Consider the following 44,217-nt stretch of genomic DNA (forward strand, 5'->3'; position numbering starts at 1 on the left):
GCGCGGAAGCCTCCTGTGCAAGCTGTTTTTTTGTCATTCTGACCTCCTCTGTGCCATATGTCCTCTGCGGAGCCCGCGGCGTCACGCCCGTGTCTCCATGATGTCCCGAACCGAATCACCCTCGATCAGCCGTCCCGCGATAATGGAAACGCCTTTCTTATAATATTCTCCGGCGATCTTTTGACGGAGAATATATAGTGCCCGCCCGGTCATTTCTTTCATGTCCACCTCATAGGTTGTGAGTGCGATATCACAGAGTCCGGGATAGAGGTAATGATCGAAGCCGACAACCGAGACATCCTCCGGAACGCGGTATCCCTGCTCCCCGAGGAGTCCGATCAGTTTCGCCGCCGTCCGGTCACAGTTGCAGACAAAGCCCGTCGGCATGTCCGCCGGGGCCGGGAGCCGGAGCACATAGTCCTCCGTGAGACCATCCTCCAGATTCCGATCGTCGATCACCTGTCTTGCCGGATCCACCGGGAGACGATATTCCGACATCGCCCGGCAAAAGCCGAAATACCTGTCCGTTATGCTCTCCGTACTCCCAACCGTCCCCACATAGCAAAGCTTCCGGTGTCCCCTTTCCAGAAGAAAACGAGTCATCCGATACATCCCGTAGTAATTATCCGTAATGACGCAGTCCAGCTCGCGGGCGCCGCCCGTGCCGTCAAGACAGACCGTCGGGACATCCGTTTTTTCCGTGAGCGCCCGCAGGTAATCCTCCCGTACCGGTCCGATTACAATGAAGCCGTCGACGCGCCGCTCTGCCGCCAGCGTCGGAAGACCGCCGCTCTCCTCCTGCTCCCGCGCAATCATCTCGAGACTCGTAAGGCACCCTTTCTGCAGTGCTCTCGCCGTCAGCTCCTGATACATTTTCCAGTAGAAAGAAGCCTGCCTGTCCTCATAGCGCGCTGCAATCAGAACCCCGATCACACATTGTCTTTCCCGCTGCATCCGTCGGACCGCGGAGGGCTGACGATACCCGAGTTCATCCGCCTTTGCCTGTATGAGGGCGCGCAGCTCCTCGCTTACGCCTTTCTTCCCGGAAAGCGCCTTGGAAACTGTGACGGCACTCACCCCCATCATGGCCGCTATGTCTGAGAGCCTCACCGATTTGCTCACGTTTCCCTCCCCCTGTCGTCCCGACGGCTCTGTGCAGCGAAGCAAAAACAATGTCTCCCGCGGCGGTTCTTCATACGGCGGACGTGCGGCGGATCTCAAACAGACGCGCCATCACCGGCTCACCAAAGCGCACCGTCAGCACACCGGAGGACGGCGCAAAAGAGAAGTCCGCGTGCTCCCGCAGAGCCTTCGCGGGATAGCGGAGCGAGACCTCCCATCCGCGTCGTCCGTGCTCGGACTCCTCCTCCCACAGGCCGCTCAGAGGAATTTCGCAGAAGTCACTCCCCGCGCCGGCGTCAGGCGTGCCCCTCCGCCACACGGCGAGATAAGCGCGCTCCTTCGTCCGGATCGCCAGCGCAGCCCACGGTTCCCGCGTATGCGCGAGCCCGAGAGGCCAGTATGGCGTGGAAATCCGGATATCTCCCCGTATCTCCTTGTACACGGAAATTCCCTCCCGTACCAGCGCAAAGCGCTCCGGGGAGAGCTCCGCCAGGTGCCCGCTCTGATGAATGCGGCACAGGAGCGCGTTCACCATATTAAACACCGCCTCCTCCGGGTCGCCGTCCCGGAGCGGATAGGACCAGACGGCCGCCTGCTCGCTCGTGAGCGCGCTCGGCACATTCGCCGCGATCGTGGAATACTGCACATAATCCTCCTGATCGCTGGTGGACTGAATGCTGTACCGGGACAGCATCGCGTAGTCCATGCGCAGGCCGCCGCTCGAACAGTTCTCTATGACGAGATCGGGATATTTCCGGAAGATCGTGTCAAGCCACGCAAGATACGCCCGCTCATGCTGCAGGAGCCCGTCGCCCGCGCTGTCCGCCGCCGTTTCCGTTCCGATGCCCGGCTCGATATTATAGTCCATCTTAATGTAGCCGACGCCATACTCGTTCACGACACGATCCACCACCCCGGTCACCTGCCGTATCACCTCCGGATTGCGGAAATCCAGCTGATAACGGCTTCTGTCGAACACACGCTTTCCGTGACGCAGAAAAAACCAGTCGTCCGCCGCGCGCTCTGCAAGAGCGCAGCGAACCCCCATAACCTCGAGCTCCAGCCATACCCCCGGGATCATCCCCCGCGCGCGGATGTAATCCGTTACCTCGCGGATGCCGTTCGGGAAACGCTCCCGGCACTCCTCCCATTCCCCGACGCTGCTCCACCATTCCCCCGGCGCATACCAACCGGCGTCGATGACGAAGTATTCCGCTCCCGCCTCTGCCGCCGCGTCGATGAGCGGAAGCTCCCTCTCCGTGGTCGGATCGCCGAAAAGACAGTTCATGTAATCGTTGAAAATGACGGGAAGCTTCCGGTTGTCCTCGTTCGGCCTGCGGATCCGCCTGCGGTAGCGGTCAAGCTCGCCCATCGCCTCGCTCACGTCCGCCGCTGAAACACCGACCGCTGCCGGAACGGAGACGAAGCTCTCCCCGGGCGCGAGCGTTTTATAAAAATGCGACTGCTGCTCGGTCGGACCGCTGACGTTCAGAAAAAAATGATCGTTCTGCATCCCATATTCATAATGCCATGAGCCGTTGTGCTCAATCTGAAATACCAGCCCGGTGTCCGCCTCCGTATTCTCGACATATCCCATCGGAAGATAATGCTTGGCCGACCAGTTTCCCGTATTCGTAATTTCAACAACCTTGCTTGTGCGGCGAAAGACATGCGGCTGCGTCTGCGCAAGACCAAGCTCCGCAAAACGGTAGGACTGCCACGCAAGCTCATGCTGCCACGCATTGTGCGGAATATAGACACGAAGCTTGCTGTCCGCATCCTGCAGCCCCTCCTTTTCCAGCCCCAGATAGGAAAAGGAACCGAGATACTCCAGCGTCTGCGGCGCATCACTGAAATTAGTGAAGCGATTCACAAAGCGGGCGACCGAAAGGCCGTCGTAAAGCTGAATCGTCGTCACCAGCTCCGCTCCCGTCGCGGTATGATGCCCGTCGCTCTCAAAGTCCGTCTGTGTAATGGTCAGCACGCGCCCCTGCTCGTTCCGGCTCTCTTTCAGTCCCGCAAACTTCATCATCACGCCCGGCACCGTTGCGACGTACTGCTGTCCCTGCTTTTCATACGGACGGTCATAACCGCTCAGATTGACCTGCGCAAACTGATAGCCCTCACGGAAATAATGTGCCGGCTCCCCCTCCTCCGCCCGCGTGTAGGGCGCGGAGGAAAAATGCAGGAGACGGATCTGATCCTCGTCCGTCACGCCAAAGACCATGTGGAGCTTACCCTCCTGATAGGAATAACAGCGTTTCATAAAAAATCACCATGCCGAAGCACTTTGTGCGAGGCACGCGCCGCAATCACCCTGCGCCGGCGCGCAGGCTGTCGAGCCGCTCTGCGGCTCATGCCATCCCTCCACCTGACAGCATTTTTCGCTTGCTGAAAGGTCCGCGCAGGCGGTTTTGCGGCTGCGACGGGAGGCGATTTGGGCTTCGGCACAAATCGCCGTGTGAAAAATCATCGCATCGGCGTGATTTTTCACACTAATCCTCCATGCCGAAGCATCTTTCAGTAAGACGCACACCGCCGGTACCTGCGCCGGTGCACTGTGCGCCGGGCCGTTCTGCGGCGCCGTCTTTTCTGTCTGGCTAAATTATAAACTAATTTAATCTGATTTTCATTGGTTAAATTAATCTATTCTGCAATTTCCCACAAATTTCTCAACCCGTATGTATGAACACATTCCCCTCATACATCCCATCATACGGCCGCGCATTTCACTTGCGGAGCGGCACCGCGTCATGCTATATATTATGGACGGACACACCCTTTCCGTCCTTTTATCCCTACGGAGGTTCCGCATGAAAGCTCTTTTGGTTTCTCTTATCGCCGTTGCTCTCCTGATCGCCGCGGTCATCTTTTTCATTCTCGTCCGGGGCAGTGCAGACGGGGCCGTCTCCATCGCCCGTGAAAATGCCGCGGACGCCGCCGGATACCGGACAATTTCTCAGGAAGAGGCCAAGGAGATTCTCGATTCCGACGAGGACTATATTCTCCTCGATGTCCGGACGCAGGAGGAATACGATGAAAAGCATATCCCGGGCGCGATTCTGATTCCCAATGAAACCATCGGAACCGTCCCGCCGGAGGAGCTTCCCGATCTGAACCAGAAGATTCTGGTATACTGCCGCTCCGGGAACCGCTCCCGGCAGGCCGCGGAAAAGCTGGCCGCCATGGGCTATACGGAAATTCTCGATTTCGGCGGCATCAACAGCTGGCCGTATGATACGACAACAGAATGAGAGGATCAAACCGGACGGCACAGAGCCGTCGGCAGTAAATTTCACTGTCGGCGGCTCTGCTTTTTCATTCTTACCTATACCACAGGATGTCTCCCCTTACACCACAGAATATCTATCCTTTACGAGCCCTGCTCCTCCGCTTTCTCTTCCATTTTCTCATCCTCGGCCCACACGAGCGCGCAGCGGACCGCCCTGCGCCAACCTCTCATCAGCCGGCTCCGCGTCTCCTCACTCATGTCCGGGCGGAACCGGCGGCCGAGCTGCCAGTTCTCGCGGATCTCGTCCCGGCTTTTCCAGTAGCCAACGGCAAGTCCCGCAAGATAAGCCGCGCCCAGCGCGGTCGTCTCGATGCACTTTGGCCGAAGCGTCTCGGTATTCATGAGATCCGCCTGAAACTTCATAAGAAAATTGTTTGCACTCGCGCCGCCATCCACCTTGAGGCTTCCCAGCGGCACCCCCGCATCCTCCTCCATCGCCGTGATGACGTCCATGGACTGATAGCAGATCGATTCCAGCGTCGCACGGATGAAATGCTCTTTCTTGCAGCCACGGGTCAGTCCGACGATGGTTCCCCGCGCATGTGGATTCCAGTGCGGCGCGCCGAGCCCCGTAAAGGCCGGCACAACATAGACTCCCGCGGTGTCGCAGACCTCATCGGCATACTCCTCCGACTGCGCCGCCGACCGTATCATGCGCATCTCGTCGCGGAGCCACTGTATCGATGAGCCGGCGACAAACACGCTCCCCTCCAGCGCGTAGCTGACCGGCTCCCCCTCCGGCGTCGCCGCGATGGTGGTGAGCAGCCCTTGTCCGGAATCAATGGCCTCGTGCCCGGTATTCATCAGGAGAAAGCCGCCGGTGCCGTAGGTATTTTTCACCTCGCCGGGCTCAAAGCAGCACTGCCCGAAGAGAGCCGCCTGCTGGTCTCCGGCCGCCGCCGCAATCGGGATCCGTCCGCCGAGCACCGAAGCCTCCGTATATCCGTAGACGCGGCTTGACGGGCAGGCCTGCGGGAGCATCGCCTCCGGAATATCCCAGATCGCGAGAAGCTCCTCGTCCCAGCGCAGCTCATGAATATTGAAGAGCATCGTGCGGGAGCAGTTCGTATAATCCGAAACATAGGTCTGCCCCCTGGTCAGATTCCAGATCAGCCATGTGTCCACCGTGCCGAAGCAGAGCTCTCCGTTCCGCGCCTTCTCCCGCGCGCCGTCCGCATGATCGAGGATCCACGCGATCTTGCTGGCGGAGAAATACGCGTCGGGAACAAGGCCGGTCTTTCCGCGGATCAGTTCTCTCTGCTCCGGGCTGAGAGCCCCGATCCGGTCCGCTGTGCGGCGGCACTGCCAGACGATCGCGTTGCAGACGGGCTTCCCGGTTTTCCGGTCCCAGACGATCGTCGTCTCCCGCTGATTGGTGATCCCGATGGCGCAGATATCCTGCGCCGCCGCGCCGATCTGCGCCATCGCCTCCATAGCGACCGCAAGCTGGGAGGACCAGATCTCCATCGGATCATGCTCCACCCATCCCGGCTGCGGAAAATACTGCGAAAACTCTTTCTGCGCAAGGGAACAGATCTTCCCGCCGTGATCGAAGAGAATGCAGCGCGAGCTGGTCGTCCCCTGATCAAGCGCCATGATATAACCGTTCATACCTCCCTTTCCCCCCGTATCTGCTCCGCCGCCTCTTCCACATCCTGCTTCGGCTCCGCTGCCGCCTCGCCCACGTCCCGCGTCGCAACCACATCCACGCCGAGCCCCAGAACATCGGCGATCACCACATCGCCGATCCTCACCGGCGCTTTCACCGACGCGCGGTTAATCGCTTCCATACAGTCAAAAACCCTCCCTTTCGGAATATCGGTTTTTGTCTTGACGGGAGCCACCGGAAGCTCACCGCCCTCCACGCGCACCGTGCTCGTCACGATGCGCACCGGATTCACCAGCTCGCTCGCCGCATACCGGCTTCCGTTCGGGCAGCCGTTTCCCCGGATATCCATCACATTTCCCTGTGCATCTGCCGTCACGCTGACAAGACAGCCGATCGGGCAGCGGATGCAGGTCAGCTCTGTCGTTTTATTCATACTTATACTCCCTGCCGCGTTCCCTGCGGCTCCTCCTCGATGCGGATCGTGATCTCCGACACTCCCGCGGCCTCCATGTCGCTCTTCCCGAGCACCACCTGCTCCATCTCCCCGGGCGCAAGGATCCGCTTTTTCTGCCGCCGGAACGCTTTGCCGTCAAAATCCACCGCCACACAGGCATCCCGGTAAACCGCGCCGACGCGAAAACGGATGATCTGACGTTCCGCCATGTACTCTGTGCGAATGGATGCCGGAACCGTGTAGCGCACCCCGTACCGGCAGCGGACGGACACTGTCCTTCCGCCTCTACTCTCTGCCGGATTCATGACATATGCCGCGGAACAGCGTCCCGCCGTACCCGCCTCCTCGGAGACGTAGTCCACCAGATCATGCACGTGGAGGACATTGCCGCAGGCAAAGACGCCGGGAATATTTGTCTCCAGCGATTCATTGACAACCGGGCCGCCCGTGACGCCGCTCAGCTCCACACCGAGCCCGTGGCTCAGCTCATTTTCCGGAATCAGTCCACAGGAGAGGAGGAGCGTGTCGCACGCGAACGTCTCCTCCGTTCCCGGGATCGGTCTGCGGTCCGGGCCGACCTCGGCAATCGTGACGGCCTCGACACGCTCCCTGCCGCGGATATCCACCACCGTATGCGACAGCTTAAGCGGAATTCCGAAATCATCGAGGCACTGGACGATATTGCGCTTCAGACCGCCGGAATAAGGCATAAGCTCCACGACGGCCCTGACTTTTGCCCCCTCAAGGGTCATACGGCGCGCCATGATGAGGCCGATGTCGCCGGATCCCAGAATGACGGCCTCACGCCCCGGCATGCGTCCCTCAATATTTACAAAGCGCTGCGCCGTGCCCGCGGTGTAGATTCCCGCCGGGCGGAAACCCGGGATATTCAGCGCGCCGCGGGGACGCTCCCGGCAGCCCATCGCAAGAACAACTGCCGACGCCCCGATCGTGAAGAAGCCGTCCTCCCGGTTCATGACCGAGAGGTATTTCAACTCTTTTCCTGCGGCGCCCGCCGTCTCCCCCCGCGAAATATCAACCGCCATCGTGTCCAGAAGAAAAGGAATCCCTCTCTCTTTCGCCATGTCGACAAAGCGTCCCGCGTATTCCGGCCCCGTCAGTTCCTCACGGAACGTATGAAGACCAAAGCCGTTATGGATGCACTGATTCAGGATCCCCCCCGGCACATGATCACGCTCGATGATCAGAATATCCTCCGGAGAGACGCCGCTTTCCGCTGCGGAGACCGCCGCGGCAAGACCCGCCGGGCCTCCTCCGATGATTGCAATTTTCACTTCCCTGTCTGCTGTCATATCCTGTTCTCTGCTCCCCGTCTCTTCCCGCTGCCGGCCGCGAAACACCGGCTACGAAATATTTGATTTGGTATACCCCGTAAGGAGCCTCGCCCCCGGTCCCGACTTCACAATGGCCTCCTCCTCGACGCCCAGCTCCCGCGCGAGGATCTCCATCTGCTTCGGTGTGCAGAAGCCGGCCTGACAGCGTCCCATGCCCGCCCGGACGCGGCGCTTTATGCCGTCAAGCGTTTTTGCCCCGACCGGACGCCGGATTGCCTCCACGATCTCGCCCTCCGTGACAAGCTCACAGCGGCAGACCACGTTGGCATACAGAGGATTTTCCGCGACGAGCCGCTTTCTCTCCTCCGGATCGGCATCCGCCATGCAGGGAATCCCTTTCCGCACCGCGATAAAATCCGTTTTCTCCGGGGCGGGAAAGCGTTCGTTGATGCGCTCCGCAAGATAACGGCCGATGGCCGGTGCGGAGGTAAGCCCCGGCGATTCGATCCCGGCCGCGTCAAAAAATCCGGGACAGTCCGCTGCCTCTCCGACGATAAAATCGCCGTTGTCGCTGTGCGCGCGCAGGCCGGTAAAAGAGGTGATGACCTGCCGCACCGGAAGCTCCTTTGCCGAAAGCCCCGCCTTTGCAAGCACCTCCTCCAGACCCGCCGCCGTCGTCTCCGTATTCTCCTTGTCCGCGATGTCCTCGGAGGTCGGCCCGAGAAGAAGATTCCCGTGGACCGTCGGTGTGACAAGGATGCCCTTGCCCATCTTCGTAGGACACTGGAAAATCGTCGCATTCACGAAGCCCGTCGTCTTTTTGTCCATCAGAAGATACTCGCCCTTCCGGGGTGTGATATGCACTTTATCCTCCGAAACCATGTTGTGGAAAACATCAGCATACACGCCCGCCGCATTCACGACCGCGCGGGTCTCGTAGCTTCCGCCTCGCGCCGTTTTGAGAACAAAGCCCTCTCCGGCCCTGCAAAGCTCCGTCACCTCCTCGCCGAAGAAAAACGAGACGCCGCCCACACAGGCATTTTCGGCCAGCGCCACGGTTAAAAGAAACGGATCTACGATGCCGCCGGTCGGGCAGTACAGCGCGCAGGTCACCGCATCGGAAAGCTGCGGCTCCTTTTCCCGCACTCTGCTGCCGTCCCACAGCTCCAGCCCCTTGACACCGTTTTCAAGGCCCTGCGCAAGAAGTCCCTCCAGCGTCCTGCGGTCCTCCTCATCAAAGCCGATAACAAGGGAGGTGTTGCGGCGGTACGGGAAATCCAACTCCTTCGACAGCTCCTCCATGAGAAGAGAACCCTCAACATTGAATCTGGCTTTCCATGTGCCCGGGTGCGCATCATGTCCCGCATGGACGATGCCGCTGTTTGCCTTGGACGTCCCCTCGCAGACATCCAGACCACGCTCCAGCACCGCCACGCTGCGCTCCCGCCGCGCAAGCTCGCGGGCGACCGCGCACCCGGTCACGCCCGCTCCGATAATGATTACATCATACATGGCTCCGTTCTCCTGTCTTTTCTGATGAGCATATAAAACTGACCGGTATAAAACGGATGAATATCACTGCGGCATCCGCGCCGGCAAACATAAAAACGGAGCGGCAAAAAACAAAGAACCTCTCTCAGCTCCTCTGTTTCCCGTCTCTCCGTCTCATGGGACCCGTCTTCAATTGCTTCCATTAATTTCCTGAATTTTTTTCATTTTAATTTTCCGGGCACAGGATGTCAAGACCGCCGCGACTCCGCATCGGCATATTCTCCATTTGTTTCTCAGCAGCAGGTCACGCCGCCGTCGACCGGGAGCGATATGCCATTGAGAAATCTTGTTCAATAATAGAGAGATGTGCTGCCGTCATCTCCTGCCGGACGGGAAAGTCCGCGCGGATTCTTTTCCTCATCCGAAGCATTATATTGTATGATTATAGAAAGCACGGGCAGCGCCCGACATCCGAAGCAGCACAGGGAAAGGCAGTTTTACCGCATATGACAGACATTTCATCGTCCCGGCGGGACGGCGACGGCGCGCTTCCGATCGTCCCGATCCGAAAAATCAACTCGACCAACGAGGTTTATAATCAGATGTCTCGTCTGATTCTGAACAGGGAGTGGCTCCCCGGGGCGAAGCTCCCCTCGGAGAACGAGCTCGCCGAGCAGTTCGGCGTCAGCCGCGTCACGGTCCGCGCCGCCATCCAGAAGCTCAAGGCGCTGCATCTCATCGAATCGCGCGTCGGCTCCGGCACCTATATCAGCAAAGCGCAGAGCGCCAGCACACTGTCCGGGCTGATTCCCACCATTTATCTAGGCGGCAGCTCCATGTATGATATCTTTCAGTACCGCGACATCATCGAGACCGGCTCCATGCCTCTCGCTATCCAGAATCAGACGCCCGAAGATATCCGGGAACTATCGGACTATCTCAAAAAAATGCAGGACTGCGCGGACCAGGACAACGCAAGGGAATTTGCGGAGAATGATTTCCGCTTTCATATGAAAATAGGCAAAATGACAAAAAACGCCCTGATCATCGAGACCAATCAGATCCTCTATCATGTGCTCCGGCAGGCGATGTACGATGTGGTGACGAAAATGCGTTACCGGAACGGCCTCGCCTATCACCGCAGAATCATCGACGCCATCCGGGAAAGAGACGCGCAGGAGGCCGGCGCTCTGATGCACGAGCACATCACGGGCAACTATTCCTATTTTGACGACAGAAAGGAAGACGGCGAAAAATCATGAATACCTCGCTTCGCACCGACGCGGACGCCATCGTCCGCGCCTCTATCCGCGCCGTGCTCCCGGACGAGGCCGTAGCCCGGGCTCTGACGGAGTACCGCCCCGGCCGCGGCAAGACCGTACTCGTCTCCGTGGGCAAGGCGGCATGGCAGATGGCGGATGCGGCCGTCCGGACGCTCGGACGGGTGGATGCCGGCATCGTCATCACCAAATATCATCATGTCATGGGAGAGATTCCCGGTGTGGAATGCTGCGAGGCGGGGCATCCCGTCCCCGATGAAAACAGCTTCGCCGCCTCCCGCCGGGCGCTTTCTCTTGTGAGCGGCCTGTGCAGAGAGGACAGCGTCCTCTTCCTCCTGTCCGGCGGAGGCTCCGCCCTGTTTGAGGATCCGCTGGTCCCCGGAGAGGAGCTGCAGGATATCACGAAGCAGCTTCTTGCCTGCGGCGCGGACATCACGGAAATAAACACGATCCGGAAGCGCCTCTCCGCGGTGAAAGGCGGGAAGTTCGCGGCAAAATGCGCGCCCGCGCGCATTTTTTCCATTGTGCTCTCCGATATTCTCGGCGACCCTCTCGATATGATCGCCTCCGGACCGGCCTGTCAGGATTCCACCAGCCGCGAGGATTCGCTCGCCGTCGCCGATAAATATCATCTGTCGCTGTCGGAGCGGGCGCAGGCCCTGATCGGGCTCGATCCCCCCGTTCTGCAGGCAGAGGTGACGACCCGGATCACCGGCTCCGTGCGGGAGCTCACGCTGGCGGCCGCCGCAAAGGCGGAGGCCCTCGGCTACACCCCCGTCATTCTGACCGACCAGCTCTGCTGCGAGGCGCGCGAGGCCGGGAGCTTTCTCGCCTCCATCCTGCGGTCGCACGCCCGAAGCGGGAAGCGGCTCGCCTATATCGCCGGGGGAGAGACCGTCGTTCACTTCACCGGGAACGGTCTCGGCGGACGCAATCAGGAGCTGGCGCTTGCCGCCGCTCCGGGGATTGCCTCCGTCCCGAACGCCGCGGTGTTCTCGTTCGGCTCGGACGGAACGGACGGCCCCACCGATGCCGCCGGCGGGTATGCGGACTCCGACACGGAGCGGGAGCTGCTTGCGAAAGGGCTCCGGGTCTACGAGGTGCTGCAGAACAATGATACCTACTCCGCCCTCCGGGAGACCGGCGGGCTCATTATGACCGGTCCTACGGGGACAAATGTCAACGACGTCTCCGTCGCTCTGCTCCGGAACGACTGATATCCGCGCCTGCGCGGCTTTGCAGCTCTGCCCATGTATTATTCCATTCAGAAAATAACCGATTTTTCCGCTCCGGAGCTGGATATTTATGCCCGGCTCTCCGAAAATCAGCTCTCACATATCTATGAGCCGGGAGACGGGCTTTTCGTCGCGGAGAGCCCGCGGGTCATTCTGCGGGCTCTCCGCGCGGGGTACCGCCCGGTATCGCTCCTGTGCGAGCCGGCAGATATCTCCGGGCAGGCCGCAGAGCTCCTCGCCGTGTGCGAAGAGCTTCCCTCCAAAGCGGCGGACGATGCTTCCGCCGGGGAAAGCCTCACCGTTTTCACCGCGCCTCTCCCCGTCCTCCGGCAGCTCACCGGTTTCCCGCTGACCCGAGGCGTGCTCTGCGCCATGAGAAGAAAGCCGCTGCCCGGCATTGCCTCCCTCTGTGCCGGAGCCCGCAGAATCGCCATTCTCGACAATATAGAAAATCCGACGAATGTCGGCGCCGTGTTCCGCTCGGCGGCAGCCCTGCATATGGACGCCGTGCTTCTTTCGCCCGGCTGCGCCGATCCCCTGTACCGCCGCGCCGCCCGCGTCTCGATGGGAACCGTCTTTCAGATTCCGTGGACGGTTCTGCCCTCCGGCGAATGGCCCTTTGCAAGCCTTGCCCTCCTGCGCCGGAAGGGCTTTCTCACCGCCGCGATGGCCCTCTGCGACGATGCCGTCCCGATCGACGACCCCGTCCTCCGGCAGGCGGAAAAGCTCGCCGTCATCCTCGGCAACGAGGGTGACGGGCTCCCCGAAAAAACCATACAGGCAGCGGATTACAAGGTGATTATCCCGATGGCGCCCGGCATCGACTCTCTCAATGTCGCCGCGGCGGGAGCCGTCGTCTTCTGGCAGCTCGCGGGACGCCGCAGCCCGTGAAAGGAAGCTCCCATGAATCTTTATGATCTGGTTCTGACCATGTTCATCATTTTTCTCCTCATTGCCTGCGGGTATATCCTCCGGAGAAAAAATATTCTGGACGACCGGGGCGCAAAGCTCCTCTCCTTTCTCGTCGTCAACATCACCAACCCGGCCATGCTGCTGGACGCCGCCATCTCGAACGAACAGGCGATTGCGCCGGATATCTTTCTGCGCGCTCTCCTGCTCGCCGTCATCTCCTACGCCATTCTCATCGCGGCGAGCTATCTGATCTGCCCGCTGCTCCGCATCCCCCGCCGCAGCCGGTACAGCTACCAGATGCTGACCGTATACGGGAATACGGCGTTCATCGGCTTTCCCGTCTGCGTCGCGGTTCTCGGCCCCGAATCGCTGGTCTATGTGGTCATCAACGGGCTGATCTTCAGCATCCTGATCTACACCTACGGCGCGGCCCTCCTGCGCAGGGCAAAGCGGTCTCAGGAGATTACGGAGACCGCCTCCGGCGCACCCGGGCCGGCGTTTCCCTCCGGGGAGCGCGGCGGCGAAACAGGGCTCCGCGGCCTCCTGCGCCTCCTCAACATCGGCACGCTGTCCGCCGCCGCGACCATCGTCATATATCTCTTCAATCCGCCCGTCACGCGCGTGATCGCCGATGCGCTCTCCTATATGGGCCGAGCCACCGTGTTTCTGTCCATGCTCGTGCTGGGGTGCTCTGCGGCCTCCATGCCGCTGCGGGCGCTCTTCCTTGAAAAGCCGCGGATGTATCTCTTTCTCGCAATCCGTATGCTGCTCCTGCCGTTCGTCATGGTGCTCGCGATGAAGCCGTTTGTCTCCGATCCGCTCCTCCTAGGCACCATGGCGGTTCTGCTCGCTCTTCCCGGCGCAAATATGCCGCTGATGATGGCAAGGGAGCTCGATCTCGACAGCGCCGATCTGTCAAGAGGCATCATTCTGTCGACGCTCCTGTGTATTTTCACCATTCCGCTCGTATGCCTCGCACTGTAAAAGGCACCCATGCTCCCGGAGGTTCCCTATGTCTCTTACGCGAAACCGGATTCTGAACTCCCCCGTCATCGCCGCCGTAAAGGACGACGGCGAACTCATGCAGGCGCTCTCCTCGGAATGCGAGGTGATTTTCCTCCTCTACGGCTCGCTCCTCAACATCGGCGAGCTGACCGACCGCATCCATGCCGCCGGCAAAACGGCGGTCGTCCATATCGATCTCCTCGACGGTCTCGCAAACCGGGAGATCGCCGTCGATATACTGCTTAAATTCAGCCGCCCGGACGGCATCATCTCGACCCGGCCGGCCATGATACGCCATGCGCGGCACGCGGGGCTCCTCACGATTCAGCGGGCGTTCATCATCGATTCCATGTCCGTCGGGAATCTGATCGCCCAGATCGGCACCGGCAAGCCGGACTTCATCGAAATCATGCCCGGAATCATGCCCCGCATCATCGCCGAAATCGGAAAGCAGACGCATATTCCCCTGATCGCCGGCGGCCTTATCAAATACCGCGACGAGGTCATCTCCGCGCTGGACGCGGGCGCGGTCGCCGTCTCAACCAGCAGTCAGGCGGTCTGGGAGATGTGACCGGTCTTGACCTTTTCTCACCGGATGCGATAAAATCGCCCCTGTGCGCCATTCGCACAGGTTCCCGCCGTCTGCCGTTTACCGGTTCCGCCCTTTTTCTTTTGTGAGGCTGCCATGAAAACTCCCTTACAGTACCAGATCACAGAATTCGACTGCGGAAGAGCATCCCTGATCAATGCTCTCCTGTTTCTCCTCGACAGAGAGGGTATCCGGCCGGAGGCGCTGCATCTGATCGAGCGGGCCACGCTGGACAATGTCGACGAAAACTGCAAATTCGGCTACTGCGGAAGCTCCGAGGCCGGCTTCCGCTATTTTGCCAACCGCATGCACCATTACCATGAGCAGACGGCGTTTCCCGTGGACTGCCTTTTTATCAGCGGCAGGGATGTCTCGATGCGCGAGGGGAGCCTGCTCCGCGACGCGCTCCTGCAGGGCTGTGTCGCCGTATCCTGTCTCCTGAACGAGGGCGACCTCCACTATGCCCTGTTAAACGGCATCTGCACGGATGACAGCGGCGACGCCGTCGTAAATATGTTCGATCCCTATTATGAAGCGCCGGAATGCTTTCTGGACCGTCGGGTGCAGGTGATCGGAGACGATCCGTTCGTCAACCGAAAGGTCCGGTTCGATGTGTTTGACGACGAGGATGCGCAGAACTACAATTTTGCGGGCTACGAGGAAAAATTCGCCCTGCTGCTTCGGCGCACGGACCGGTGAGGTGAAGCGCTCCGCCGCCCGGGAGAGCGGCGTCCCCTCTCGGCGCACCGCCGCGGCGCAGCCGAGTTTCCCGCGGCGCTTCCGCCGCACGCAAAAGCCCTAATGCAAAAAGTTCTTAATGTAAAAAGCTCTTAACGCAAAAAAGCTCCCATAAAAGGGAGGATGCCGGATATCCTTGCGGACACCCGGCAATATTATGAAAAAGTTATTAGTAAAACGAACCTCGATGTGGGCTTTGGTTCCCTTGCTGTATCTTATGGTTATATATTACTTTTCAATCGTGTACAAAGTTTGTGTCTGTTTTGAAGAATTATTAAATTAAATATGAACAGACTGTGAACGCAGCTCCGCCACGAATTCTCCCAGTCTTCCCAGCGCCTTTTTCAGATTCTCGATGGAATAGGCGTAGGAAATCCGCAGGAACCCCTCCCCGCAGTCGCCGAACGCCGTCCCCGGCACGATCGCGACCTTTTTCTCTTTCAGCAGTCTTGTCGCAAACTCCTCGCTGCTCATGGCAAACTCCGAAACATCCGGGAAAACATAAAAGGCCCCCTCCGGCTCAAAGACCGGAATGCCCATGCCCCGGAGCTCATTCACCACGTAGCGGCGGCGCTCATTGTACGATTCCCGCATCATCTCCACATCGGCGTCGCCTTTGTCGAGCGCCTCGATGGCCGCGTACTGCGAGGTAGTCGGCGCGCACATGATCGCATACTGGTGAATCTTCGTCATCTGATGGATCAGCTCCCGCGGGCCGCAGGCATAGCCCAGTCTCCACCCCGTCATCGCATAGGCCTTTGAAAAGCCGTTCACAAGAACGGTTCTGTCCCGCATCCCCGGGAGGGCGGCAATCGAAACATGCTTCCCCGCATAGGTCAGCTCGCCGTATATCTCATCCGACAGCACAAACAGATTACGCTTCTCAATGACCGGAACGAGCGCCTCCAGATCCTCTCTCGTCATGATCGCACCGGTCGGATTGTTCGGGAACGGCAGAACCAGAATCTTCGAGCGCTCCGTACAGGCCGCCTCCAGCTCCTCCGGCGTAAGGCGGAACAGGTTTTCCGCTTTCAGATTAATGATCACCGGCTTCGCATCCGCCAGAATCGCGCAGGGCTCATAGGACACATAGCTTGGCTGGGGGATCAAAACCTCGTCGCCCGCATTGATCATCGCGCGGAACATCAGATCGATGGCCTCCGAGCCGCCGACGGTGATGAGAACCTCGCTCATGGGGTCGTAGGCGATTCCCTGCGTCCGACTGAGATAATTCGTTATGGACTGCCGAAGCTCCTTGAGGCCGGAATTGGAGGTATAGAACGTTCTGCCCTTTTCGAGCGAGTAAATGCCCTCGTCCCTGATATGCCACGGCGTCTCAAAATCGGGCTCGCCGACGCCGAGGGAGATGGCGTCTTTCATTTCGCTGACGATGTCAAAGAACCTGCGGATCCCCGAGGGCTTAAGCGCGACGGTTTTCTCCGACAGCGCTCCCGCCACATCCGGGCGCTCCGCCTGCTTTCCGTTTATCATATTTTCATTTTCGTCGGCTCTCACGGCGTGATCATCTCCCTTTTATCCTCTTCCGGTTTTGCCAGAATGGTTCCGTGATCCTTGTACTTTTTCAGGACATATGAGGTCTGTGTCCCGGTCACCGTATCCAGCGTGGACAGCTTGGACGTGACAAAAAGCGCCACCTCCTTGAACGTCTTGCCCGCCAGCGTAACCATCAGATCACAGCCGCCGGAAATCAGATAGACCGATTCCACCTCCGGGTACTTGTAGATGCGCTCGGCAATCTTGTCAAAACCCTGCCCGCGCTGCGGTGTGACATGCACCTCAATCATCGCCGTAACCCGGTCGACCTCCGTCCTGTCCCAGTCGATCATGGTGTGGTAGCCGCAGATGATCCCGTTCTCCTCCATTCTCTGGAGCTTGTTCAGAACGTCGATCTCCTCCGTCCCGAGCATGACCGCCAGATCTCTGGTATTGATGCGGCTGTTCTTCTCAATGACATTCAAAATCTTTTCATCTGTCGAATCCATAATGCTCGCCCTCCCGGAAAACTTTGTACTATCATAGCACGGCCGTTTTACGCGCGCCAGTGAAGTCTGTGCAGCTCGCCCTCCCGCACAAGACCGGCAAAATCATTCTGCCGCAGCGCCTCGTACAGGACAATCGCCACGGAATTGGCCAGATTGAGCGAGCGGACGCCGCTCCCCATCGGAATACGGATGCACTGCGGCTCGTTCTCCGCAAGAATTTCCTCGGGGATCCCCGCGCTTTCCCGGCCGAACATAATAAAATCTTTCGCTCCGAACGAGGCCTCGGTATACATCCGCTTCGCCTTTGTTGTCGCAAACCAGAGCTTCGCATCCGAATGCTCCGCGCGGTGCGCCTCCATACTCTGCATAAAGCGCTCATAATTGACGTGGCGGTGGAGCTCCAGCGCCTCCCAGTAATCCATCCCGGCGCGCCGCACCGTCTTGTCATTCAGAAGAAAGCCCAGCGGCTCAATGAGGTCGAGCGCCGCGCCCGTCGCCGCACAGCTGCGGCCGATGTTGCCGGTGTTGCTGGGAATCTCCGGCTGATACAGAACAATGTGCATCGTCACTCCCCCGCTGCGGTCCGCCGCGAACGGCGCCCGTCAGTCCTCAAGCTCGTCATTTTTGGCTGAGCGGGGCAGAGAGAAGATAAACTCGCTGCCGACGCCCTCCGTGCTGATGAGGTTGATGTTCTCCCCATGCGCCCGGATGATTTCGCGCACAATGGAAAGCCCCAGCCCTGTCCCGGTCTTGTCCTTGCCCCGCGAGAGGTCGGTCTTGTAAAAGCGCTCCCAGATCTGCTTCTGATCCTCCTTGGGGATGCCGATTCCGCTGTCTTTTACGGAGATAAAGATCTTGCTGTGCTTCTCCGTCGTCTCGATGCGGATCACGCTGTCATGATGACTGAACTTGATCGCATTGTCCACGAGATTGTAAAGAACCTGCTGAATCCTCTCTTCGTCGGCATTCACATAGAGTGCCTCGCCGGTCAATACCAGCTCGATAGCGGCCCGGCGGAGACGGCAGGTCTGCTCAAAGGATTCCGCCACGCCGCGGATCATCCGGTTGATGTCAAAATCTCTGCGGTTCAGCAGCAGTCCCGAAGCGCTCAGATTGTTGAGGGCAAGCAGTCCGTTCGTCAGCTTGGTGAGGCGGTTTGTCTCATTCAGCACGACGCCGAGATATTTTTCATGTATTTCCGGCGGAATCGTGCCGTCCAGCATCGCCTCGAGAAATCCCTTGATCGAGGTCAGCGGCGAGCGGAAATCATGGGAAATATTCGCGATGAACTTTTTCTGGTCGTCCTCCTGTCGCGCGATCTCCGCCGCCATATAGCTCAGCGAGGCGGCGAGATACCCCATCTCGTCCTCGCTGTCGAGCGAAAAACGATAGTGCATGTTTCCGGCGGCATACTGCTCCGTCGCCGTCGTGATCCTGCGCAGCGGACGGTAAATCATTTCCGTAAAGAAGATCAGGATAATCAGAGAAAGAAGAAACAGCACCACCAGCTCCAGATAGGAGATATTCAGCAGGCTGTTCACCGATTTCACGATCCGGGAATACGGCATATGGATGCAGACATAGCCCTTGATCCGGTAGCCTCCGGTGATCGGTGCCGATACGGAGAGCTGCGGCGCGTCAAACTGGCCGAAAAAATCGCCGACCACATACTGCGCGTCACCGGCCGCTCCCGGGTCAAAGCCCTCGACATAGAGCTCCGCCGACGGGTCCACCGGCTCCGCCGAGCTCGCCACCATGCGTCCCGACGGGTTGAGAATCCAGATCTCTGCCCCGAGAAAGGTGCCGATCGACCTCAGCTGACGCTGCACGGAATCCAACGAAGTCTCGGAATTGTAGAGATCCGCCGCATAGGTATTGGCGATCAGCGTCGCCTCACGGTACATGTCATCTGCCGTCTCCCGTCTCTCGTACTCCGTGGTCATGCTCGAGACAAAGGTCGCAACCACAATGAAGCCGAACACTGCGAAAAGCAGATAGGCAAATATGAATTTCAGATACAGAGTCTTTTTCATCAGCCCATCGTCTCGAATTTATAGCCGATCCCCCAGATTGTCGTAATTCTCCAGCTCGTATGGTCGTTGATCTTCTCCCGGATCCGCTTGATATGGACATCGACCGTCCGCGTGTCCCCGATGTATTCATAGCCCCAGATCTGATCGAGAAGCTGCTCCCTCGTAAACACCCGGTTCGGCGCGGAGGCGAGGAAGTACAGAAGCTCCAGCTCTTTCGGCGGCATCTCCACCGGGCGGCCCTGATAGAGCACCGAATAGTTCGTGAGGTTGATTGTAAGCTTCGCATAGCTCACGATCTTCTCCTCCTGCTCCGGCAGGGCGGCGTTCTGCGGGCGGCTCCGCCGCAGCACCGCCTTGACCCGCGCGACCATTTCCTTGGTGTCAAAGGGCTTTTCGATGTAGTCATCCGCGCCGAGCTCCAGCCCGAGCACCTTATCGAATACCTCTCCCTTGGCCGACATCATGATGATCGGCACCTGACTTTTTGTCCGGAGCTCGCGGCAGACCTGATAGCCGTCGACTCCGGGCAGCATCAGGTCAAGGAGAATCAGATTGGGGGCGTAGCTCACCGCCGCCTCGAGCGCCGACTCCCCGTCGCCGACGATGCGGGTGTCATAGCATTCCTTGACCAGATACAGGCTCACCAGCTCCGCGATATTGGCGTCGTCATCCACAATCAGTATTTTCTGTTTTGCTGCCATCATAGTAATCCTCATGCCGAAGCATTTTGGGTGTTCCGAGGCCCCTGTCAGTCCAGCGTGACGATGGTCACGCCGGCATCGCCCTCGCCGAAGTCTCCGAGCCGGTAGGCCTTGACCCATTTCTGCCGGCGCAGATAATTCTGCACCGCGCCGCGGAGTGCTCCGGTTCCCTTTCCGTGTACCACGCGGACGCTGCGGAGGTGGGACATTCTCGCATCGTCCAGATATTTATCGAGCTGCATGACGGCCTCGTCCGTCGTCATGCCAAGGAGATTGATCTCCGCCGAGATACCGGAGGAGCGCGACAGGTCCATCTCTCCCCGGGATGCACTCTCCGTCCTCTGTCCTCCCCCGTTCCGAAAGCCGCGCTGCCGCCTCTCCGCCCCGGAAAGCGCGTGTCCCGCAGCGTCCTCCGGGATCAGCTCAATCTCGTCTATCTGCGTCTGCGTCCGGATGATGCCGCACTGCACGAACAGTTTTCCTTTCTTGTCCGGGAGAGACGAAACCGTCCCGGAGAGTCCCATCGACAGGATCCGTACCCGGTCGCCGAGCACCAGCTCCTCCGCCCGGACGTGTCCCTTTCGTTCTTTCTCCGCCCTGTACTGCAGCTTTTCATTCCGGGAGGAAACCTTTCCCCGGAGGGACGAGCGAATTCTTTCCATCTGCGCGGTGTCCGCGTGCCGTCCGTCTCCTCCTGAGAGCGAGGCGCGCCGAAGCTCGGAGATCGCCTCGTCCGCCTCCTTTTTTGCCTCCGCGAGAATGTCCCGCGCCTGTTCATTTGCCTTTTGGAGCAGCGCCTCTCTGCGCTTTTCAAAGAGCTGCTCCCGGTTCGCAATTTCCTTTTCCCGTCTTTCAAGCTGCTTCCGGAGCTCCTCCGCCTCGTCTTTCAGCTTCTCCGCGCTGCGCCGGCTGTCCTCGAGCTCCCCGAGAAGATCCTCAAAATTGCGGGTTTCCTGGCTGAGCTGCTCCCGCGCCGTCTCGATGATGTACTTCGGAAGTCCCAGCTTGGACGAGATGGCAAAGGCATTGGACTTGCCGGCGACGCCCATGATCAGGTGATAGGTCGGCTGAAGCGTCTCGACATCGAACTCGCAGCTCGCGTTCATGACGCCCTCGGTGCGCATGGCGTAAACCTTGAGCTCGCTGTAATGCGTGGTGGCCAGCGTTCGGATCCCGCGGACGTGCATATAATTCAGGATCGAAATGGCGAGAGCCGCGCCCTCCGCGGGGTCCGTCCCGGCTCCCAGCTCGTCAAAGAGGCACAGACATGCCCGGTCCGCCCGGCGGAGAATATCGACAATCGAAGTCATATGCGCGCTGAACGTGGAGAGGTTCTGCTCGATGCTCTGCTCGTCGCCGATATCGGCGTACACCTCCCGGAACAGCGCAAGCTCGCTCCGGTCCCCCGCCGGTATATGGAGCCCGGCCATCCCCATGAGCTCCAGAAGCCCCACGGTCTTGAGCGTCACGGTTTTTCCCCCCGTATTCGGCCCCGTGATGACCACCATGCTGAAATCCGCGCCCAGCGCGATGTCGGTCGGCACAACCCGCTTCGGGTCGATGAGCGGGTGCCTCGCCTTGCGGAGCGCGATGCGCCCCTCCTCGTTGAATACCGGACGCGAGGCGTTCTGCGCGGCTGCAAGAGAGGCGCGGGCAAAGATGAAATCCAGCGCCGTCATGTTTTTCGCATTGTCCCGCAGCTCCATCAGGTGCTCGCCCGCCTGCGCCGACAGCTCGGCAAGGATGCGCTCGATTTCCCTCGTCTCCTCGATTTCCAGCGCGCGGATCGCGTTGTTCTGCTCGACCACCGCCGCCGGCTCGATGAAGAGCGTGGAGCCCGTCGAGGACTGATCGTGAACGATGCCCGGCACCTGACTCTTGTTCTCGGCCTTGACCGGGAGGCAGTAGCGGCCGTCCCGGGTCGTGATGATGCTGTCCTGCAGATAGACGGAAGCACTCCCGTTCACCATCCGCTGAAGCTGGCTGTGGATTTTCTCATTGGCCTGCAGAATGCCGCGGCGTATCCGTTTGAGCTCCGGGCTCGCATCGTCCGCGATATCCTCCTCAGAGAGCACCACGCGGCGAATCTCCGAGGCGAGGCGCGTCATCGGCACAAGGCAGTCAAAGAGGTCAAAGACCGTGTCCCGCACGCCCTCTCTCTGCTCCTCCTCCGTCCCGTCCGTTCCGGTCCTGCCGTAGGCGCGGACAAGGGCCACATTCTCAAGAAACGCCGCCAGATGAAGCAGCTCCGGCGCGCTTAAGGACGCTCCGATCGTGAGTGCGCGGAACGCGGAGGAAAAATCCCTGTTTCCCCCGAAATTCACCGTGCCCTTGCGGAAGATATACGAGAGCGCATCCTCCGTCTCGTCCTGCGCCCGTGAGATCTCGGAAAGCGTGCACAGCGGCACAAGCTCCCGGCAGAGCGCTCTCCCCGGCTCGGAGGTCGCGCACTGCATGAGCTGGTCGATGATTCGGTTGTATTCGGTGATGCGCAGTACCTTTTCGTTCATATCTGTCCTATCGTCGCCGTGACCGTGATCTCCTCATAGCCGCCGGACATGCTCATGCGCAGGAGCTTCACGCGGACGGCGCTCCCCGGAGAGGCCGAGAGCACCGCGGCGCACAGTCCTCCGTAATCATTGATCTCCGTCCCGGCGAACATGGTAATGATATCGCCGCTCTGAATGCCGGCCTCCATCGCGGGGGAATCCATTTCCGTCCGGCGGACATACGCTCCGTAGGGAATATCCTGCTCCTCATGCGCCGCCTGCGTGACGTCACTCCCGTGCACGCCGAAATAGCTGCGTTTCTCCCCGTTGGACAGCTTTTCGATGAGCGGCTTAAGCTCCGTGATCCCGATCGCGCTCAGCATGTTGCGCATATCGGCCGGGTTATAGCCGGTATCGGTGATCCCCACGACCTTGCCTCCCAGATCGATCAGGACGCCCGACGAGGCCGTGCTCCCGTAGATGTCCGTGGTGAAAAGACGGAGCTTCGTGTCCGTGATATCCGGATTCGGCGCGTTTCCCGTGATGATGCCGCAGCTGATGGTGCCCGGCTGCCCATTCGGCGCCCCGATGGAAATAACCGGCGTCCCGGAGAGGTCCGAGGCCGCAGAGCTCCCGAGAGAACAGGCCCCGATCGAGGAAAGCGTCTCCTGAGAGAGCTCCGCATTCTTCACTCCGAGCACCACAAGGCCACACAGGCTGTCCTCCGCCACAGGCTCCGCCGTATGCTGCGAGCCGTCGCAAAAGGTGACCCGTATCCGGTCTGTCCCCTTGACCGCTTTCAGCGGACACAGAATGAGCTGCTTTTCGCCGTTGTCCGCAAGAATCACCCCGGAGACTCTGCCGGAGGTCTCGTAGGCGTCATTGAACCAGTCGTAATCCGAGGTGATGCCGGTGACGACCACCACGGATTTTTCCGCCTCGCCCGCAATGCTTTTCAGAAGATTGTAGGTTCTTGTGTAATCCGATATTTCCGTGGAGCGCTCCGTGAGAATCTGCCTCACCAGCGCCTCCACCTGCGAGACATCGACCGAATTGGCCGCCTGCTGCGCCGCCACCGCGGACGCGGCGGCCTGCGCGGCTTCGTTCGCCACGCTCGAGGCAAATTCCGAATCGTCCGCGATCATGTCCTCCGGCTTCATCTCCTCCCGCTGCGTCTCCTCGGGAAAGGAAATCGTGCGCACCGTGCTCTTCGGGCTCATCAGATTGCTGAAAAACGGCTCAAGGAGAAGAAAGACCATACAGGCGATCGCGCCGAACAGAACCGCCATGCAGGCCGTGATCGCCGTCCGGCGGGCGAGCTTTTTCCGGTTCAGAGGTCTTTGCTTGATCTTCTCATAGATAAAGTCCGTATCGACGACGCCGCTCTCACCCGCCGGTTCTGTCCCCGTCTCCGGCGCCGCGCCGGTTTCCTCCGGACGTCTTACGCTTTCATCCGCATCCATAGACCTGTTCTCCTGTATTCGGGCCCTGTCCTATATGCGGGCACTTTTCCGTATTCGAGCATTTTTCTGTATTCAGAATTTCCGACAGCTTGATTCTATCATATCCGCCAAACGGCGCCATGACAAACTTTACAAAGGACGAAAGCAGACCGTGAAACGGGCTTCTGACAGCCAAATGCCCCGCCGCAGAGCAGCGGGGCATTTGGCCTGATTTCCTGAATATCCGATCTGCCGAAGATGTTCCGGAAGCCAAACGCATCTAACAATTTGCAAACATGAGAAGCAGTTTTAGATGTGAATTCCTTTTCAATGTTCGCTTTTTGCTCCTCAATGTTCGCTTTTTCTGTTGCCGTGTCTAATTTGATACAACATAACGGCAGCCTATTTCTACCCCTTAACGATGAACACCCCCGTGTGCATTTTTGCACATCCCTGCAAACGTGTCCATATGCACCGTTACGGAGTAAGGGATTCGGTTTTAGGGCTGTTTGTGCGTACATTTCATTCTCCTTGTGAAACTGGAATTGATCAGTCTCATTTGGCTTTCTTTGGTTTCTTTTCGAGCAGTTCTGCATACATACCTTCCAGTAATTCTGCAATTAAATCTGTATCCTCAAATCTGTCGAATACGTGCATCCGTGTTTTTGAGTCTTCATACGGATAACGCAGTTCGGAATCTGCAAGTAGCCTGTCCGATGTAGGTGTTCTCTTCAAAAAAGTTCATTATCGCAAATGTCACCTATCAGCTTACCATTGAGGTATACAAGATATCCGCCCATCATGGATTTTATGACAATATCACCGGCTGCGGAAAAAGCCTCACGAACGTATTCGTTAAATTCATTCACTGTGATTACCCCCACAACTCCCGATTTGCTTCCACGAAAGCCAATCTTCCTTCGTTATCAGGCTCACATGACCTGTCTTTTTTTCGTGCATCAACGGAACATCCATATTCTCCGATTTCCACTGATACTTGAATCCGCATTTTTCCTGAACGCGCTTGGACTTGGTATTGCCTTCGTAATAGCCGATCCAGACCTTCTGCATACCACAGTCCTCAAAAGCATGACAGGGCATTTCCTTCACGGCTTCCGGCATAATGCCCTGACCCCAGAACGGTTTTCCGAGCCAGTAGCCCATCTCGCATTCGTCATCCCGGTCGGTCATATCGGTATGCCCGTTCAGCTTCAGTTCTATTGCCCCAATAGCCTTTCCGTCTTCTTTCAGGCAGACAGCATAAGCCTCTTTGCCGTTGAAGACATTTTTTATCACATCCAGACTTTCATCTAAACTCTGATGTGCCGGCCACCCTGCAATCGGACCCACATCGGGATCACTGGCATATTTGTATAAATCCTCTGCATCGCTTTCTTCCCAGCGGCGCAGGATTAAGCGCTCTGTTTCAAGCGTTTTTTCTATAAACAACTCCATATCCATACAGTTCCAAGTGCCTATCGGCATCTCGCATTCCCTCTTGGCATACTTCGTAAATCCTACTGCTTCATAACAATGTCTCGCACTCTCATTATTCTCAAATACACCCAAATCAATCCTTGAAGTAGCAAGGTGTTCTCTTACATACCTTATCCCAAGCCTGAGTAATTCTCTTCCGTATCCTTTTCCTCTGAGCAAAGGATCGACTATAACAAAACCACGTCCTGATTCAATTTGAGGTGCATAGTTTCCGTTTATGTCATCCCCCGTAAGCGGATACTTATTAAATCTGTCGGCAGACCACTTATATAATTCATCTTCTGATTGAAGCCACCCCGCTATAATCGGCGCATCTTCTTTTTTGAAATTTCTCAGTATCATTTGTTTAAACTCGCAAGCTATTTTATGGAGACTATCCATGTACCCTCATCGACTATGTACTGAAATTCCGTCAGAACCGGATCGCTTATTACCCGCATCAAGTCTTCAAAATCATCGACCGTATTTATCTCTAACAGGCGATTGCTTTCCACCCATTCCATCTGTCCCTCGTCAGAAGATACGACCATCCCATTAAATTCGGTAGTCTTGAACAGAAGAACAACATACCGTCCGTCCTTGATTGGAAATTGCTTCACGCCAACAAGACGAGGATTCTTTATGTCTAACCCTGTTTCTTCTTTCATTTCACGGGTAACCGCATCAACGAAAGATTCTCCCGGTTCCATATGACCGCCCGGGAGCGTATATCCCTGCCAGTCATTTTTACTCGCACACCATGATATATTCTTCGGCGTTCTCATCCACGGTCTTGAACCCGAGCTTGTCGGGATGCGCAGGGTTCACTTTCTCAAACATCGTTCATTTCCTTTCTGACTCTTAGGAAGGGGATTCAGCGATATTCTATGCTATTGACAAATGCGCCACGCACAAAGGCTATGCAGGCGTTTTTCCTATAAATCGTTATGTAGTCCGTATTATTCCGGGAACACCTTCCTTTTTTATCCCCCCACCTTATAACTTCCACTTTATAATAGGATAATAGGAAAATAATAACAGATAATTAGGAAAGAATGCAGAAACGCACACGGAAAGGAGGCTCCACTCATGGACTATATCAGCCGTTACCGGTCGCCGCTCGGCGCGATCACCCTCGCGAGCGACGGCAACTCGCTCACCGGACTATGGTTTGACGGACAAAAATACTTTGCCGCCGATCTGGCGGACGGCGCTGCTGCCAAAGAGCTCCCGGTCTTTACGCAGACCGCCCGCTGGCTCGATATCTACTTCCGCGGGGAGAAACCAGACTTCACGCCGCCCCTCCTCCTGCGCGGGACGGCGTTCCGCCGCGAGGTCTGGTCGCGCCTGCTCGCCATCCCCTACGGACAGACAAGCTGCTACCGTGATATCGCCGCCGCTCTCCCCCGCGAAAAAAATATGCCCCCCGCATCCGCCCGGGCTGTGGGCGGCGCAGTGGGGCATAATCCCATCTCCATCATCGTCCCCTGCCACCGGGTCATCGGGGCGGACGGGTCGCTGACCGGCTATGCCGGAGGGCTGGAGCGGAAGCGCTTCCTGCTGGCGCTTGAAAATCCCCCCGTCGACTCTTGAAAAAGCAAATTTTTCAATATTGACGCGGCGCCTCAGAAGCCGAAATACCGCTTTGCATTCCGGTACGAAATCCCCTCCACGAGCTTCCGCAGCAGCCGTTCGTCATTGGGGTACTCCCCGTTTTCCACCAGTCTGCCGATGAAGCCGCACAGGATACGGCGGAAATATTCGTGCCTTGTGTAGGACAGAAAGCTCCTCGAATCCGTGAGCATCCCGATGAAATTGCCGAGGAGCCCCAAATTGGCGAGAGAGGTCATATGCGCCTCCATGCCGACCCGATGATCGTTGAACCACCACGCCGAGCCGTGCTGGAGCTTGCCTACGGCGCTGTCGTCCTGAAAGCAGCCGATGATCGTATCGATCACGGCGTTGTCCGCAGGGTTCAGGGAATAGACGATGGTCTTCGGAAGAGAGCTTTTCTCCGCCAGCGCATCAAGATACCGCCCCAGCTCTGCGGCAGAGCTCTGATCCCCGATGGCGTCGGCCCCGGCGTCCGGCCCCAGCGCCTCAAAAAGCCTGCGGTTCAGATTCCGCTGCACGCCATAGTGGAGCTGCATCACCCAGTTCCGCTGCGCATATTCCTCTCCCAGCGCCAGCATGAGGACCGTCCGGAACTTTCTGCGCTCACACCCGGAAAGCGTCTCTCCGGCCAGCCTCTTCCGGAAGATCCGATCCGCCTCCTCAAACGAGGCCGGCTCATACACGACGCCCGCAAGGCCGTGATCGGAAATGCTGCAGCCGTTGTCCGCAAAAAACCGGAGCCTTGCCCGCAGCGCCTCAAGGAGCTCCGCAAAGCCCTCTATCCTCACGCCGCTGACCTCGGAGAGCTTCTTCATATAGTCTGCATAATCCGCTTTCTCGATGTCGATCGCCCGGTCCGGACGCCACGCGGGGAGCACTCTTACGGAAAAGTCCTCCTCCCGGAGCTTACGGTGATATTCCAGACTGTCCGCCGGGTCGTCGGTGGTGCAAAGAAGCTCTACGTGCGAGCTCCTGATCAGGCCTCTCGCCGACATCTCCGGGGAGCGAAGCTTTTCATTGCAGAGCTCCCATACCTCCCGGGCGTTATCCTCGCAGAGCTGTCCCCCGAAGCCGAAATACCGCTTCAGCTCCAGATGGCTCCAGTGATACAAGGGATTCCCCACCGCCGCCTCCAGCGTCTTTGCCCAGCAGCGGAATTTTTCAAAATCATCTCCGTTTCCGGTGATAAAGCGCTCCGGCGTCCCGTTCGCGCGCATCTGACGCCACTTGTAGTGATCCGCTCCCAGCCACAGCTCCGTGATGCTGCCGAAGCGCACATCCTCATAAATCTCCTGCGGGGAGAGGTGGCAGTGGTAATCAATGATCGGCATGTCTTTCGCGTAAGCATCATACAGGCGCTTCGCGGTTTCCGTATCAAGAAGAAAATCTTCCCCCATAAACTCTTTCATCGCTTCACGCATACCTCCGCAGCGTCTCCCGGACCGCATGTACGCCGGCCGTCAGCTCCTCCAGATAACCGAGCACCCGCTCCGCCAGCCCGTACTCCCAGAGATCCACGCCGAAAACAGAGGCATCGGCCAGCAGGGGCCGGAGCGGCTCGGGGTCAAAGCGCTCTCCCAGCTTCAGGCCGGACACATAGTCCAGAATATCCGGAACCATCGGATCGGGACTCAACGCAAACGTCTCCCCCTCATCGTCCACCGCCATGAGATAGCGGAGCCAGCCCGCAAAAACCAGCGGGATTTTCCGGAGGAGCGCCGGGTCTCTCCCGGTCTTCCTATAATTTTTGAGGGTTTCCCCGAAACGGATGGCGAGCTTCTGCGAGGTATCCGAGGCGATCCTCTGCGGCGTGTCCGGCATGAACGGATTGGGAAGCCGGACGTTCAGCACCGTGTCAAGAAACGTTCCGGGATCCAGCACTCCGGGGTCCGTGACCACTGGGAGCCCCTCCGCACGGCCGATGTCGCGCACGAGGCTCACGAGCTCCGCATCCCTCATCTCCTCGCTGATTCTGGTATAGCCCAGAAGACAGCCGAAGACAGCCAGCGCGGTATGCAGCGGATTCAGGCAGGTGCAGACCTTCATCTGCTCCACCTTGTCCACCGTCTCCCTGTCCGTGAACAGGATGCCCGCTCTCTCGAGCGCCGGCCGCCCGTTCGGAAACGCATCCTCGATCACAAGATATTCCGTCTCCTCCGCGTTGACAAAGGGCGCCACATACGTGTTTTTGGATGTGATCACGGGTTCCAGCTCCTCCAGCCCGTCCCGCTTCAGAAGCTCCTCCACGGAGGCATCCGGACGGGGCGTGATCTTGTCGATCATGCTCCACGGAAAAGAGACTTTCGTCCGGTCACTGACATAGGCGGCAAAGCCGGCCTTTGCCCTGCCGTTCCTCTCCCACGCCTCCGCAAAGGCGCTCATGGCGGCGTGCAGCCTGTCTCCGTTATGAGAGCAGTTATCCGTGGACACCATGGCGACCGGCTTTGCTCCCGCGAGGAAGCGCTCGTACAGGAGCGCCGCCACCTTGCCTATGTAGCTCTCCGGTCTGCCCGGCCCGTTCTGAAAATCCGCCTGTACCGCGGGCTGCGTCTCCCGGGCCGCGTTCACAAGCAGGTAACCCTTTTCTGTGATGGTAAAGCTGCACAGCTGCAGGGAATCCTTCCGGAAGATTTCCCTCAAATGACCGAATTCTGCAGCATTTCCGCTGTCGAGAATACAGGACTCGGCGATGGAACCCACCACGGTCCGTTCGATGCTTCCGTCGCTCTTTAATGTCACCAGAATGGAGTAATTGTCATTCGGCCGGTACTCCTTTTCAATAATTTCGTAATCAAAGCCCTCCGCCACGATGATGCCTCTGTCCATGATGCCCTCGTTCAGAAGCTTCTGCGCGGCGGCGGCATGAAACGCCCGGAAGATATTCCCTGCTCCGAAATGCACCCACACCGGATTCTCTTTCGTCTCCTCGATCATCTTCGCCCGGTCAAACTTCGGCAGCGCATAGCCCCTGCTCTCCCAAATCTCCCGGTTTCTCAGTCCGTTTTCATTCAGCTTCATGATGTCCTTCCGCTCTGCCGCCGCACTCCGATCTCCGGCTGCTCTTGTCGATTGCCTCCCAGAGTCCGTTCAGATACGCCGCGCCCAGCGCCCGGTCGTAGAGACCGTAGCCCGGCATCGCCGTCTCGCCCCAGATCATTCTGCCGTGATCCGGGCGGATGGGGCCCTCAAAGCCGATATCATACAGGGCTTTCATGATCTCATACATATCGAAGCTCCCGTCCGAGGACAGGTGCGCCGCCTCCTCAAAGTCATCCGACGAATTGAATTTCAGATTCCTCACATGCGCAAAATGGATTCTTCCTTTCAGGGAACGTATCATATCCGGCAGATCGTTGTTCCGGTTGGTGCCGTAGGAGCCGGAGCAGAACGTGACGCCGTTGTGGGGATTGTCCACCATGCGGGTCATCCGGAGAATGTTCTCCTTGCTTGTGATGATGCGGGGAAGACCGAACACGCTCCATGCGGGGTCATCCGGGTGAATCGCCATGTTGATATCATAGCGGTCGCACACCGGCATGATTCTCTCCAGAAAATATTTCAGATTCTCAAAGAGCTTCTCCTCGTCGATGTCCCGGTACAGCTCGAAGAGCTCCCGCACCCGGGCCATTCTCTCCGGCTCCCAGCCGGGCATGACGGCGCCGTTCGTGTCCGCGGCGATCGAGGCAAACATCTTCTCCGGGTCCAGCGCATCCACCGCCGCCTGATTATAGGCAAGCACCGTGGAGCCGTCGGGGCGGACCCGGGCCAGCTCCGTTCTGGTCCAGTCGAACACCGGCATGAAGTTATAGCACACCAGATGAATGTCCTCCCGGCCCAGCGCCTCAAGGCAGCGGATGTAGTTGTCGATATACCTGTCTCTGTCCGGCCCGCCGGTCTTGATCTCGTCATGCACGTTGACACTCTCAATGCCTGCGATCCGGAGCCCGTCGGCCTCCACCTCCTCTTTCAGGGCGTGAATCTCCTCCTGCGTCCAGAGCGCGCCGGGCTGCTTGTCGTAAAGCGTCGTAATCACGCCCGTCACACCGGGAATCTGCCGGATCTGCTCCAGACTGACCGTGTCGAACGCAGAGCCGTACCACCGCAATGTCATCTCCATAATCCCTGTCCCTCCTGATCTATCTTCCTCCTGATCTCTGTTCCTCCTGAACATCCTCACGGGCCGCACCGGCCCGGACGGCTTCCTCTGTTTCTACTATGCCCCTCCCGCCCCGGAAAAGACATTGGAGCGATTGTTGTTCACATTGCAAAGCTTGCGCTTTCGGGATATGATGAAAAAAACGCCTGAGCAGACCTTTTTCACAAACGAAACATGCTGGCAGGCAAAGGGACAGCATGGCAAACAGCGCGCCGGCGCAGGATACCTGCGGCGTGTACCTCGCTGAGGGGCGCTTCGGCATGGAGGTTCCTATGAAAAAAAATCTGCAGTCCTCCTTTCAGTCCCGCCAGTATATGCTGTCCCGGGATTTTGAGCTCTACTATTACTCTGATATCAATATGAAAGCCGTGGCTCCCCACAGCCACGGCTACTATGAATTCTATATCTTTCTGGACGGCGATATGTCCATCTGCGTCGGCGGCAGCACCCAGCGCCTCACCGTCGGGGATATCATCCTCATTCCGCCGGGAACGGCGCATTACCCTGTCGTCCACAATCCCTCTATCCCATACCGGAGGTTCATCTTCTGGATCGGAAGGCAGTTTTTTGACCATCTGCTGTCCCTGTCCCCGGACTACGGCTATGCCGCCGAATGCAGCCGCCACAGCGGGAAGTACGTCTTCCATTTCGATCCGTTCAGCTTTAACGCGCTGCAGGCCCGGGTCATCGAGCTTCTGGAGGAGCTCCGCTTCGAGCGTTTCGGAAAGGAGGAGCAGATCGCTCTGTCCGTCCGGGAGCTGGTGCTGTTCCTCAACCGAAAAATCTATGAGGCGGAAAATCCCGCTTCCCAGAAGAGCGGGCAGGAGCTCTATGAGAATGTGCTCTCTTATATTGAGAACAACATCGACGGCGAGCTCACGCTGGACGAAATCGCCGACGCCCTGTTTGTCAGCAAATACCACATTGCCCATATCTTCAAGCAGAATTTCGGGCTGCCGGTCCACCGCTACATCATCAAAAAGCGCCTGTCCATGAGCCGGAACGCGATTCTTAGCGGCGCGGACATCACACGGACCTGCCTGCAGTGCGGCTTCCGGGATTATTCGGCCTTTTTCCGCGCTTTCAAAAAGGAGTACGGCCTGTCCCCCAGTGAATTTGCCCGCAAATTCCGGCAGAAAGAGCAGGGCCGGCAGGAGGTAGAGGACGGAGGGCGCAGACCGCCGGGAGCATCTGCCGCCGCACCGTAACGCCGACGGCCGCAGGCCGAAATTACCAGCGGACGGACCAGCGCCTCTCATAAACTTCATCCGATGTCCCTGGCTCCCTGCCGCGCGCTGCTGCCTCCTGCGGCTCCTCTTTCTGATGCCGCAGCGCGTCGGAGAAATCCTGTTTTTCCCTCTCCTGCCGCTCTTTCAAGAGGGCCTCAAACAACACCTCATTCAGCGGCAGCTCCACCCAGTCCCCGGTCCACTGCGACAGATAGGCCGCATTGCTGATCCAGAGGCTGTTCAGCCCTTCTTCTCCGGGCGCGATGAGCTTTTCTCCGTTCCGGATGGCCGCTGCAAAGTTTCTGAGAATCAGGATATGCCCATCCTCCGTTTCCTCTTCCCCATATTCCTCAAAGCTCACAGGGGGCTCCGGCATGGCCTGCTCCGAGCTTCGGCACAGCTCTCTCTCATCGCAGTCCATGAGATACAGCCTGAGCTTTCCGTTCTCCGCCACCGCTTTCCCCCGGCTCCCGCTGATTTCCAGCCGGTTTGTCCCGGGATATTCTCCGGTTGATGAGATAAAGCAGGCGCTGACGCCACTCTGGTATTCCGCATAGATGGCAACATCGTCCTCCACTTGAATATCATGGTACCGGGCCGTTCTACAGACCGCCCGGATCCTGTCCGGCACACCGATGAGCCACTGCCAGATATCCAGATTGTGGGGACACTGATTGATGAGAATGCCTCCCCCCTCCCCAGACCACGTTCCCCGCCAGCTCCCTGAATCATAATAGGCCTGCGTGCGGTACCAGTTATTCACAATCCAGACCATGCTCTTGATTTCTCCCAGCCGGCCTTCCTCTATGCTCTCCTTAAGCCGCTGGAACAGCGGGTCAGTTCGCTGGTTCAGCATAATGGAAAATACCTTGCCGCTCTCCGCCGCAGCCGCATTCATTCTGCGCACCGCGGAAGTAAAAACTCCCGCCGGTTTTTCCGTCAGAACATGGAAACCGCCTTTCAATGCCGCTCCCGCTATCTCCGGATGCAGAAAATGGGGCGTGGCAATGATCACCGCCTCAAGCTCCCCATCTTTCAGGAGCTCCCGGTAATCCGAAAAGATTTTTACCCGTCCGTCGAATGCGGCCTCTGCCCATTCCCGTCTGCTCCGGCTGATGTCGCACACCGCAGCCAGAGAAAGACCGCCGGCTTTCCCTTGAAAAATACTGACAGCATGAGCGCTTCCCATATTGCCTATGCCGACGACGCCGACCCGTACCTGTTTCATATTTCGAGGCTCCTCTCAGAAATTTTTTTCTATCTCTTCTCTGGTTTTCAGGATATATCCCGACAGCTCACGGATGCGGTCATTGTCCATACGCATCACCGGCGCCGATATACTGAGCGCATAACGGGGCCTGCCGGCATAATCCCTGAGGCTGACCGCAATGCAGCGGACCCCCGTTTCATTCTCCTCGTTGTCCAGCGCATAACCCCTTTTTCTGGTTTCTTCGAGTTCATGAAGAAACTGCCCGTAATCCGTAATCGTATAGGGTGTAAGTCGGACGATTTCGCTGCTTTCCCAGACAGCCCTCCGCTCTTCCTCCGAAAGCTCCGCCGCGATGGCCTTTCCCACGCCCGAGCAGAACAGAGGAATCTTTCTCCCAATCCGTGACACCATCTGGATTCCGTCGGCCCGGGATTCCACCTTGTCGATGTAAACGGCACCTGCGCCCTCTCTCTGCACCAGATGGACCGTCTCCCCCGCCTGCTCCATGAGCCGCCGGAGATAAGGATGCGCCAGCCTTACAATGTCCGTCCGGCTCATGATCTCATCCGCAAGCTGCACCAGCTTAAAGCTGGCCCGGTATTGTCCGTCCTCCTGCACGGCATAGCCCATATAAATCAGAGAGCAAAGTATCCTGTGCGCCGTGCTCTTGTTCAGGCCAAGACGGGCGCTGATATCAAAAAGGCCCATAGGGTCGTTTTCAGAAAGGAGTTCCAGTACATCAAACAGCCTGGCCGCCACCTGTATCGGATTTTTGTTTTCCACAATTACACTCCTTGCCGCGTTCTTCGCAGCATCCGCGAGGAGAATTTCCCGCAGGTAAATTCTCCTCCGTAATCACAGGTTTCACATTGCGGAATAATACTATCATTTCCTTTCTCTTGCCGCAACAGTCAAGAAAATGTCGGAAAGGCTGCTGAATTTCCGTTTTTTCTACTTGACTTTTTTGTGGTTCGTAGTACGCTGAAATCAAATTCGGGCCATATTACGAAATTCTATTTCATATCGTGGAACAATTCTCTGCATAATAATATCGGAGAATACGGCCAGCGAACAGCTTTTACAAAAACGGAGGAAGCGAATGAACGAAATCTTAAAGAAAATCGGACGGATCGGCATCGTCCCGGTCGTAGTGCTCGACACCCCGGCAGATGCGGTGCCTCTCGCGAAAGCGCTCTGTGAGGGCGGCCTCCCCTGCGCGGAGGTAACATTCCGCACCGCCGCCGCCGAGGAAGCGATCCGCAGCATCACAGAGACGTTCCCGGACATGCTGACCGGCGCGGGGACCGTGCTTACCACAGAGCAGGTTGACCGTGCCGCAGCAGCCGGTGCGAAGTTCATCGTAAGCCCCGGACTGAACCCGAAAATCGCCAGATACTGCGTGGAAAAGGGCATCCCCGTCGTCCCGGGCTGCGCGACTCCCAGCGAGGTGGAGCAGGCCATCGAATACGGTCTGGACGTCGTCAAATTCTTCCCCGCAGAGCAGGCCGGCGGTCTGGCCTATATCAAAGCCATCTCCGCTCCCTACACCGGCATGCGCTTCCTTCCCACCGGGGGCATCAGCGCCGCAAACGCCGGCAGTTATCTCGCCTTTGACCGGGTTCTGGCCTGCGGCGGAAGCTGGATGGTGAAAAACGATCTCATAAAAGCCGGTGATTTCGATAAAATTACAGCGCTGACCAGAGAAGCGGCAGCAATCGTCAGAGAAAAGAGAGGCTGAGCACTATGTCGAAAAAAGTCGTCACATTCGGAGAAATCATGCTGCGTCTCGCACCGGAGGGCTGCCTCCGCTTCGTGCAGGCGGATTCTTTCGGCGCCACCTATGGCGGCGGCGAGGCCAATGTCGCAGTTTCCCTCGCAAATTACGGTTTTGATGTAACGTATGTCACCAGACTCCCGAAGCACGAAATCGGTCAGGCGGCGGTCAATTCCCTCAGAAAATACGGCGTGGATACCTCCTGTATCGTCCGGGGCGGAAGCCGGGTCGGCATATATTTTCTGGAAAAAGGCGCTTCCCAGCGACCCTCCAAGGTAATTTATGACCGCGCCGGCTCCTCCATCGCAGAGGCCGTCTCTTCCGATTTTAACTGGGACGAAATTTTTAAGGGCGCAGAATGGTTCCACTTTACAGGAATCACGCCGGCTCTGAACGATACGCTTGCCTCCATCTGTCTGGAGGCCTGCAGGGCCGCCCGGAAAGCAGGCGTTACCGTCTCCTGTGATCTGAACTACCGAAATAAGCTCTGGTCAAAGGAGAAAGCTGGCCGGGTGATGGATGAGCTCTGCCGCTATGTGGATGTCTGCATCGCCAACGAAGAGGATGCCGCCGATGTTTTCGGCATCCGGGCCGCGGACACCGACGTGACAAAAGGCGAAGTGAACCGCAGCGGATATGAGGACGTGGCAAGGCAGCTTGCCGATCGCTTCGGCTTCTCCAAGGTAGCCATCACACTACGGGAATCGCTCTCCGCAAGCGACAACAACTGGTCCGGTATGCTCTTTGACGGGAACGCCTGCTGCTTCAGCAGGACGTATCGGATGCACATCGTGGACCGCGTGGGCGGCGGAGACAGCTTCAGCGGCGGGCTGATCTGCGCCTGCTTAAACGGCTATGACTCCCGGCGCACCATCGAATTTGCCGCGGCCGCCTCCTGCCTCAAGCACTCCATCGAGGGAGATTTCAATATGGTGTCCATCGATGAGGTTCTAAGGCTCGCCGACGGAGACAGCTCCGGCCGCGTGCAGAGATAAGCAGGGATTTGCCGCGGGGAAAGGAGCGGTGCGTGAAAAGGCTTTTTGAACCTATCGAAGAAAACATTTACTGTAAAATCAAAAATCACCAGCAATACGGAATCGCTGTTCTCCCCTATTATCATCTCCACGACGGCTGCGAAATTTTTATTCTGATGAAAGGGTCTGTCAACTACTATATAGAAGATCACTGCTACCGGCTGAAAGAGGGAAGTCTGATGATTATCAGCCCCAATGAATACCATCGGGCCTCCCTCATTGATTCGTCCGTCTACGACCGCATTGTTATCAATATCAAGACCTCTGTCTTCCATGACTTTTCGACAGGCGACACCAATCTGGCGCACTGCTTTCTGGAAAGGCCGGTTTCCACCCGCAATCTGATCCAACTGAGCAGGCTGGATCTCCATGAATTTCTGGTTCTGGCCAAAAACCTGGAGGCCACTCTGGATCAGAAAGATTTCGGCTACGATCTTCTGGCGGTCTCCTATCTTCTGCAGATTCTGGTAAAGCTGAACAAGCTGTATTATTCTGCTTCGGCAGAAAAGCTATCCGCCCTGCCGGACATCATGCCTGTTCTAGTCAAGGACATCATGCTTTACATCGATCAGAATCTCACGGATCCTCTCAGCCTCTCTGAGCTTTCCCGGAGGTTTTATCATAATGGCGCCTATATCAGCCGACGCTTCAAGGAGACCACCGGTCTCCCGCTGAGCCAGTATATCCTGAATAAGCGAATCAATCTCGCCAAAGGACTGCTGGAAGGCGGCCACAGCGTGACGGATGCCTGCATGCTGTCCGGATTTAATAATTATCCGAATTTCTGCAGAACCTTTTCCGAGCGCGTCGGCGTCTCTCCCAAAAAATATCAGAACAGCAACCGGGCCGCTTTCAAACGCCACATCTCAGATCCAGTTTGAAATCGTCTCTGCCTGCAGCTCAGCTCTTACGCTCAGCTCCGCCGCCTTGAACGCATGCTCCTGCGTCATGGCATTCTCCGTGCGGTTTATGCAGTCCTGAATCAGTTGGCCGAAATAGGGATAACCCACCTGCCCGGTCACTTCAAAGTGCTGCTCTCCCTCCTCATTCACAAGAAAAACATGATTCGCGGATTCCTCCTCGCCGACATTGATGTACTTCCTCAGTTCGATATAGCCCTTGGTCCCGAGAACGAACGTCCTGCCGTCCCCCCATGCTCTGAGTCCGTCCGGGGTAAACCAGTCGACGCGGAAATACTGTACTGCGCCGTTGTCCCCCAGCAGCATGGCATCCCCGAAATCCTCCAGCTCAGGGTATTCCGGATGAGCGTAATTCGCGACCTGACTGCTGATAACCCGGGCATCCCTGGCTCCGGTATAAAAAAGGAACTGTTCTATCTGATGGCTCCCGATATCGCACAGAATCCCGCCATATTTCTCTTTTTCAAAAAACCATGCGGGGCGGGTGGCCGCGCTCAAGCGATGGGGCCCCAGCCCCAGAACCTGGATCACCCTGCCGATGGCCCCCTCTTCTATGAGCTGTCCGGCAAACACAGCGGCCTCGACATGAATACGCTCGCTGTAATAAACCATGTATTTCCTGCCAGTCTCCTTTACTTTCGCTTTTGCCTGCCGGAGCTGCTCCAGAGTGGTCAGTGGCGCTTTATCCGTAAAATAATCCTTGCCGGCGTCCATGACCCTGAGACCGAGCGCGCAGCGCAGCCCTGTAACGGCGGCCGAGGCGACCAGCCTCACCTCCGGGTCATTAAAGATTTCCTGTTCCGAAGCCGCAGCTTTCACACCCGAGAACACCCTGCAGAAATTTTTCACCTTTTCCGGATCCGGGTCATACACCCACTTCAAAACCGCTCCGGCCTCAATAAGACCATTGCACATGCCGTAAATATGTCCATGATCCAACGCAATCGCGGCAAAGACAAACTCTCCCGGCGCGACAACCGGAGCCGGCTTCCCTTTCGGCGCGTAATTCATACCCTCCATGCTGCTCATGCTTCACCTCCTCCGAATCTGTCCCCTGCCACATCAGGAATAATTTCCCACGCTGATTTCCTGATCGCTGTCCAGATTCGTCACACTCCTGCTTTTTTGATAAAAATGCGTGGCATTTTTCTGTATGCCCTCCAGTGTATAGTACTCATCCATCCGGTCAATCGGCAGGGAAACCGTACACTTTTCAAAGCCCGCCTTATAAATGGCCGTGATCAGCTCCACCGTTCTTCTGCCGTCCGCCCCGGTAATCATGGGGCGTCTCCCCTGCTCAAGAGCCGAGAGGACATCGTCAATTTCGCCTGTATGTCCCTCGTATTTCAGATCCTCCAGACTCTGATAATACGCATTCAGCTCTTTCATCAGCTCCGGATTGTGCCCCGCGGCGGGGAAGCCGTTCGGCTGTGCGAGTTCTGCGGCGCACGACCACGGCGCCGCAATCTTGGCTTTTTCCGCCTGCAGGACAAGTCCCTGTTCCTCTCCGTGGTGCACCACCGAGCTCGTGACCTCGGCAACCGAGCCGTCCCGGTAGCGAAGCGCCGCAAAGGAGAGATCCTCGACCTCCGAATTGTCGTGCATGACATTGGCAAGCATGGAGCTGACCTCCACAGGGAGTCCCCCCTGGAACCAGTTCAGCATGTCGATATGATGAACCGCATGATTCAGAGTGGGGCCGCCTCCCTCTTTCTCCCATGTTCCTCTCCACCAAAGATCATAGTAGCTGTGTCCCCGCCACCACAGGGAATTGATATGCGCACAGCGCAGTTTACCGGCAAGACCGCTGTCCAGAACCTTTTTCAGCTTGCTGATGCTGTTCCGGAAGCGGTTCTGCGCGATACATCCCATGACAACCTTATTGTCCGCTTCGGCCTTCAGCATGCCATCGCACTCGATCAGGCTGGGGGCCATTGGTTTCTCCACCAGCGTGTGGCAGCCCGCATTCATAACATGTATGGCAACCTTTGCATGAGAGGAGGGGGGCGTGCACACATGCACAAGGTCGATGGGCAGGCCCGCCCTCAGCATCGCTTCATGATCGTCAAACACCTGCGCCTCTCTCAGCCCGTATTTTTCCTTGATTCTTTCTGCCTTTTCCGGAAAAATATCGCAGAGAGCAACGATTTTGCATCGATCGGGAAAGCACAGCAGTCCCTGAATATGAAGATTAGAAATATTACCGGTTCCGACAATTGCAACATTGATCATTTTTATCACCATGCCGAAGCACGCGCCGCAAAATCCGCGCAGGCGGTTGGCGGCTGCAATCAAAGGCGATTTGAGCTTCGGTACAAATCACCTTGTGAAAAATCATCGCGTCTGCGTAATTTTTCACACCATTCTCTCCTGCTCTGCCGCAGTACGTCACTGCTCCGCGAATATCTCATCAAAATATGCTTTTCTTTCCTCGACGATGGTCTCCACGCCGGCATCCTCCGCCGCCTTGATGAATTTATCAAAATTGCTGTCAAATTCGCTCTCCGGACAGGTCACACATTTTACGATCCATTCAGAGCGGACCAGACCGATATCCGTCTTAAGATCCGGTGTAGAGGGGGAGGTGTACGAGCCGGAAGAAATTCTTGTGCCGGCCACGGAATTTTTATAATCATCCAGCACATATTGCGAATATTTTGGATTTTCCGCCGCAGTACAGACATTGAAGTCCTCCTCCGTCTCAAAATATCCCTGATTTCCAGTGAGGAAAAGGTCGGTCCGGATCCAGTCCTTATCCTCTGCGTTGAACTGAGAGTCAATGACCACGGGGATATTGTTCTCGTTCAGCTTGTAGTGTTCACCCTCGAAACCGTGATAAATCACAAAGCCTCCCTCCTTTGTGCACAGCCAGTCAAGATATGTCATGCAGGCCTCCACCGTCTCTGCGTCCGCCGTCTTCGGACAGAATGCAATCAAACCTCCTGCGCTGTATTCCGTGACATAGGTCTCACCGTCGTTTACATTTTTGAGCGGTGGAATCGCCACCAGATCGGCATCGGGATCATTCTCCTGCAGGGTATTCAGAAGAGAGCCCCTGAGCACATCCACGTTATATCCCACGTTGCTTTCAAAGAAGCACATCGCGCCGTTCACAATGTCGCTGTTATAGGTATCCGTGGTCATGGTGTAGTATTCTTCATCCATCAGACCGTTGTTGTAGCATTTATTGACAAACTTAAGATAATCCCTGTACCCCGGATCGTAGTAGTAATCCACGCCGCTGGAAATGGCAATTTCCCTGGGATCGGAGGCCAGCTTAGAAAATGCCAGCGACATGGTATTCCGTATCGCTGCATCATTGGTTGCGTCATTCAGTCCGTAGAAAGAGACTCCGATGACATCCTTTCTTCCATCCGGGTTATTCTTCACGATCTGCTCCAGCGCAGCATATAGCTCATCGACCGTCGTCGGCACCGGAAGATTCAGCTCGTCAAGCCAGTCTTTCCGGATAAACAGATTCGTATTCGCCGTGGTGGCGCGCCTTGCAACAATGCCGTACAGCTTGTTGTCCTGATTTCTTCCAATGTCGAGAACGTCCTCTCCGATATACGCCTTTATATTTCTGGCCTGATCCTCTCCGTCAATAAACTCCGACAGATCCCAAGTTCCGCCCTGATTGAAATAATCCTCTGCCAGCGAGTAGGTATAGGTCAGGGTGATATCGGGAGCCGACTGCGAGGACATCATGGTCTGCATCTTCGGAACCTCATCCGCTCTGGGAACCGCCACGAACTCCACCTGAATGCCGACCTTGTTCATTTGCTCGTTCACATATTTCACCCAGCGGTTATCCAGAAGAGTGGTCCCCCCCGGCGCATTGCTTCTGTCAAAAAGCTCTACCTTGATCGTCACATTGTCAAACTGCTTATCGCCATAGGTCGTCTTGTATTCATTCCCGGAAGACTCCCCGTTTTCAGCCGCTCCGCCGGTGCTGCCGCCCGCACCGTTCCCTGAGGCGCCGGCAGAATTCCCGCTACCGCCTCTTCCGCAGGCAGACAAAGACAGGGAAAGCAGCGTGATCACCGCCACGGTTTTCAGCATGTTCATCCTTTTCATAGAAATCTGTTCCTCCTTTTTCTTTTTTATCAGCTGATTTTATTTCCGCTTATCCTTTCACGGAACCAAGCATTACACCCTTTACAAAATATTTTTGCAGCCACGGATATACCACCAGAATCGGGATGGTCGAAACTGTCACGCAGGCCATTTTCAGCGACTGAGTCATCACCTGTGTCCCGATCCCCTCGGTGTTGGCGCCGGCGTTGTTCAGTTCATCCGCAAACAGCAGGCTCCGCAGTCTGAGCTGCAGCGTATATTTATCCGGACTCTGTATATAGAGCAGCGCATCAAAGTAGCCATTCCAGTACTGAACCGCATAGAACAGTCCGATGGTTGCGATAATCGGAACCGACAGCGGCAGGATGATCCGGGTCAGCACCCCGATATCGGATGCCCCGTCTATTTTTGCCGCCTCTTCGAGACTCTCCGGGAGCTGGCGAAAAAATGTTCTCATAACGATGAAATTGAACACATTGATGGCCTGCGGAATATACAGAGCCGTCAGATGGTCATACATTCCCAGTCTCTTCACCACCAGAAAGGTCGGAATGATGCCGCCGCTGAAATACATGGTGAAAAGAATCAATCCCGCCATGATCTTCCGTCCCGGCAGGTCTCTCCGGGAAAGGGCATACGCCGCGATGATCGTCGGCACCAGCCCGCAGAGCGTACCCATCAGCGTGACAAACACCGTCACCCGCATGGCCGTCCATATCTGCACCTTGCCAAGAATCTGCCGATAGGCCTCCAGTGTGAAATCCATCGGAAAGAACGTTACCCTGCCGGAGAGCACTGCATTATACCCGCTCAGGGAATAGGACACCACATTGAGGAATGGGTAGAGACACATAAACACCAACGCGGACAATGTCAGATACAGAAGCACGGTTCCCGGCGTAATCCTCTTTCGCTTTTTCATTCATCACCTCCATGCTATAAAATCCCCTCTTCTCCTATGCCCTTTGCAAAGCGGTCAGCCGAAAACAGGATCAGTATATTGACCACCGACTGAAACAGACCGATAGCGGTCGACTCGCTGTACTTTGCGTTCTCAATGCCGAGACGGTACACATAGGTGCTGATCACCTCGGCGACGCCCATGACTTTGTCGTTGCCCAGAAGAAGCGGTGCATCCAGACCGATGAACATCATTCTGGAGACCTGCAGGATCAGCATGGTTACAATGACCGATTTGATGGACGGAAGCGTGATATAGATTAACCTCTGAAATTCTGACGCCCCATCCAGATACGCCGCCTCATACAGTGATTCATCCAGACCGGTCAAAGCCGCCAAATAGATGATGGTTCCCCAGCCGACCTCTTTCCATACATTGCTGATCACATAGGTGAATATCCACCATTTGTCACTGCTCAAAAACGGGACATTGGCAATTCCCAGAGAGCCGAGCAGAAGATTGATGGTGCCATCCCGCTGCGAAAACATATTCACCGCAATGCCGGCCACCACAACCCATGAGACAAAATGAGGCAGGTACAGGATGGACTGGGCCAGCTTCTTGAAGCGGGTTCTCATCACTTCATTCAGCATTAGAGCGACAATGATGGTAAGAGGGAAGTTCACTGCCAGAGTCAGAAAATTCAGCACCAGAGTATTACGGATCGCAAGCCAGAAATTGGAATTATGAAAAATCTTGACAAAAACATCGAAGCCCACCCAATTGCTGCCGAATATCCCTTTGAATACGTTGTAGTTCTGAAACGCCATGACTACACCGTACATGGGAATATATTTGAAAATAATGTAGTACGCCATGACTGGAATCATCAAAAAATAGATCCAGCGATATCGACATATCTGCTTGCGCAGTTTCCTGCGATTCCGTGCAATATCACATGAATTATTCAAAAAACCGCCTCCTTCTCCGACTAATTTTCATTATTTTCATCCGTATTCCGAACTTTTTATGTAGAATATGTTATCTTTCCCATCCTTTGTTCTCCACTTTATTTTCTACCTTTTTTTTGCACGTCTTTACCTTTTACATAATTTGCCTTTTCCCGCCTGCCGCGCGGGCATAAAAAAAGAACCGGCTGTCACAGCCGGTGGAATTTCTATCCTCCACCCCTCTCTTCACCGCATGCGCTGCCGCAGGCAGGAAAAGGCATTCGACATAAGTAGCCTCGCAAATATCCTGAATTTTATTTCATGCCGCGTCTGTATAGATACCGTATTTTCCATAATTTTGCGGATAAAGCAGGGCCACAGGCGTTGCAGAAGCGTTTGAAGAAACTATAAAATCACAAAAAAGGGCAGATCACGAAATATGTGAAAGTCATTATTGATAAGGATTTTGGGATTGCCAAGACCGATCCGAAGCTTTTCAGCTCTTTCGCGGAACCGCTCGGGCGGTGCATCTGCGACGGCTTTATGACTCGGATCTGGCAAGCGCAGATGAATACGGCTTCCGTCAAGATGTCATGAAATACATTGCGCCGCTGAAGCTGACAGTAACTATGCTGCGCCGACTTCCGGGGCATCCCGTATCTTGATGCACAGACCGCCGTGCAGGATTCCGGTTTATCCGCGGTCTTTATCCGCGGATAAACCGGTCCTCGCCCTCCGGCAGCCCGACAGACAGATATCGCTCCACCCGCATGTGAAGATCGTATTTTTCCCGAAGTCCGGCGAGACGCTCCATCATGGGAGACGCATGGTGCGCGTCAAGCGCGTTCTGATCGCGCCAACTGTCAATCAGGAGAACTGTCTCCGTATCATTCATCGAAAGGAAATATTCATAGCGCTCATTTCCGCCTTCCGCACGAATCGCCGCCGCAATTCCTTCTGACTCCATTTCCTCGGCAAATTTTCTGGCGTTGCCGTTGATGCCTGTGTAATAGATATTCACGGTAAGGCTCATACTGCATTCACCTTCATCATTCAATATAAAGGTTTCCCAATCTGCCGTACTATAGAGTAACGACAGATCAGGGATTCTTCCGTGGACGTCCTCTCGGACACTTCGGTTTCTGTTCCTGTGGCTCCTTTTTCGGCCGTCCTCGTTTCTTCGGCT

At 56.9% G+C, this 44,217-nt stretch carries 39 protein-coding genes and 1 pseudogene (1 of these 40 cut by a window edge); 12 read left to right on the forward strand and 28 right to left on the reverse strand.

The features are described 5' to 3' along the window. The 4 genes from E0E20_RS02215 to E0E20_RS02230 all read right to left on the reverse strand — a co-directional run. On the reverse strand, positions 1-37 hold the 5' end (the start) of the coding sequence (locus E0E20_RS02215; protein WP_130836420.1) for an AGE family epimerase/isomerase. 1,151 nt of this gene lie to the left of the window's left edge; 37 of the gene's 1,188 nt are visible here — the first part of the coding sequence; the start codon lies at positions 35-37; its stop codon lies off the left edge, out of view. Positions 38-81: 44 nt separating this feature from the next. Next, the gene (locus E0E20_RS02220) at positions 82-1,122 is read right to left on the reverse strand and encodes a LacI family DNA-binding transcriptional regulator (protein ID WP_130836421.1); all 1,041 of its coding nucleotides are present in this window, start codon (positions 1,120-1,122) and stop codon (positions 82-84) included. Between the two features lie 70 nt (positions 1,123-1,192). Beyond that, complete coding sequence (locus tag E0E20_RS02225) at positions 1,193-3,388, reverse strand: glycoside hydrolase family 36 protein (RefSeq protein WP_130836422.1); 2,196 nt, start codon at positions 3,386-3,388, stop codon at positions 1,193-1,195. Between the two features lie 6 nt (positions 3,389-3,394). Then, positions 3,395-3,616 carry a hypothetical protein gene (locus E0E20_RS02230; RefSeq protein ID WP_130836423.1) on the reverse strand — a complete coding sequence of 74 codons (222 nt, stop codon included), beginning with the start codon at positions 3,614-3,616 and terminating at the stop codon, positions 3,395-3,397. Between the two features lie 319 nt (positions 3,617-3,935). Here E0E20_RS02230 and E0E20_RS02235 point away from each other — a divergent pair, with 319 nt between their 5' ends. After that, positions 3,936-4,376 (forward strand): rhodanese-like domain-containing protein, encoded by a 441-nt coding sequence (locus E0E20_RS02235; protein WP_130836424.1) that lies wholly within the window; start codon positions 3,936-3,938, stop codon positions 4,374-4,376. A 119-nt stretch (positions 4,377-4,495) separates the two neighbouring features. On the opposite strand, the gene glpK is transcribed toward E0E20_RS02235, so the two are convergent. The 4 genes from glpK to E0E20_RS02255 are packed head-to-tail and all read right to left on the reverse strand — an operon-like array spanning position 4,496 to position 9,284. Then, the gene (gene glpK, locus E0E20_RS02240; protein ID WP_130836425.1) at positions 4,496-6,025 is read right to left on the reverse strand and encodes a glycerol kinase GlpK; all 1,530 of its coding nucleotides are present in this window, start codon (positions 6,023-6,025) and stop codon (positions 4,496-4,498) included. Continuing rightward, on the reverse strand, positions 6,022-6,456 hold the full coding sequence (locus E0E20_RS02245) for a DUF1667 domain-containing protein (RefSeq protein ID WP_130836426.1): 435 nt from the start codon (positions 6,454-6,456) through the stop codon (positions 6,022-6,024). Before E0E20_RS02245 ends, glpK begins: the two co-directional genes overlap by 4 nt. Before the next feature lie 2 nt (positions 6,457-6,458). Further along, positions 6,459-7,790, reverse strand: coding sequence for an NAD(P)/FAD-dependent oxidoreductase (locus E0E20_RS02250; RefSeq protein WP_130836427.1), 1,332 nt, complete (start codon positions 7,788-7,790; stop codon positions 6,459-6,461). Between the two features lie 51 nt (positions 7,791-7,841). Further along, the gene (locus E0E20_RS02255) at positions 7,842-9,284 is read right to left on the reverse strand and encodes an NAD(P)/FAD-dependent oxidoreductase (protein ID WP_130836428.1); all 1,443 of its coding nucleotides are present in this window, start codon (positions 9,282-9,284) and stop codon (positions 7,842-7,844) included. 485 nt (positions 9,285-9,769) lie between these two features. Between E0E20_RS02255 and E0E20_RS02260 the strand changes: the two genes are divergently transcribed. From E0E20_RS02260 to E0E20_RS02285, 6 genes are all read left to right on the forward strand, one after another. Continuing rightward, on the forward strand, positions 9,770-10,525 hold the full coding sequence (locus tag E0E20_RS02260) for a FadR/GntR family transcriptional regulator (RefSeq protein WP_165443941.1): 756 nt from the start codon (positions 9,770-9,772) through the stop codon (positions 10,523-10,525). Further along, positions 10,522-11,760 carry a glycerate kinase type-2 family protein gene (locus tag E0E20_RS02265; RefSeq protein ID WP_130836430.1) on the forward strand — a complete coding sequence of 413 codons (1,239 nt, stop codon included), beginning with the start codon at positions 10,522-10,524 and terminating at the stop codon, positions 11,758-11,760. The genes E0E20_RS02260 and E0E20_RS02265 overlap by 4 nt, the downstream gene beginning before the upstream one ends. Positions 11,761-11,793: 33 nt before the next feature. Continuing rightward, positions 11,794-12,669, forward strand: a complete 876-nt coding sequence (locus E0E20_RS02270) for a TrmH family RNA methyltransferase (protein ID WP_130836431.1) — start codon at positions 11,794-11,796, stop codon at positions 12,667-12,669. Positions 12,670-12,681: 12 nt separating this feature from the next. After that, entirely contained in the window at positions 12,682-13,674 is a 993-nt protein-coding gene (locus E0E20_RS02275) for an AEC family transporter (protein ID WP_130836432.1), read from the forward strand. A gap of 28 nt (positions 13,675-13,702) precedes the next feature. Continuing rightward, positions 13,703-14,266, forward strand: a complete 564-nt coding sequence (locus E0E20_RS02280; protein WP_130836433.1) for a glycerol-3-phosphate responsive antiterminator — start codon at positions 13,703-13,705, stop codon at positions 14,264-14,266. A gap of 114 nt (positions 14,267-14,380) precedes the next feature. Further along, entirely contained in the window at positions 14,381-14,983 is a 603-nt protein-coding gene (locus tag E0E20_RS02285) for a hypothetical protein (protein WP_130836434.1), read from the forward strand. A gap of 318 nt (positions 14,984-15,301) precedes the next feature. Here E0E20_RS02285 and E0E20_RS02290 read toward each other — a convergent pair whose 3' ends face one another. The 9 genes from E0E20_RS02290 to E0E20_RS02340 all read right to left on the reverse strand — a co-directional run bounded on the left by E0E20_RS02290 (position 15,302) and on the right by E0E20_RS02340 (position 25,876). Then, the gene (locus E0E20_RS02290) at positions 15,302-16,480 is read right to left on the reverse strand and encodes a pyridoxal phosphate-dependent aminotransferase (RefSeq protein WP_242622623.1); all 1,179 of its coding nucleotides are present in this window, start codon (positions 16,478-16,480) and stop codon (positions 15,302-15,304) included. A gap of 53 nt (positions 16,481-16,533) precedes the next feature. Further along, a complete protein-coding gene (locus tag E0E20_RS02295; RefSeq protein WP_130836435.1) occupies positions 16,534-17,025 on the reverse strand; it encodes an Lrp/AsnC family transcriptional regulator in 492 nt (163 codons plus the stop codon). Between the two features lie 47 nt (positions 17,026-17,072). Beyond that, the gene (locus tag E0E20_RS02300; protein ID WP_130836436.1) at positions 17,073-17,588 is read right to left on the reverse strand and encodes a tRNA (cytidine(34)-2'-O)-methyltransferase; all 516 of its coding nucleotides are present in this window, start codon (positions 17,586-17,588) and stop codon (positions 17,073-17,075) included. A gap of 39 nt (positions 17,589-17,627) precedes the next feature. Then, positions 17,628-19,058 carry a sensor histidine kinase gene (locus E0E20_RS02305; RefSeq protein WP_130836437.1) on the reverse strand — a complete coding sequence of 477 codons (1,431 nt, stop codon included), beginning with the start codon at positions 19,056-19,058 and terminating at the stop codon, positions 17,628-17,630. Beyond that, positions 19,058-19,759: a response regulator gene (locus E0E20_RS02310; RefSeq protein ID WP_130836502.1), complete on the reverse strand. Its 702-nt coding sequence runs from the start codon at positions 19,757-19,759 to the stop codon at positions 19,058-19,060. Before E0E20_RS02310 ends, E0E20_RS02305 begins: the two co-directional genes overlap by 1 nt. Before the next feature lie 47 nt (positions 19,760-19,806). Further along, positions 19,807-22,269 carry an endonuclease MutS2 gene (locus tag E0E20_RS02315; protein WP_130836438.1) on the reverse strand — a complete coding sequence of 821 codons (2,463 nt, stop codon included), beginning with the start codon at positions 22,267-22,269 and terminating at the stop codon, positions 19,807-19,809. Next, a complete protein-coding gene (locus tag E0E20_RS02320; RefSeq protein ID WP_130836439.1) occupies positions 22,266-23,711 on the reverse strand; it encodes a S1C family serine protease in 1,446 nt (481 codons plus the stop codon). The genes E0E20_RS02315 and E0E20_RS02320 overlap by 4 nt, the downstream gene beginning before the upstream one ends. Positions 23,712-24,551: 840 nt before the next feature. Next, the gene (locus E0E20_RS02335) at positions 24,552-25,529 is read right to left on the reverse strand and encodes a GNAT family N-acetyltransferase (protein ID WP_165443942.1); all 978 of its coding nucleotides are present in this window, start codon (positions 25,527-25,529) and stop codon (positions 24,552-24,554) included. A 17-nt stretch (positions 25,530-25,546) separates the two neighbouring features. Next, entirely contained in the window at positions 25,547-25,876 is a 330-nt protein-coding gene (locus tag E0E20_RS02340; RefSeq protein WP_242622614.1) for an NUDIX domain-containing protein, read from the reverse strand. A 379-nt stretch (positions 25,877-26,255) separates the two neighbouring features. On the opposite strand from E0E20_RS02340, the gene E0E20_RS02345 reads away from it, so the two are divergent. Then, complete coding sequence (locus tag E0E20_RS02345; RefSeq protein WP_130836442.1) at positions 26,256-26,759, forward strand: methylated-DNA--[protein]-cysteine S-methyltransferase; 504 nt, start codon at positions 26,256-26,258, stop codon at positions 26,757-26,759. 32 nt (positions 26,760-26,791) lie between these two features. Here E0E20_RS02345 and uxaC read toward each other — a convergent pair whose 3' ends face one another. The 3 genes from uxaC to uxuA are packed head-to-tail and all read right to left on the reverse strand — an operon-like array spanning position 26,792 to position 30,897. Further along, on the reverse strand, positions 26,792-28,189 hold the full coding sequence (gene uxaC / locus E0E20_RS02350; protein ID WP_130836503.1) for a glucuronate isomerase: 1,398 nt from the start codon (positions 28,187-28,189) through the stop codon (positions 26,792-26,794). Between the two features lie 4 nt (positions 28,190-28,193). Then, complete coding sequence (locus E0E20_RS02355) at positions 28,194-29,798, reverse strand: mannitol dehydrogenase family protein (protein ID WP_130836443.1); 1,605 nt, start codon at positions 29,796-29,798, stop codon at positions 28,194-28,196. After that, on the reverse strand, positions 29,785-30,897 hold the full coding sequence (gene uxuA, locus E0E20_RS02360) for a mannonate dehydratase (RefSeq protein ID WP_130836444.1): 1,113 nt from the start codon (positions 30,895-30,897) through the stop codon (positions 29,785-29,787). The genes E0E20_RS02355 and uxuA overlap by 14 nt, the downstream gene beginning before the upstream one ends. A gap of 236 nt (positions 30,898-31,133) precedes the next feature. On the opposite strand from uxuA, the gene E0E20_RS02365 reads away from it, so the two are divergent. Further along, positions 31,134-32,144 carry a helix-turn-helix domain-containing protein gene (locus tag E0E20_RS02365; protein ID WP_242622615.1) on the forward strand — a complete coding sequence of 337 codons (1,011 nt, stop codon included), beginning with the start codon at positions 31,134-31,136 and terminating at the stop codon, positions 32,142-32,144. Positions 32,145-32,166: 22 nt separating this feature from the next. Here E0E20_RS02365 and E0E20_RS02370 read toward each other — a convergent pair whose 3' ends face one another. Together E0E20_RS02370 and E0E20_RS02375 are read right to left on the reverse strand one after the other, a co-directional pair. Next, positions 32,167-33,393 carry a Gfo/Idh/MocA family protein gene (locus E0E20_RS02370; RefSeq protein WP_130836445.1) on the reverse strand — a complete coding sequence of 409 codons (1,227 nt, stop codon included), beginning with the start codon at positions 33,391-33,393 and terminating at the stop codon, positions 32,167-32,169. A gap of 15 nt (positions 33,394-33,408) precedes the next feature. Then, the gene (locus E0E20_RS02375) at positions 33,409-34,158 is read right to left on the reverse strand and encodes an IclR family transcriptional regulator (protein WP_130836446.1); all 750 of its coding nucleotides are present in this window, start codon (positions 34,156-34,158) and stop codon (positions 33,409-33,411) included. A 316-nt stretch (positions 34,159-34,474) separates the two neighbouring features. Here E0E20_RS02375 and E0E20_RS02380 point away from each other — a divergent pair. The 3 genes and pseudogenes from E0E20_RS02380 to E0E20_RS02390 form a co-directional block, all read left to right on the forward strand. Beyond that, positions 34,475-35,089: pseudogene (locus E0E20_RS02380) on the forward strand (bifunctional 4-hydroxy-2-oxoglutarate aldolase/2-dehydro-3-deoxy-phosphogluconate aldolase); the annotation flags it as partial. Between the two features lie 29 nt (positions 35,090-35,118). After that, on the forward strand, positions 35,119-36,144 hold the full coding sequence (locus tag E0E20_RS02385) for a sugar kinase (protein WP_130836448.1): 1,026 nt from the start codon (positions 35,119-35,121) through the stop codon (positions 36,142-36,144). 32 nt (positions 36,145-36,176) lie between these two features. Continuing rightward, the gene (locus tag E0E20_RS02390) at positions 36,177-37,064 is read left to right on the forward strand and encodes an AraC family transcriptional regulator (protein ID WP_130836449.1); all 888 of its coding nucleotides are present in this window, start codon (positions 36,177-36,179) and stop codon (positions 37,062-37,064) included. Here the strand turns inward: E0E20_RS02390 and E0E20_RS02395 are convergent. The 6 genes from E0E20_RS02395 to E0E20_RS02420 form a co-directional block, all read right to left on the reverse strand. Further along, positions 37,050-38,132, reverse strand: coding sequence for a Gfo/Idh/MocA family protein (locus E0E20_RS02395; RefSeq protein ID WP_130836450.1), 1,083 nt, complete (start codon positions 38,130-38,132; stop codon positions 37,050-37,052). The two genes, E0E20_RS02390 and E0E20_RS02395, sit on opposite strands and share 15 nt — an antisense overlap. A gap of 33 nt (positions 38,133-38,165) precedes the next feature. Then, complete coding sequence (locus E0E20_RS02400; RefSeq protein WP_130836451.1) at positions 38,166-39,335, reverse strand: Gfo/Idh/MocA family protein; 1,170 nt, start codon at positions 39,333-39,335, stop codon at positions 38,166-38,168. A 156-nt stretch (positions 39,336-39,491) separates the two neighbouring features. Then, complete coding sequence (locus E0E20_RS02405; RefSeq protein WP_130836452.1) at positions 39,492-41,180, reverse strand: extracellular solute-binding protein; 1,689 nt, start codon at positions 41,178-41,180, stop codon at positions 39,492-39,494. Between the two features lie 49 nt (positions 41,181-41,229). Beyond that, the gene (locus E0E20_RS02410; RefSeq protein WP_130836453.1) at positions 41,230-42,102 is read right to left on the reverse strand and encodes a carbohydrate ABC transporter permease; all 873 of its coding nucleotides are present in this window, start codon (positions 42,100-42,102) and stop codon (positions 41,230-41,232) included. Between the two features lie 14 nt (positions 42,103-42,116). Then, a complete protein-coding gene (locus E0E20_RS02415; protein ID WP_242622616.1) occupies positions 42,117-42,959 on the reverse strand; it encodes an ABC transporter permease in 843 nt (280 codons plus the stop codon). A gap of 778 nt (positions 42,960-43,737) precedes the next feature. Further along, positions 43,738-44,064 carry a putative quinol monooxygenase gene (locus tag E0E20_RS02420; RefSeq protein ID WP_130836506.1) on the reverse strand — a complete coding sequence of 109 codons (327 nt, stop codon included), beginning with the start codon at positions 44,062-44,064 and terminating at the stop codon, positions 43,738-43,740. Between the last annotated feature and the right edge of the window lie 153 nt (positions 44,065-44,217).

The organism is Lachnoclostridium sp. Marseille-P6806, from assembly GCF_900625025.1.
GTDB lineage: Bacteria > Bacillota > Clostridia > Lachnospirales > Lachnospiraceae > CAG-791.

Coding starts and splice junctions, on each gene's coding strand:
- E0E20_RS02225 (WP_130836422.1), bottom strand. CDS start 3,388: ATGAAACGCTGTTATTCCTATCAGGAGGGTAAGCTCCACATGGTCTTT.
- E0E20_RS02235 (WP_130836424.1), top strand. CDS start 3,936: ATGAAAGCTCTTTTGGTTTCTCTTATCGCCGTTGCTCTCCTGATCGCC.
- glpK (WP_130836425.1), bottom strand. CDS start 6,025: ATGAACGGTTATATCATGGCGCTTGATCAGGGGACGACCAGCTCGCGC.
- E0E20_RS02245 (WP_130836426.1), bottom strand. CDS start 6,456: ATGAATAAAACGACAGAGCTGACCTGCATCCGCTGCCCGATCGGCTGT.
- E0E20_RS02250 (WP_130836427.1), bottom strand. CDS start 7,790: ATGACAGCAGACAGGGAAGTGAAAATTGCAATCATCGGAGGAGGCCCG.
- E0E20_RS02255 (WP_130836428.1), bottom strand. CDS start 9,284: ATGTATGATGTAATCATTATCGGAGCGGGCGTGACCGGGTGCGCGGTC.
- E0E20_RS02260 (WP_165443941.1), top strand. CDS start 9,770: ATGACAGACATTTCATCGTCCCGGCGGGACGGCGACGGCGCGCTTCCG.
- E0E20_RS02265 (WP_130836430.1), top strand. CDS start 10,522: ATGAATACCTCGCTTCGCACCGACGCGGACGCCATCGTCCGCGCCTCT.
- E0E20_RS02270 (WP_130836431.1), top strand. CDS start 11,794: ATGTATTATTCCATTCAGAAAATAACCGATTTTTCCGCTCCGGAGCTG.
- E0E20_RS02275 (WP_130836432.1), top strand. CDS start 12,682: ATGAATCTTTATGATCTGGTTCTGACCATGTTCATCATTTTTCTCCTC.
- E0E20_RS02280 (WP_130836433.1), top strand. CDS start 13,703: ATGTCTCTTACGCGAAACCGGATTCTGAACTCCCCCGTCATCGCCGCC.
- E0E20_RS02285 (WP_130836434.1), top strand. CDS start 14,381: ATGAAAACTCCCTTACAGTACCAGATCACAGAATTCGACTGCGGAAGA.
- E0E20_RS02295 (WP_130836435.1), bottom strand. CDS start 17,025: ATGGATTCGACAGATGAAAAGATTTTGAATGTCATTGAGAAGAACAGC.
- E0E20_RS02300 (WP_130836436.1), bottom strand. CDS start 17,588: ATGCACATTGTTCTGTATCAGCCGGAGATTCCCAGCAACACCGGCAAC.
- E0E20_RS02305 (WP_130836437.1), bottom strand. CDS start 19,058: ATGAAAAAGACTCTGTATCTGAAATTCATATTTGCCTATCTGCTTTTC.
- E0E20_RS02310 (WP_130836502.1), bottom strand. CDS start 19,759: ATGGCAGCAAAACAGAAAATACTGATTGTGGATGACGACGCCAATATC.
- E0E20_RS02315 (WP_130836438.1), bottom strand. CDS start 22,269: ATGAACGAAAAGGTACTGCGCATCACCGAATACAACCGAATCATCGAC.
- E0E20_RS02320 (WP_130836439.1), bottom strand. CDS start 23,711: ATGGATGCGGATGAAAGCGTAAGACGTCCGGAGGAAACCGGCGCGGCG.
- E0E20_RS02335 (WP_165443942.1), bottom strand. CDS start 25,529: ATGATACTGAGAAATTTCAAAAAAGAAGATGCGCCGATTATAGCGGGG.
- E0E20_RS02340 (WP_242622614.1), bottom strand. CDS start 25,876: ATGGAACCGGGAGAATCTTTCGTTGATGCGGTTACCCGTGAAATGAAA.
- E0E20_RS02345 (WP_130836442.1), top strand. CDS start 26,256: ATGGACTATATCAGCCGTTACCGGTCGCCGCTCGGCGCGATCACCCTC.
- uxaC (WP_130836503.1), bottom strand. CDS start 28,189: ATGAAAGAGTTTATGGGGGAAGATTTTCTTCTTGATACGGAAACCGCG.
- E0E20_RS02355 (WP_130836443.1), bottom strand. CDS start 29,798: ATGAAGCTGAATGAAAACGGACTGAGAAACCGGGAGATTTGGGAGAGC.
- uxuA (WP_130836444.1), bottom strand. CDS start 30,897: ATGGAGATGACATTGCGGTGGTACGGCTCTGCGTTCGACACGGTCAGT.
- E0E20_RS02365 (WP_242622615.1), top strand. CDS start 31,134: ATGGCAAACAGCGCGCCGGCGCAGGATACCTGCGGCGTGTACCTCGCT.
- E0E20_RS02370 (WP_130836445.1), bottom strand. CDS start 33,393: ATGAAACAGGTACGGGTCGGCGTCGTCGGCATAGGCAATATGGGAAGC.
- E0E20_RS02385 (WP_130836448.1), top strand. CDS start 35,119: ATGTCGAAAAAAGTCGTCACATTCGGAGAAATCATGCTGCGTCTCGCA.
- E0E20_RS02395 (WP_130836450.1), bottom strand. CDS start 38,132: ATGAGCAGCATGGAGGGTATGAATTACGCGCCGAAAGGGAAGCCGGCT.
- E0E20_RS02400 (WP_130836451.1), bottom strand. CDS start 39,335: ATGATCAATGTTGCAATTGTCGGAACCGGTAATATTTCTAATCTTCAT.
- E0E20_RS02405 (WP_130836452.1), bottom strand. CDS start 41,180: ATGAAAAGGATGAACATGCTGAAAACCGTGGCGGTGATCACGCTGCTT.
- E0E20_RS02410 (WP_130836453.1), bottom strand. CDS start 42,102: ATGAAAAAGCGAAAGAGGATTACGCCGGGAACCGTGCTTCTGTATCTG.
- E0E20_RS02415 (WP_242622616.1), bottom strand. CDS start 42,959: ATGGCGTACTACATTATTTTCAAATATATTCCCATGTACGGTGTAGTC.
- E0E20_RS02420 (WP_130836506.1), bottom strand. CDS start 44,064: ATGAGCCTTACCGTGAATATCTATTACACAGGCATCAACGGCAACGCC.